Below are 57,671 nucleotides of genomic sequence, written 5' to 3' on the forward strand. Positions count from 1 at the left end.
GCCGCCGTGTCGAACAGTGCGCTGACCGACTCCCCGTCGTGGATCCGCTGCACGGCCTGGGCGAGCGCGGGGGCCACCGACAGCACGGTCAGCTTCTCCGAGGCCCCGGCCGGCACCGGCACGGTGTTGGTGCAGACGATCTCCACGACGTCGGACTGGGCGCCGATCCGCTCCAGTGCACCGGCGGTGAACAGACCGTGCGTGCAGGCCACCCGGATCGTGCGGGCGCCGGCGTCCCGCAGCCGGTCGATGAGCTCCAGCACGGTGCTGCCCTTGGCGATCTCGTCGTCCAGCACGATGACGTCGCGATCGGCGACGTCCCCGATGATGGCGCTGATGCTGACCCGGTCGTCGGCGTACCGCTGCTTGGCGCCCGCCGCCACCGGCACCCCGAGCCGGCGGGCGAAGGCCGCGGCCTCCTTGGCGTTGCCCAGGTCGGGGGAGACGACGGTGGTGCGGGAGAGGTCCAGGGCCCGGAAGTGGTCGGCCAGCTCCCGCAGGGCGTGCAGGTGGTCGACCGGCACGCTGAAGAAGCCGTGCACCTGCGGGGAGTGCAGCGTCATGGCCAGCACCCGGCTGGCCCCGGCGGCCACCATGAGGTCGGCGATCAGCCGGCCGCCGATGGAGATCCGGGGCGCGTCCTTCTTGTCCGACCGCGCGTAGGCGTAGTGCGGCATCACCACGGTGATCCGGGCCGCCGAGGCGCCGCGGGCCGCGTCGATCATCAGCAGCAGCTCGACCAGGTTCTCCTGCACCGGGGTCACCAGCGGCTGCACGAGGAAGACGTCGCGTTCGCGACAGTTGGCCTGCAGCTGGACCTCGAGGCAGTCGTTGGCGAACCGGGTCATCCGGACCGGCTGCAGCGGCACACCCAGCTGGGCGCACATCTCCGCGGCGAGTTCGGGGTGGGCACTGCCGGCGAAGACGGCGATCTCACGCAAGGGGCACTCCGCAGCTGGGGGGAGCCGGTGACGACGTCACCGACTCCGGCCACCGTAACCAGCTCCGGCGCCGCGGTCAGGCCGGGCGGGGTCGGCGGGGGGCCCGGGCGGCCGTCCACCGTGCGGCCGTCGCGAGCGTGGAAGCCGGCCACACCGCCGCCCGGATCCGCTGACCGCGGGAGGAGGACCGGAGCAACGCCCGCCGCACCGTCGTCAGCGCCTCGGTCAGCGTCGGGTCCGGGCCGGGCCGGCCCGCCGGCGGGCCGTACACCGAACGCTCCTGGGCCAGCGCCAGGGTCCGCACCGCCGGGACCGCGGCGGGGTCGGTGGCGGCGAGCCGCTGGGCCAGCTCGAGGGCCAGCTGGCGTGCCGTCGACGTGCCGGGCAGCTCGACGCCCAGGTCGGCGGTGGTCGCCAGCAGCTCGTCCCACAAGGCGCCCGGCCGTCCGTCGGCCAGCCGGGCGGCGCGCTGACGGCGGCGGACGGCGAACGGCACCGCGGCCAGGGCGAGCACGACCAGCGTGCCCGCTGCCCCGAGCAGCCACGGCCTGAGCTGCTGCTGCGGTACGGCCTGGGGCGCCAGCGGCGGCACGTACTGGTCGTCGCGGTCCAGCTCGGCGCTCGGCGCTGCCGGCAGCGGTGCGCCGACGTCCGGTGTGGCCGTGTCCGGGGTGTCGTCGTCGACCGCGTCGGTGCGGGGCGCCCAGGGGAGCTCCACGGCGCGGTCGGCGGCGATCGGGGTGGGGTCGAAGGGGATCCAGCCGATGCCGGCGAACCAGGCCTCGACCCAGGCGTGCGCGTCGTCGGTGGTGACCACCCGGTCGCCGTCCTCGCCGACCTGACCGGGCGTGTAGCCCAGCACCACCCGGGCCGGCACCCCCGCTGCCCGGACCAGCACGGCCATCGCCCCGGCGTACTGCTCGCAGTAGCCGCGCTTGAGCCGGAGGAAGTCGGCGAGGTCGTCACCGGTGGTGCCCTGGCTGGTGGACAGGCTGTAGGCGAAGCCGTTGGCCGGGTCGGTGAACAGCCCGAGCACGGCCCGGACCCGCTCGTAGGGCGACTGCGCCGGGTCGGTGAGCTGGTCGGCCAGGGCGGTGACGGCGGGGTCGAGCTCGGGCAGCGCCGTGTAGCGCTCCACGAGGGGGTCGCCGGGGACCAGCGGCGCGGCGGCCAGCTCCGCCGTGCTCGGCCGCGGCTGCTGGGCGGTGAACCGGTAGGCCAGCCCCCCGGTGGTCACGTCCCGGCCGAAGACGGTCCGGGCGGCGGGGTCGAAGCGCCAGTCCTCGTCCTCGGACCCCAGCACCTGCACCGACAGCGGCGAGTCCAGCAGCGGGAGGAAGCGGTCGTCGTGCTGCAGCACGGTGACCCGGGCCGTCACCGCACGGCTGGACCGCGGGTCGGGGAGCGGCGCCAGCGGTCGGTCGCCCGCGATCGACTCCTGGCCGTCGAGGTTGCTCATCCGCCAACCGCCGTCGCCGCTGTACTCGTCGAGCGACACCGAGCGCAGGTACCCCGGGTCGGCCACCGACGCGTCGACCTGCAGCAGGTCGATCGGCTCGGGCAGGGTCAGCTGGCCGGCCATCTCCGCCACCGGGTCCAGCGACGTGCCCACCCCGTTGCCGGTGCCCGCCCCGCCCAGCCCCGCGGCGAGCGAGCCCTCGGCCAGCATGGGCACGAACGCCGGCACCAGCAGGCCGGCCACCAGGGCGACCACGCCGGTGCGCAGGGCCGGCAGGGTGCCGGTGCCCATCGGCGACCCACTGCCACCCCGGGCGTCCCCGACCAGCCGCGCCCGCTGGTCGGCCCACAGCAGGACGGCGAACCCGGCCGCCGGGGCGGCGAAGGAGATCAGCGCGACCTCCCCGATCACGGTGCTCACCGGGACGCAGTAGAGGACCAGCAGACCGAGCCCGCCCAGCGCCGGCTGGCGGGCGGGGACGGCGAGCAGGTCGACGGCCAGCGCGATCAGGGCGACGAAGACGGTGGTCAGCGCCACCAGCCCGGTCAACGGCAACGCCGGCGTGGCCTGCTCCCGGATCTCCGCGGTGCCGTCCCCGAGCAGACCGGCCAGGTCGGCCAGGCTGCCCAGGGTCGGCAGCACGCCCGCCCAGCCGCGCTCGGGCGTGAAGACGACCGTCAGGACGACGAGCACCAGGGCCACCTGGCCCAGCGGCACCGCCAGCCGGGCCGGGCCGGCCCACCACGGGGAGTCGTCCCCGGCGGAGTCGACCAACCGGTCCAGCAGCGCACGCAGCGCCACCCCGCCCAGGCCGACGGCGGCCACCACCATGGTCACCGGCAGCAGCCACGTGCGGGCGGCGAAGACCGGGTCCAGCGCCAACGCTCCCAGTCCGACGGCGACGGCGACCGCGATCCCGGTGCCCGGCCCGCCGCGGGTGGCCCGGGGCAGCTCGTCGATCTGACCGCTCACGCCGGCACCGGCCCTGCGGCACCGGCCCGGCTGCCCACCTGGCTCCACAGCTGCGCCACGTTCTGGTCCGGGCCGATCATGGCCACCTGCCAGCCGGCCGCGCGGAACAGGTCGCCGGCCTGCTGCTGCCGGGTGCACAGCTCCGCCCGGGCGGCGGGGCCGAGTGCACGCCGGCCCCGGGTGGCCCCGCCGTCCAGCCAGCCCGCCGCGTCCACCAGCACCGCGACGTCCCGGCCCGGGCCCGACCGGGCGCGGACCAGCGCCGCGACGTCCTCGGGGTCGACGAGGCCCAGCAGGCAGATGGCCGGCCCGTCGGCCCCCGACCGGCGCAGCGCCTCCACCCCCAGCTGCAGCCCGGGCTGGGGCGCACCGCCCAGTCCGGCGAGTCGCTCGAGCAGCTCGTCCGGGCCCAGCTGTCCGCGGCCCAGGGCCGGGGTGAGCTCCCCGCCGTCGGTCACCACGCGCAGGGCGGCGCCCCGGCGCAGCAGGTGGGTGCCGATGCTGGCCGCGGCCTCCACCACCCACTCCAGGGTGTCCTGCGGCGGGGCCGGGTCACCGGCTGCGCCGTCGACGCTGCCCCCCAGCAGGTGGACGGTCGACCGGGAGTCGACGAACACGGTCGCCGCGGCTCGCCACGGGCGCTCCTCCAGCCGGACCATCAGCTCGCCGGTGCGGGCGGTGGCGCGCCAGTGCACCAGGCGCAGGTCGTCGCCGTGGCGGTACTCCCGGGTGCTGACGTCGTCCTCGCCGTGCACGGCGATCGACCGGCGGGCGCCCTCGCCGCCGTCGCCGCCGGCGCCGGTCAGCGCTCCACCACCGGACAGCGGGATGACCCGGGGGAGGACCAGCAGGGCGGCGGTGTCGGTGCCGGTCGCGGTGCGCAGCACCAGGCCGAAGGGGTCGACCAGCCGCAGGCTCAGCGGCCCGAGGGTGTACCGGCCGCGCCGGGAGCCGTGCAGCCGGTACCGGAGCGGGGCGGTGCTGCCGCTGAGCAGCCGCTCCACGACGAAGCGCGGCCGCGGGCCCAGGTCGACCGGCAGGTGCTCGGTGAGCAACCACAGGCCGCCCGGGCGCCGGTCGGTGTTGGCCACCTCCAGCAGCACGTCGGCGGTGCCGCCGCGCGGCAACCGGGCCGGGGTGACGGTGCGCCGGGTGGCGACCCGGAAGCGCTGGCGGGCGACCCCGACGGCCGACACCACCGGCAGGGCGAGCACGAACACGGCCAGCTGCACCAGCGCCCGCTCGCCGAGCAGGGCGCCCAGCGCGGCAAGGGTCAGCCCAGCGGCGACCAGGCAGCGGCCGCGCAGGGTGAGGGAGGACGCGGCGTCGGCGATCCGGGTGCGGGCCATGGGCGGGGTGTCCGTCTCTGGAGCGGGCCGGCTCAGCGGCCGCCGTGGACGGGCACCGTGGCGAGCAGGTCGGTGACCACCCGCTGGGCGTCCCGGCGCGCCAGCGCCGCGTCCGGGGTCAGCAGCAGCCGGTGCGCCAGCACCGGCACCGCCATGGCCTGCACGTCGTCGGGGAGCACGTGGTCGCGGCCGGCCAGCGCCGCGGTGGCGCGGGCGGCGCGCAGCAGCTGCAGTCCCGCCCGGGGTGAGGCACCCAGTCGCAGGTCGGGGGAGCGGCGGGTGGCCTCGACGAGCGAGACGACGTACTGGCGCAGCGGCTCGGCGACGTGCAGCCGGCCCACCGCGGCCACCAGGGTCCGCACGTGCGCGGCGTCGACGACCGGGGTGAGCGCGGTGAGCGGGTCGACGGTGGCCCGCCCGCCGAGCATCGCCAGCTCGGCGTCGCGGTCGGGGTAGCCCATCGAGACCCGGGCGGTGAACCGGTCGCGCTGCGCCTCGGGGAGGGGATAGGTGCCCTCCATCTCCAGCGGGTTCTGCGTCGCGACCACCATGAACGGCCGGGCCAGCTCGTAGGTGACCCCGTCGACGGTGACCTGCCGCTCCTCCATGCACTCCAGCAGGGCCGACTGGGTCTTCGGCGAGGCTCGGTTGATCTCGTCGGCCACGACCACGTTGGCGAAGACGGCGCCGGGCTTGAACTCGAACGCCCGGGACTCCTGGTCGTAGACGGCGACGCCGGTGACGTCGCTGGGCAGCAGGTCGGGGGTGAACTGGATCCGGCGCACCGTGCCGTCGATGGTGCGGGCCAGCGCCTTGGCCAGGGTGGTCTTCCCGACCCCGGGGACGTCCTCGATCAGCAGGTGGCCCTCGGCCAGCAGCACGACCAGCGCCAGCCGGACGACGTCGGGCTTGCCCTCCACCACGCGGCCGATCGCCTGGGCGAGCTGCGCCCCCTCGGCCGCCACGTCGACGTCGGTCTCCGGCTGCGTCGCTGCGGCGTCCTGGCCGGTGTCGTGCCGGGGTGCGGAGCGCAGCTCCGTCGTCCCCCGGTCCGACCGCAGCTCTGCCGTGCCCTCGGTCACCCCACTCACGGTACGTGCTGATCAGCGGCGTGCACGGGCGATCCCGTCCCGATGCCGTTCCGCTGCCGCGCCGCTGGCCGTCCCGCTGCCCGGAGGTGGTCGGTGGGGCGCGGTGGAGGAGAGGGGGCGACACGGCGTGAAGTGGTGTCCAGTGGGGGTCAGTGGGTTACTGTGTCGCGCAATGGGGAGGCTGGGGCCACGGACGGTGCCCGGCACGACCACAGGAGGACTGATGCAGGGGGTGATCCGGTGTTCGTCGGCAGCTACCCCCTGCGTCTGGACGAGAAGGGCCGGCTCGCCCTCCCGGTCCGGTACCGCGAGCTGGTGGCCGACGGCATGGTGATCAAGAAGGGCCAGGAGCGCTGCGTCTACGGCCTGACCATGGCCCGGGTCGCCGAGCAGAGCGCCGCGCTGAAGTCCATGGCGCCGGCCGACACCAACGCCGGCCGCATGCACGCCCGGATGAGCTTCGGCTCGATGGTCGAGGTCGAGGCGGACAAGACCGGCCGGATCACCATCCCCGCCACCCTGCGGGAGTACGCCGGCCTGGACCGCGACGTCGTCGTCGTCGGGGTCGACACCCGCTTCGAGATCTGGGACTCCGGCACCTGGGACGCCTACGTGGCCGAGCAGGAGGCCGTCTTCGCCGCGATGGAGAGCGAGGGGATGCCGACCCTGTCCTGAGTCGACCTCCACCCCACCCCACTACGGACCGCACCACCCGAGCGCCCCACCCCGCCCCACCCCCTGGACGAGCCGACTTCCCCGCGGCTCGACCGGACCCGGACAGCGAGCCGACTTCCCCCCGGCTCGACGTCCACCGCACCGACCGCCCCACCCGCCCGGCTGCCCCAGCCCGGCTCCACCTGGTACCGCTTCCCCGGCGCCAGGCGAGCCCGGCGGGGCAGCGGGCCGGGGGAGTGCGCTCGTCCCGCCCCACCCGCACTCCACTGCCCACCACCCGCCCCACTGGGCCCCACCCCTCGCCCAGCCCGCCCCTGCGCCCCGAGAGGAACTCGTCGATGAGCAGCCCCGAGGCCGCCGGGCCCGCGCTGCACGTCCCCGTCCTCCTCGACCGGGTCACCGAGCTGCTCGCCCCCGCGCTGAGCGCACCGGGCGCCGTCCTGGTCGACTGCACGCTCGGGCTGGCCGGCCACTCCCTGGCCCTGCTGGGGGCCCACCCGGGGCTCCGGCTGATCGGTCTGGACCGGGACCCCGACGCCCGCGCCGAGGCTGCTGCCCGGATCACCGCCGCCGGCCACGCCGAGCGCGCCACCCTGGTGCCCGCCGTCTTCGACGAGCTGCCCGACGTGCTGGCCGAGCTCGGGGTCGACGAGGTGCAGGGCGTCCTGTTCGACCTCGGCGTCTCCTCCCTGCAGCTGGACCGCCCCACCCGCGGGTTCAGCTACTCCACCGACGCGCCGCTGGACATGCGGATGGACCCCACCGGGCCCCGCACCGCGGCCGACGTGGTCAACACCTACTCCCGGGGCGAGCTGACCCGGGTGCTCAAGGTCTACGGCGAGGAGCGCTTCGCCGGCCGGATCGCCGCCGCCATCGAGCGGGAGCGCGCCCGGGAGCCGTTCACCGGCACCGCCCGGCTGGCCGAGCTGGTGCGCTCCTCGATCCCCGCAGCCACCCGCCGCACCGGTGGACACCCGGCCAAGCGGACCTTCCAGGCCCTCCGGATCGAGGTCAACGACGAACTCGGGGTGCTCTCCCGGGCCCTTCCCGCCGCCATCGACGCGCTCGCGATCGGTGGCCGACTGGTCGTGATCAGCTTCCACTCCCTCGAGGACCGCATCGTGAAGCAGACGCTTGCCGCAGAGGCCACTGACCGCACGCCGCCCGGCATGCCGGTCCCGATGCCCGAGCACGCTCCGGTGCTGAAACTGGTGACCCGGGGCGGTGAGGCGCCCGGTGACGCCGAGCTCGCCGTCAACCCGCGGGCCGCCTCGGCGCGGGTCCGGGCCGCCGAACGCCTCCGGCGGGCGGCATGAGCCAGCCGGCGCGCTCCGCCCCGCGGAGCAGCAGCCCGCGCACCTCCACCCCGCGCACCCCGACGCCGCGCACCCCCCACGGCAGCACCGCCCGCACCGGCTCGACCCGCGCAGGCACCGCCCGGACGACGCCCGCTCGCGCCACGACGGCCCGCACCACGACGGCCCGGGCCACCGGCCGCGCGACCACCGGCCCGGTGCACGTGCCCCGGGTCGCCCCGCCCCGGCGCAGCGGACCGGTCCCCAGTGGTCCGCAGCTGCGGCTGGTGCCGCCCAGCCGGCCGACCCCGGCCCGCGCGCCCCGCGGCAGCCGGCGGGCGTCGCTGCGCGGTCGCCGGGCGCCGTTCGTCATCGTGCTCGTCGCCCTGCTGGTCGGGACGACACTCGGCCTGCTCCTGCTCAACACCGCGATCGCCGTGGACTCCCTGCGCGCCACCGAGCAGCGGGTCGCGATGGCCGACCAGGCCAAGGAGGTGGCTCGACTGGAGCAGCAGGTGATCGCTGCCGACACTGCTGCCGAACTGGCCCGCGCCGCTGCCGCGGTCGGGCTGGTCCCGCCGGGAGACGCGGCGCACCTGGTGCTGCAGCCCGACGGCAGCTCCGTCCTGCTGGGCAGCGCCACGCCGGCGACGGCCCCCGTCGTGCCGGAGGCCACCGACCAGGAGGCCACCGACCAGGAGACCGCCGACCCGGAGGCGATCGACCCCACCCCCGATCCCGCGCCGACCGACCCCCCGCCCACCGACGCCGCGTCGCCGACCCCCGGGAACTGATCCGTGCCACCTGCAGGTCCACTGCCGCCGAACCGTCCGGTCGGGGCCCGTCGCACCCCGGCGCGGCCCAGCGGCCCGGCCGGGCGCGGTGCTCCGCTGTCCCGTCGCGAGCCCGGGGCGCGGCGGCTCCAGCCGCTGGGGCTGGCGGAGCGGGACCAGCGCAACCGCTGGGGGCTGGCGTTCCTGATCACCCTGCTGGTCGTCGTCGTCGGCAAGCTCGTGGTGCTCCAGGGGGTCGACGGGGCCGCCTACGCGCAGGCCGCCGCGAACGACCGGATGCGCACGTACCCGATCGAGGCCGTCCGCGGGGAGATCACCGACCGCAAGGGCAAGGTGCTCGCCTACTCGGTGGACGCCGAGCGGGTGACGGCCGACCCGACCCTGGTCTCCGACCCCACCCGTACGGCGCTGGCGCTGACCACGCTGCTCGGGGTCCCGGTCGACGAGCTCGTCGAGAAGCTCACCCGGAAGGGGCGCTACGTCGTCCTTGCCGACGAGGTCAGCACCGACGTCACTGACCAGATCCGCGAGCTCCCGGCCTCGACGCAGGCCGGCCTGGTCTTCCAGGACGACCCGGTGCGGCTGTACCCGGCGGGCGCGGTCGGCGGGCAGCTGGTCGGCTTCGTCGGCAAGGAGGGCAACGGCCTGGCCGGGATCGAGCAGACCTTCGAGGACGTGCTGGCCGGGATCGACGGTGAGGAGCGGATCGAGGTCGACGGCGTCGGGAACCCGATCCCCTCGGGCATCGACGACACCCAGCCGGCCACCGACGGCAGCACCGTGCAGCTGACGCTGGACCAGGACCTGCAGTTCGTGGTGCAGCAGACGCTGGACGCCGCCTGCGCCGACGAGGCGACCGCCACGGCGTCGGCCGTCGTCCAGCACGTGCAGACCGGCGAGGTGGTGGCGATGGCCTCCTGCCCCGGCTACGACCCGGGCAGCTACAACACCACCGACCCGGACCTGCTCGGCAACCCGGTCCTCTCCGAGGTCTACGAGCCCGGCTCGGTGCTGAAGGCGGTGACCCTGGCCGCTGCGATCGAGGAGGGCAAGGCCACCAAGGACACGGTGCTGAACGTCGACGGGCACATCCAGGCCGGGGACGTCGTGGTCACCGACGCCCACGACCACGAGCCGATCGACTTCACCGTCACCGGGATCCTCGCCAAGTCCAGCAACGTGGGGTCGATCATGCTGGCCCGGGAGGTCGGCGACGCCACGTTCGAGGAGTACCTGCGCCGCTTCGGGCTCGGGTCGACCACCGGCATCGAGCTCCCCGGGGAGAGCGCCGGCATCCTGCAGGACTCGGCGGACTGGACCGAGAGCCGCGCGGCCAACGTGCCGATCGGTCAGGGCGTCTCGGTGACCACCCTGCAGATGGCGTCGGCGTACCAGGCCCTCGCCAACGACGGGGTGCGGATCGAGCCGCGGGTGGTCTCCTCGGTGACCGCCGCGGACGGTACCGTCACCGACGTGCCGCAGCCCGAGGGCGTGCGGGTGGTCAGCGAGTCCACCGCCGACCAGCTGACCTACATGCTGGAGGCGGTGGTCGGGCCCGGGGGCACCGCGCCACTGGGCGAGATCGACGGCTTCCGGGTCGCCGGGAAGACCGGCACCGCCCAGCGGGCCAACCCGGAGACGGGCAGCTACGCCGGCGGTGGCTACTTCACCACCTTCGTCGGCTACGCCCCGGCCGACGACCCGCAGTACGTGGTGGCCGTCGACCTCGAGCGGCCCACCAGCGACGCCGAGGGCGGCCAGGTCGCCGCCCCGGTCTTCGCCGACGTCATGCGGTACGCGCTGATCTCCGGCGGCGTCGTCCCCTCCGGTGCGCCGCGCCCGGACTTCACCCTCACCGTCCCCTGAACCGCACCGGCGCAGGGAGCCGCCCACCCACCGGCGCGACACGGGGTCAGGAGGTGATCGGGCCGTCGTCCCCCGCGCCGGTAGATTGGACCGTCGTGACCCCGACCGCCGCCGGGGCGGCGTCCCGGCCAGCCGGGAACCGCCCGCTCTCCCTCGCCGATCTCGCCGACCTCATCGGCGTCCCGGTGACCGGCGCGACCGCCGTGGCCGTCACCGGCGTCACCCACGCGTCCGGGGACGTCCGCCCCGGTGACCTCTACGCCGCTCTCCCCGGCGCCCGCACCCACGGCGCCCGCTACACCGCCGACGCCGCCGCGCGCGGTGCCCGCGCGGTGCTCACCGACCCGGCGGGGGAGGAGCAGGCCCGGGCCGCGGGCCTGCCGGTCTGCGTGGCCGACGACCCGCGGGCCGTGCTCGGCGCGGTCGCCTCCCGGGTCTACGGGATGCCCAGCGAGCGGCTGGCAGTGCTCGGCATCACCGGCACCAACGGCAAGACGACGACGAGCTACCTGGTCGAGGCCGGCCTGGCCGCCGCCGGCTGGGCCAGCGGCCTGATCGGCACCGTGCAGACCCGCACCCGGGGCCGGGACGCCGACGGTGCACCGGTCACCACGGAGCTGCCCAGCGTCCGCACCACCCCGGAGGCGGCCGACCTGCACGCGCTGCTGGCCACGATGGTCGACTCCGGGGTGCGCGCGGTGGTCATGGAGGTGTCCAGCCACGCGCTGGTCCTGGGCCGGGTCGGTGGGGTGCGCTTCGCCGCCGCCGGCTTCACCAACCTCTCCCGCGACCACCTGGACTTCCACGGCGACCCGGAGAGCTACTTCCAGGCCAAGGCGCTGCTGTTCGACGGCCGCGCCGCGGTCGAGGTGGTCGACGTCGACGACCCCGCCGGACGGCGGCTGGTCCGCCCCGGCACGGTCACCGTCTCCGGCTCCGGTGCCGGTGGGGCGGACTGGTCGGCCACCGACGTGGCCGCCGTCCCCGCCGGTGGCTCGACCTTCACGCTGCACGGTCCCGGCGGCCGCAGCTGGCCGGCGCGGCTGCGGCTGCCGGGCAGCTTCAACGTGGCCAACGCGGTGCTCGCCGTCGCCCTGCTGGACGCCGTCGGGGTGCCGCCGGAGACGTCGCTGACCGGGATCGCCGAGACCGTCGTCCCCGGGCGGATGGAGCCGGTGGACGCCGGACAGCCGTTCGTCGCCGTCGTCGACTACGCGCACACCCCCGACGCGGTGCAGACCGCGCTGGCCGCGCTCCGGCCGGCGACCCCCGGGCGGCTGCTCACCGTGCTCGGCTGCGGCGGTGACCGCGACCCGGGCAAGCGGCCGGGGATGGGCGCCGCCGCGGCGGCCGGCAGCGACGTCCTGGTGATCACCGACGACAACCCGCGCTCGGAGGACCCCGCGGCCATCCGCGCGGCGATGCGCGCCGGTGCCGACGACGTCCCCGCCGACCGGCGGGCCGAGGTGCTGGAGATCGGTGACCGGCGGGCCGCCCTCGCGGCCGCCGTCGGGCTCGCCGGGCCGGGTGACACGCTGCTCGTGGCCGGCAAGGGCCATGAGACGGGTCAGGAGGTGGGGGGCCAGGTGCTGCCCTTCGACGACCGCGTGGTGCTGCACGAGCTGCTGGCCGCCCACGCCGAGGTGGACGCGTGACCGAGCTTGCGAGGGCACGCATGAGCGCAGCATCGTCGAGCACGCGGCCGACGAGCGCCAGCGAGGTGGACGCGTGATCACGCTGACCCTGGCCGAGGTGGCCGCGGCCGTCGACGGCGAGCTCGTCGGGGACGGTGCGACCGAGGTGACCGGTGCGGTGCTGGTCGACTCCCGTGCCGTGGCCCCCGGCGACCTCTTCGTCGCCCTCCCCGGGGAGCGGGTCGACGGCGCCGACTTCCTCCCCGCCGCCGCGGCGGCCGGCGCGGCCGGTGCACTCACCGCCCGGGCCGACCCGGCGCTGCCCTGCGTGGTCGTGGCCGACCCGGTGGCGGCCCTGGGCCGGTTGGCCGCGGCCGTGCACGGCCGGCTGGTCGACGCGGGGCTGGTGACCATCGGCGTCACCGGTTCCTCCGGCAAGACCTCGACCAAGGACCTGCTGGGCCAGGTGCTGGCCGCCGCCGGTGCGACCGTCAGCCCGCAGGGCTCGTTCAACAACGACATCGGCCTGCCGCTGACCGTGCTCTCCGCCGACGCGGACACCCGCTTCCTGGTGCTGGAGATGGGCTCCCGCGGCTCCGGTCACATCGCCCGGCTGTGCGGGATCGCCCGGCCGACGATCGGCGTCGTGCTCAACGTCGGGTCCGCCCACCTCGGGGAGTTCGGCAGCGCAGAGGTGATCGCCACCAGCAAGGGCGAGCTGGTCGCCGCGCTGCCGGCCACCGGCACGGCCGTGCTCAACGCCGACGACGCGCGGGTGGCCGGCATGGCACCCCGCACGGAGGCCGCCGTGCTGACCACCGGGCTGGCCGAGCACGCCGACGTGCGGGCCACCGGGGTCGAGCTCGACGACGCCGCCCGCGCCCGGTTCACCCTCCTCGCCCGCGGCGAGCAGCACCCGGTGGCCCTGCAGGTCGTCGGGGTGCACCAGGTCGCCAACGCGCTCTCCGCCGCCGGCGCGGCCCTGGCCGCCGGGATGACGCCCGCCGCCGTCGCGCAGGCGCTGTCGGAGGCCGCCCCGCGCAGCCGCTGGCGGATGGAGGTCACCACCCGCGCCGACGGGGTGACCGTCGTCAACGACGCCTACAACGCCAACCCCGAGTCGATGCGCGCGGCGCTGGCCGCGCTCAGCCGGTTGCGCGGACGCCGCCGGATCGCCGTGCTCGGCGGGATGGGCGAGCTCGGCCCCACCGCCGGGGTCGCGCACGAGGAGCTGGGCCGGGACGCCGTGCGCGCCGGGGTCGACCTGGTCGTCTCCGTCGGGCCCGACGCGGCCGGTGTGCACGCGGGCGCCCGGGCGGAACTGGACGCCCGTGGTCGCGCAGGCGACCGCGGGGGAGAGCAGGAGGAGTCCGTGCACCTGCCGGACCGGGCAGCAGCCCGGCGGTTGCTGGGCGAGGTGGTCGGGCCGGGTGACGTCGTCCTGGTCAAGGCCTCGCGCAGTTACGGCCTCGAGGAGCTCGCCGCCGACCTGATCGCCGACGGCGGCCCGGAGGTGACCGCGTGAGGTCCGTCCTCGTCGCCGCCGCCGTCGGGCTGATCGTCTCGATCCTGCTGACCCCGCTGGCGATCAAGGCCTTCCGGCGGCACGGCTTCGGCCAGGAGATCCGGGACGACGGCCCGGAGAGCCACCTGTCGAAGAAGGGCACGCCCACCATGGGCGGCACCGTGATGGTGCTGGCCACGGTGGTGGGCTACCTGGTGGCGCACCTGTTCGTGATCAACCAGGAGGGCCGGGGCGTCACCGCCACCGGTCTGCTGCTGTTGTTCCTGCTGATCGGCCTGGGCACCGTCGGGTTCCTCGACGACTACCTGAAGATCCGCTACCGGCGCAGCCTCGGCCTGAACAAGACCGCGAAGCTGGTCGGGCAGTTGGTCATCGGGGTCACCTTCGCCGTGCTCGCACTGATGGCCGACGGCGAGGACGGCACCGCGGTGGCCACCACGACGGTCTCCTTCGTCCGGGACATCGCCCCGCTCACCCTGCCGACGGTCGCGTTCGTCGCGCTGGCCTACCTCTTCATCGCCGGTTTCTCCAACGCCGTCAACCTCACCGACGGCCTCGACGGGCTGGCCGCCGGCGCCTCGGCGATGGTGTTCGGCTCCTACGTGGTCATCTCGTTCTGGCAGTTCGGCAACGACTGCGCCGGCGGCCTCGTCGACGGCTGCTACACCGTCCGCGACCCGCTCGACGTCACCCTGGTGGCCGCCGCGGCGATGGGCAGCTGCCTGGGCTTCCTGTGGTGGAACACCTCACCGGCCCGGATCTTCATGGGTGACACCGGCTCCCTGGCCCTGGGCGGGCTGATGGCCGGGCTGGCCATCGTCACCCGCACCGAGCTGCTGCTGGTCGTGCTCGGCGGGCTGTTCGTGGCGGTCACCCTGTCGGTGGTGATCCAGGTCGGCTTCTTCCGGGCCACCCGACGGCGGGTCTTCCGGATGGCACCGCTGCACCACCACTTCGAGCTGGCCGGCTGGGCGGAGAACACCGTCATCGTCCGGTTCTGGCTGGTCACCGGGATGGCCGTCGCCTTCGGGCTGGGGCTGTTCTACGCCGACTGGCTCTCCGTCACGGGGCTGTAGAGATGGCGCACACGGACGGGACGGCGGAACGCCCGCTGGGCACGGTGCTGGTCGCCGGGCTGGGGGTCTCCGGCGCCGCGGCCGCCCGGGTGCTGCTGGCCCGCGGGGACGACGTCCTGCTCACCGACGCCGCCGAGCCGGCCGTGCTGGCCGAGCTGGTCGCGGCGGGGGCCCGCTGGCTCGGCGCGCTCAGCGAACCGCCGGAGGACGTCCACCTGGTCGTCACCTCCCCGGGCTGGCGGCCGGACTCCCCGCTGCTGCGGACCGCCGCCGCCCGCGGCGTGGAGGTCATCGGCGAGCCGGAGCTGGCCTGGCGGCTGCGGATCGCGGCCCCGGGCGCAGAACCGGCCCCCTGGTTCGCGGTCACCGGCACGAACGGCAAGACGACGACGGTCACGATGCTCGAGTCGGTCCTGCTGGCCGCCGGGCGGCGGGCGGTCGCGGCGGGCAACGTCGGCCGGCCGCTCATCGAGGTGGTCACCGCCCGCGACGCCGACGGCACCCCCGCCCACGACGCGATCGCCGTGGAGCTGTCCAGCTTCCAGCTGCACTGGTCCTCCTCGATCGCCCCCGCCGGCGCCTGCGTGCTCAACGTCGCCGACGACCACGTCGACTGGCACGGCTCGTTCGACGCCTACCGCGACGCCAAGGCCCAGCTGCTGCGGCTGGCACCGGTCGCGGTCGCCGACGCCGGTGACCCGGTGGCCTCCGGGCTCGTCGGCGGCCACCGGCACCCGGTCACCGTGACCCTCGGCGAGCCCGAGCGCGGCCAGCTCGGCGTCCGGGCCGGCGCCCTCGTCGACCGCGCGTTCAGCGCCGAGCCCGCCGGTGAGGTGCTGGTCGAGCTGGACGCCCTGCAGGTGCGGGGGCCGCACAACACGGTGAACGCCCTGGCCGCCGCGGCGCTGGCCCGGGTCGCCGGGGTCGACGCCGCCGCGGTGGGGCGCGGCCTGGCCGGCTTCCGCGGGGGCGCGCACCGCAACGTGCTGGTCGGCAGCGTCGACGGCATCGACTTCGTCGACGACAGCAAGGCCACCAACCCGCACGCCGCCGGCGCCTCGCTGGCCGCCTACCCACGGGTGGTGTGGATCGCCGGCGGCCTGCTCAAGGGCGCCGACGTCGATCCGCTGGTCGCCGCGGTCGCCCCACGGCTGGCCGGGGTGGTGCTGCTGGGCCGGGACCGGGAGGTGCTGGCCCGGTCGCTGGCGCGACACGCCCCGACGGTCCCACGCACGGTCGTCCCCAGCGGCGACGATGGCGGCGTGGTGACCGATGGGGACAGTGTGATGCGTGAGGTGGTCGCGGCCGCCGTCCGGCTGGCCCGCCCCGGGGACACCGTGCTGCTCGCCCCGGCGGCGGCCTCGATGGACGTGTTCACCGACTACGCGCACCGCGGCCGGGCCTTCGCCGACGCGGTACGCGCGCTGGGATGACCGGCCGGTGACGGCGACCACCGGGCAGCGCTCGTCCCGCCGCGCCGGCCGCGAGGAGCCACCACCGGCCGCACCCCGCGCCGAGGGCCCGCGCTTCCGCGCCCCGGCCTGGCTCGACGGCCCGATGACCAGCTCGCACCTGGTGCTGGGCTCGGCCGGCATGCTGCTGGCGATCGGCCTGGTCATGGTCTTCTCCGCCTCCTCGATCGAGGCGGCCAAGGCCGGCCAGCCGGCCTGGCTGCCCGGCGTCCGGCAGATCGCCTTCGCCGTCATCGGGCTGCTGGCCATGCTTGTGGCGATGCACCTGCCGGTCGGCCGCATCCGCCAGTTCTCCGGCTGGGGGCTGCTCGGCGTCGTCGGGCTGCTGCTGCTGGTCCTGGTCCCGGGGATCGGGCTCAAGCTGAACGGCTCCCGGGCCTGGTTCGACCTGGGCTTCACCAACTTCCAGCCCTCCGAGCTGGGCAAGCTGGTCTTCGCGCTCTGGGGCGCCCACGTCATCGCCCTGCGGGAGAAGTACCTGACCGTCCGGTCGCTGCTCGTGCCGGTGCTGCCGGTGTTCGGCGTGCTGTCGGTGCTCCTGCTGCTCGAGCCCGACATGGGTGCGGTGGTCAGCCTGGGGCTGGTGCTGGCCGGGCTGATGTGGGCCGGCGGGCTGTCCCGCCGCTACATCGCCGGTGCCGTCGCGCTCGCCGCCGTGGCCGTCGTCCTGATGGTCACGTTCGCGAGCTACCGGATGGCCCGGATCACCTCGTTCCTGGACCCCTTCGCCGATCCGGAGAACGGCGGCTACCAGGCGATCCGCGGGCTGTACGCGCTGGCCACCGGCGGGGTGTGGGGCGTCGGGCTGGGCAACAGCGCGATGAAGTGGAACCTCCTGCCGCACGCGGAGTCCGACTACATCTTCGCGATCATCGGCGAGGAGCTGGGCTTCCTGGGCTGCCTCGTGGTGGTCACCCTGTACGGCATCCTCGCCTGGGCCGGCTTCCGGATCGCCCGCCGGTCCACCGACCGCTTCGTCCAGCTGGCCAGCGTCGCCATCACCGTGTGGCTGGTCGGGCAGGCCGTGATCAACATGGGCTACGTGGTGGGCCTGCTGCCGGTCACCGGCGTGACCCTGCCGCTGATCTCCGCCGGCGGCACCTCGCTCGTCCTCACCCTCTTCGTCGTCGGGCTCCTGGTCCGCTTCGCCCGGGCCGAACCGGCCGCGATCGCCTTCCAGCGGGGCCAGCGCCGCGGTCGGCTCGCCCGGCTGCTGGCGCCGGTGCCCTCGGTGGCCGTCGACCCGGTGCCCTCCCGTCGGCGCCGGGAGACCCGGTCCGCCGGCCGCGCCGGCCCGCCGCCCTCGGCGCCCCGGCGCGGGAACGGCCGGACGGTCGCCCGGGTGACCGGTCACCCGCCGTCGTCCGCCACGGCCCGGGGACGTCGGCCCGAGGAGCCGGCGCCCACCCCGGACGCGCGCCGCAGCGGCGCGGAACGGCAGACTGTCGACCGCCGGCAGAACCCCGGTGACCGCCCGACCGTCCGCAGCCGGCCCTCGTCTGCTGCGGGGCCCGCCCTGCGCGAGGGGCTCCGCGACCGTCCCTGGTCCGGGGAGCCGCCCGCTGCCCGGGGCCGGCCCGTCCCGCGGTCCCGCCCCCCGAGAACCGAACGGCCAGGACGCCCGCAGTGACCTCTCCCCAGCCCGACCCCGGCGACGACGTCCCGGGCGCGCCCACGTCCGGTGCCGCACCGGTGCGCGTCGTCCTCGCCGGTGGCGGCACCGGCGGCCACATCGAGCCGATGCTCGCCCTCGCCGACGCCCTGACCCGCCGCACCGGTGCCGCGGATCCGGCGCCGCTGGTCACCTGCCTGGGCACCGCCCGCGGCATGGAGACCCGGCTGGTGCCGGCCCGCGGCTACGACCTGCGGCTCATCCCGCCGGTGCCGTTGCCGCGCAAGCCGACGCCGGACCTGCTGCGCGTCCCGGGCCGGCTCCACCGGGCCGTCGCCGAGACGCGGGAGCTGCTCACCGAGCTCGACGCGGACGTGGTCGTCGGCTTCGGCGGGGACGTGGCCCTGCCCGCCTACCTGGCCGCCCGCCGGGCCGGCGTCCCGATCGTGGTGCACGAGCAGAACGCGCTGCCGGGGCTGGCCAACCGGATCGGCGCCCGGCTCGCCGCCCGGGTCGCGGTCACCGTGCCGAGCACGCCGCTGCGCGGTGCCGAGCACGTCGGGATGCCGCTGCGGACGGCGATCAGCGGGCTGGACCGGGCCGCCCGGCGCGCCGAGGCGCGGGCCGAGTTCGGGCTGGACCCCGACCGCCCGACGCTGCTGGTGTTCGGGGGCTCGCAGGGCGCCGCGTCGTTGAACCGGGCCGCGGTCGCCGCGGCCGATGCGCTGACCGCCGCCGGGGTGCAGGTGCTGCACGCCCGGGGGCCGAAGAACACCGAGGTGTCGGTGCCCGCGCGGCCGGCCGGGGCGGCTCCCTACGTCGTCGTCGACTACCTGGAGCGGATGGACCTGGCCTACGCCGCGGCGGACCTGGCGCTGTGCCGCTCCGGTGCGGTCACCGTCGCCGAGCTCTCCGCGGTCGGGTTGCCGGCCGCGTTCGTGCCCCTGCCGATCGGCAACGGCGAGCAGCGGCTCAACGCGCTGCCCGTGGTCGAGGCCGGTGGCGCGGTGCTGGTCGCCGACGCCGACCTGTCGCCGGCCTGGATCGAGAGCGAGCTGGTCCCGTTGCTCACCGACCCGCAGGCGCTGTCGGCGCTCGCCGAGCACGCGGCCGCCGCGGGCACCCCCGACGCCGACGAGCGGCTGGCCGACCTCGTGCTGCAGGTCGCCGGCCGGGAGGTGGGCGACCGATGAGCGCCGACGACGTCGCCGCCTGGCGCGGCCCCATCCCGTCGCTGGCCGAGCTCGGGCCGGTGCACTTCATCGGCATCGGCGGCGCCGGGATGAGCGGCATCGCCCGGATCATGCTCGCCCGCGGCGTGCCGGTGTCCGGCAGTGACCGGCGGGACTCACCGGCGCTGCGCGCGCTGGACGCCCTCGGTGCGCGGATCGAGATCGGGCACGCCGCCGACCACCTGGGCGAGGCCACGACCGTGGTCGTCTCCACCGCGATCCGCGACGAGAACGCCGAGCTGGTGGCCGCACGGGGCCGCGGGCTGCGCGTGCTGCCGCGGGCGGTGGCGCTGGCGGCGGTGATGGCCGGCCGGCGCAGCGTCGCGGTGGCGGGCACCCACGGGAAGACCTCGACGACCTCGATGCTGACCGTCGCCGTCCAGGCCTGTGGCGTCGACCCCTCCTTCGCCATCGGCGGCACGCTGAACGAGTCCGGCTCCAACGCCCACGCCGGTCAGGGCGACGTCTTCCTCGCCGAGGCCGACGAGAGCGACCGGTCCTTCCTGCTGCTGGCCCCGCGCGGCGGCATCGTCACCAACGTCGAGGCCGACCACCTGGACAACTACGGCGACCTGGCCGCCGTCGAGGCGGCGTTCGACACCTTCGCCCGCACCGTGCCCGCCGACGGCTTCCTGGTGCTGTGTGCCGACGACCCGGGTGCCGCCCGGCTGGCCACGGTCGGCGCCGCCGCCCGGGTGCGCACCTACGGCCAGTCGGCCGGTGCGGACCTGCAGCTGCTCGACCTGGAGGTCGGCCCGGACGGCACCCGGTACACCGCCGTCCTCGACGGCCAGGAGATCGGCGCGGTGCGCATCCAGCTGCCCGGCGTGCACATGGCGCTCAACAGCGCCGCCGCGCTCCTCGCCGGCATCGAGCTGGAGCTCCCGGTCGCCGGGCTGGTCAACGGGCTCGGCCGGTTCGGCGGGGTGCACCGGCGCTTCGAGCTCAAGGGCACCGCCGCCGGGGTCCGCGTGTACGACGACTACGCCCACCACCCCACCGAGGTGGCCGCCCAGCTCCACGCCGCCCGCGCGGTGGTGGGGGAGGGGCGCCTGCTGGTGCTCTTCCAGCCGCACCTCTACAGCCGGACGGCGGAGTTCGCGACCGGCTTCGGCGAGGCCCTGGGCCTGGCCGACGAGGTCGTGGTCATGGAGGTCTACGGCGCCCGGGAGGACCCGGTGCCCGGGGTCACCGGTGCCCTGGTCGCCGACGCGGTGCCGCTGCCCGCCGGGCAGGTCGCCTTCGAGCCGTCCTGGTCGGCGGCCGCCGGCGCGATGGCCGCCCGGGCACGCCCGGGTGACCTGGTGGTGACCATGGGCGCCGGCGACGTGTCGATGGTCGGACCCGAGGTCCTGGTGGCGCTCGCGCCGCCGCCGGAGCTGTCGGACGCGGTGGAGGACGGGCCGGAGCCACCACGGTGAGCCGCACGGGGTCGACGACCCGCGACCGGTCCCGCAGACCGCGCCGCGGCGCCACCCCGGCGGGAGCCGCCGCGCCGGTCACCTCGCTGCGCGCCCGGCGCGGACGGTCCCGGCGCACCGGCACGCCCCGCCGCCGGCTGGTCGTGCTGGCGGTCGGGCTGGCCCTCGTGGTGGCGCTGGCGGCCTGGGTCCTGCTGGCCAGCCCGTTGCTGGCGGTGCGCACCGTGCGGGTCGACGGGGCGGTCGCGCTGTCGGACGCCCAGGTGGTCTCCGTCGCCGGGATCGAGGAGGGCACCCCGTTGGTGCGGGTGGACACCGAGGCGGCGGCCGCCCGGGTGGCGCAACTGCCCCAGGTCGACTCGGTGGAGGTGACCCGCGGCTGGCCGGGGACGGTCGTGGTCACGCTGGCGGAGCGGGTACCGGTCGCGGTCGTGCAGCAGGGCGGCACCCGAGGACTGGTCGACGCCCGGGGCGTCGTGTTCGACACGATCACCGGCGACGCCCCGCCCGGGGTCGTCCCGCTCGACGTGCGCGAGCCCGGCCCGGACGACGCGGCCACCACCGCCGCGCTGGGTGCCCTCGTCGCGTTGCCGGACGCCGTGCGCAGCCAGGTGACCGGGGTGTCCGCGCGCACCGCCGACGACGTCACGCTGACCCTGACCGACGGTCGGTCGGTGCGGTGGGGGAGTGCTGAGCGCACCGACCGCAAGGCCGAGGTGCTGGGTGCGCTGCTGGACCAGATCGACGAGGGGACCCTCGACCCGGCCGACACCCTCGACGTCAGCACCCCCGACGCGGTCGTCCTGCGCTGAGGACCGGTGCCCCGAGGGGTGACGCGGAGCGTCCGACACGCCCGGCCGGGAAAAAGGTCCGCGAGTCCTCCGTCTCGGGCGTGCCGACGGGGTCGGGAGATGTCTCGAGGTGAACTGGAGACGCTGACCAGGCGGGTCGTCACGTCTGGTGAGTGCCAAGTGACGGATGGGTCGGGAGATCCTCGTGAGAATCCGCCCGATGGACACGCCGAGCCGAGGAGGGTGCTTGCTGCCCCGGATGGGCGCACCTAACTTCGTCCTCACAGCGACTCAGTTGACATAACTATAAGGCTTAACCTAAGGATGAGGGTCCAGTTGGGGAGCGCGGCATGACACCTCCGCACAACTACCTAGCGGTCATCAAGGTCGTCGGCATCGGCGGCGGCGGGGTGAACGCGGTCAATCGCATGATCGAGGTCGGCCTCAAGGGGGTCGAGTTCATCGCGATCAACACCGATGCGCAGGCACTGTTGATGAGCGACGCCGACGTCAAGCTCGACGTCGGTCGTGAGCTCACCCGAGGTCTGGGTGCCGGCGCGCAGCCCGACGTCGGCCGGCAGGCCGCCGAGGACCACCGCGAGGAGATCGAAGAGGTGCTCAAGGGCGCCGACATGGTCTTCGTGACGGCCGGCGAGGGTGGCGGCACGGGCACCGGCGGTGCGCCCGTCGTCGCCTCCATCTCCCGCAAGCTCGGCGCCCTGACGATCGGTGTGGTCACCCGCCCGTTCTCCTTCGAGGGGAAGCGGCGGGCGGTCCAGGCCGAGACGGGCATCGAGGAGCTGCGCAACGAGTGCGACACGCTGATCGTGATCCCGAACGACCGGCTGCTGCAGCTGGGCGACCGGAACGTCAGCGTGATGGACGCCTTCCGCACCGCCGACCAGGTCCTGCTCTCCGGTGTGCAGGGCATCACCGACCTGATCACCACCCCCGGTCTGATCAACCTGGACTTCGCCGACGTCAAGTCGGTCATGTCCGGGGCAGGGTCGGCGCTGATGGGGATCGGCAGCGCCCGCGGCGACAACCGCGCGCTGCTGGCCGCCGAGCAGGCGATCGCCTCACCTCTGCTGGAGGCCTCGATGGAGGGCGCCCACGGCGTCCTGCTGTCGATCTCCGGTGGGTCGGACCTGGGTCTGTTCGAGATCAACGAGGCCGCCTCGCTGGTCTCCGACGCCGCGCACCCCGACGCCAACATCATCTTCGGTGCCGTCATCGACGACGCCCTCGGTGACGAGGTGCGGGTCACCGTGATCGCGGCCGGGTTCGACGGTGGCAAGCCCGGCACCCGCAAGGACGCCGGCAGCACGCCGTTGGCGACCTCGGCCCCGACCGCCCCGGCTGCTCCGGCCGCACCGGTCAGTGCTCCGCCGGCGGCCCGTCCGTCGGTGCCGGCACAGACCGGCGAGCGGCCGGCCAGCCAGGCTCCGGCCCAGGCTGCACCGCCGCAGGTCCCGGCGGCACCCGTGACCTCCTCGCCGTCGGCGCCGCGACCGGGACAGCCCGGCAGTGCGCCGCAGGGTGGCGGGATCACGGTGCCCCCGCTGCCGCCGATCGCCGGGCAGTCCGGCGGCACCCGCCGGCCGCTCGCGACCGACGACTTCGAGGAAGAGCTCGACATCCCCGAGTTCCTGCGCAGCCAGTGAGAGGACCCTCTTTCCCCCCACCCCTCGCAGGCTCGGGGCGGGACCCTGAAAGAGGGCCGTTCCAGCAGGTCGCCATGCTCGCAGCGGGACCCTGCACGGGGGCCGTTCCCATGGGATGTGTACGTGGTTGACAGCGCGGCCGCTCTGCCGGCGGTGCGACCCCGACGGGTCGTCACCGACCGGCGGGGCGGCCGTTCTGCTGCGCCGTACGACTCCTTCAACCTGGGTGTCCACGTCGGCGACGACCCCGACGCCGTGGCCGCCAACCGGGCCCGGCTGGCCGGCGAGCTCGGCGTGCCCGGCGACCGGCTGCTCTGGATGACCCAGGTGCACGGCACCGGCGTCGCGATCGTCGAAGACGCCGAGGAGAACCCGGTGGCCGACGTCGACGCACTGGTGACCGCCACCCCCGGGCTGGTGCTCTGCGTGCTGGTGGCCGACTGCGTGCCGGTGCTGCTGGCCGACCCCGTCGCCGGGGTGGTCGCCGCGGTGCACGCCGGCCGGGAGGGCGTGCGCGCCGGTGTCGTCCCGGCCACGCTGGCCGCGATGACCCGGCTGGGCTCCCGCCCCGGCGACGTGGAGGCGCTGCTGGGCCCGGCCGTCTGCGGCCTGGACTACGAGGTGCCGGCGCAGATGCAGGCCGACGTCGCCCGGGTCGCCCCGGCCAGTGCGGTCCGCACCCGGCGCGGCACGCCGGGGCTGGACCTGCGGGCCGGGCTGGCCGAGGTGCTCCGCCGAGCCGAGGTCGGGCAGGTCGTGCACGACCCACGCTGCACCGTCGAGGACCCCCGGCTGTTCAGCCACCGCCGCGACGGCGTGACCGGCCGCCAGGCGGGCGTCGTCTGGCTCGGTTGATCCGGCGGGACCCCGCTCTCCCCGTGTCCCGGGCCGGCACTGGACCGGGCCGGGACACGGGCCCGGCAGCACGTCCGGGTCCAGGGGGAGGATCAGGGCATGACGTCCCTCGCCGACAACCTGCGGGCCGTCCGCGCCCGGATCGACGACGCCGCCCGGGCGGCCGGCCGCGACCCGGCCGAGGTGCACCTGCTGGCGGTCAGCAAGACGTGGTCGGCCGAGGACGTCCGGGCCCTCGCCGCACTGGGGCAACGGCACTTCGCCGAGAACCGCGTGCAGGAGCTGGTCGGCAAGGCGGCGGCGCTGGCCGCCGACCCCACCGTCCCCGAGCTCCACTGGCACCTGGTCGGGCAGCTGCAACGGAACAAGGTCGGCCCGGTGGCCCGGCTCGGTGCCACGGTGCACTCGGTCGACCGGGCCTCGCTCGTGACGGCGCTGGCCCGGGCCGCCGAACGCGAGCAGCAGGTCCTGGACGTCTACGTCCAGGTCGACCTGGGCGGCCCGGAGGGCGAGCTCGGCAGTCGGGGTGGCGCCGCGCCGGCCGACGTCCCCGGCCTCGCCGATGCGATCGTCGCGGCGCCGGAGCTGCGCCTGCGCGGCCTGATGGCGGTGGCCCCGCGGGCCGAGGAGCCCGGCCCGGCGTTCGAGCGGTTGGCCCGGTTGTCCACCCGGGTGCGCGCCGATCATCCTGGTGCCTCGGAGACATCGGCAGGCATGAGCGGCGACCTGGAGGCTGCTGTGACAGCTGGGGCCACCGTGGTGCGTGTCGGTACCGCGTTGTTCGGCACCCGCCCCCTAACCTCCGACGCAGGGCAGTGACGCACCACCCGTACGCCCTGCCGAGTCACACCAGCACCACCTGAACCACCCAGCAACCTGTTGCAGCGCGGGGCGTCCAGCGCCGACGAGACCAGAGGGAGACGTCCGATGGCCGGAGCGATGCGGAGGATGGGGGTCTACCTCGGCCTCGTCGAGGACGACGACACCCGCGGTGGGTACGACCGCTACGCCGCACGTCAGAGCGACTACGACCGGGACGACCGTGGCTACGACCACGGGTACGACCGCTACGCCGCCGACGACGCCGACCCCGTGGCAGAGGAGTCCCGCTACGGCTACGGCAGCGGCTACGGCGGTGGCTACGACACCGAGTACGCCGGCGTGCGCCTCGCCGACGAGCCGGTCGAGGAGCGCGCCCCCGAGCCCGAGGTCTCGCTCGGGCGGCGTCCCGCCACCCCCCGGACGATCGGACTGGCGGGCACCCCGTCGAGCGGCAGCACCGCAGCGCGCCTCGCCGGTGGCGGCCTGTCCGCCGCCGGGAGCGTGGGCGCCGGCTCCTCGGGCCGCAGCCGGATCTCCTCCGGTGGGTCCGGAGCCGCGGCCGGTCTGGCCATGAGCGAGCCCGTGGCGCCGGTCCCCGAGCCCGCCCCGGCCCCGGCCCCGGCCCCCGCGCCGTCCCCGCAGAACTACCGCATCACCACGGTGCACCCGGCCTCCTACAACGAGGCCCGCACCATCGGCGAGCGCTTCCGGGACGGCATGCCGGTGATCATGAACCTGACCGACATGGAGCACGCCGACGCGAAGCGGCTCGTCGACTTCGCCATCGGTCTCACGTTCGGGCTGCACGGTAGTATCGAGCGAGTCACGGCCAAGGTCTTCCTGCTCAGTCCGCAGGACGTCGACGTGACGGCTGAGGACAAGGCCCGCATCCGTGAGGGCGGGTTCTTCAGCCAGTCCTGACCCCGAGCACCTCACGCCCCGGCGCGAGGTGCTCCCGAACGAGCGAGGACCGTGGCTCTCCTTCTGCAGATCGTCTCGTCGATCCTGCTCGTCTTCCTGATCCTCCTGTTCGCCCGGTTCGTCGTGGACTGGGTGATGGTGCTCGCCCGCAGCTGGCGCCCGCAGGGTCTGGTCGCTGCGGGGCTCGAGGTCGTCTACGCGGCGACCGACCCGCCGCTCAAGGCGGTGCGCAAGGTCATCCCGCCGTTGAACCTCGGGTCCATCCGGCTGGACCTGGGGTTTATGGTGCTGCTGATCGGCGTGATCCTCCTGCGCAGCATCTTGAGCAGCCTGGCCTACTCCATCGCATGATCCGTCGTACCGTGCCCGAGCGGGGTGTGGACCCGATGCGGTTCGCCGCCGATCTGGACCCGTTCCCGTTCCTCCCGCCCGACCTGAGGTGAGCCGCATGCCACTGACTCCCGCCGACGTGCACAACGTCGTCTTCAAGAAGCCGCCGATCGGCAAGCGCGGCTACGACGAGGACGAGGTCGATGCGTTCCTCGACGTGGTCGAGGCCGAGCTCGCCCGGCTCATCGAGGAGAACAACGACCTGCGCGGCTCCGGTGCCGGTGGCTCCGGTGCGCGGGAGGAGCGGCCCGAGCCGGCGCCGATGACCGTCGCGGCCCCGCCGCCCCCGCCGACCCAGACGCCCGCGGCGCAGGTGCGCGAGGACGACGCGATCCGTGCCTCCCGGATGCTGGCGCTCGCCACGGAGACGGCCGAGCGGCACGTCAACGAGGCCAAGGCCCAGGCCGACCAGATGGTGGGCACCGCCAAGAGCAGCAGCGACCGGATGATGTCCGAGGCGCGGGCGAAGAGCGAGCAGATGGTCGGTGAGGCCAAGAGCCGCGCCGACGCCATGCTGGGCGACGCCCGCACCCGTGCGGACACGATGGAGCGGGAGGCCCGCGCCAAGGCCACCGCCCTCGCCCAGGACGCCGAGCGCAAGCACGTGGAGGCGATGGGCTCCCTGGAGGAGAAGCGGGCCAGCCTCGAGCGCAAGGTCGACGAGCTGCGCACCTTCGAGCGGGAGTACCGCACCCGGCTGCGCTCCTACCTCGAGTCACACCTGCGTGACCTGGACAGCCGCGGCTCCGCCGAGCCGGCGTCCAACAGCCGGCAGACCCAGCACGTCAGCGCCTGACACACCACGCACAGCAGCACGAAGCCCCGCCGGACCTGGTCCGGCGGGGCTTCGTGCTGCTGTGGGCTCAGTTGGCTGCCGGTCCTCCGCGGCGCTGAGCAGGCCGGACGGGACGGGCCCCCGGGGCTGACCGGGGGCCCGTCCGACGTCAGCGCGCCGGGGTGATCCAGACCCGGGCGCCAGCCGGGCCCTCGAGGCCGTCGCCCTCCCCGGCCTGCTGGGCGTGCACGGCGGTGGCCAGCACCTCCGCGGCCAGCTGGGCGGCGTGCTCGGTGAGCGCCTGGGCGATCGCACCCTCGCCGGTCCACCGGAGCTCGATCCGGTCGCTGACCGCCAGCCCGCTGGACTTGCGGGCGTCCTGCACCAGCCGCACGACCTCGCGCACCAGCCCGGCCCGCTCCAGCTCCGGGGTCAGGGTCAGGTCGAGCGCGACGGTGAGCCCACCGGCCGAGGCCACCGTCCACCCCTCGCGCGGGGTCTCGGTCACCACCAGGTCGCCCTCGAGGAGCGGCACCTCCGCACCGTCGACCGGCACGGTCGCCGTCCCGGCCCGGTAGGCGGCGACCAGCTCGGCGGCGTCCGCGGCGGCGACAGCTGCGGCGACGGCCTGCACCTGCTTGCCCATCCGGCGGCCCACCGCCCGGAAGTCGACCTTCACCGAGACGTCGACCAGCGAGCCGTCGACGGCGGCGAGCTCGGTCAGCTCCGCGACGTTCAGCTCCTCGGCCACCTCGGCGACCAGGTCACGGGGCAGCTGCGCCCAGCCCGGTGCGGCGACGAGCGCCCGGGCCAGTGGCTGGCGGGTGCGGGCCTTGCCCGCCGTGCGGGCGGACCGGCCGAGCTCGACCAGCCGGCGGACCAGTGCCACCTGGGCCACCAGGGCGTCGTCCCGGGCGTCGGTGTCCACGGTCGGCCAGCTCGCCAGGTGCACCGAGTCCACGGCGTCCGCCGCCCCGGGCACCACGGCGTCACGCCACACCCGCTCGGTCACGAACGGGGTGAACGGCGCCATCAGCCGGGTCAGCCCGTCGAGCACCTCGTGCAGGGTGCCCAGCGCGGCCGGGTCGCCGTCCCAGAACCGGCGCCGGCTGCGCCGGACGTACCAGTTGGACAGGTCGTCGACGAACTCGGCGATCAGCCGCCCGGCGGTCTGGGTGTCGAACTGCTCCAGCGCGTCGGTGACGCCGGCGGTGACCGACGCCAGCTCGGCGAGCGCCCAGCGGTCCAGCAGCGGACGCTCGGCGCGCGGGGGAGCGGGGGCGACCACTGGGTCCCAGCCGTTGGTCTCGGCGTAGAGGGTGAAGAAGCTGGCGGTGTTCCAGTAGGTCAGCAGGACCTTGCGGACGACCTCGGACAGCGTCTCGTGGCCGACCCGGCGGGCCGACCAGGGCGAGCCACCGGCCAGCATGAACCAGCGGACGGCGTCGGCGCCGTGCCGGTCCATCAGCGGCATGGGCTCGAGGATGTTGCCCAGGTGCTTGCTCATCTTCCGGCCGTCCTCGGCCAGGATGTGGCCCAGGCACAGCACGTTCTCGTACGAGCTCTGCTCGAACACCAGCGTGCCGACCGCCATCAGCGTGTAGAACCAGCCGCGGGTCTGGTCGATCGCCTCGGCGATGAACTGCGCCGGGTAGGCGGCCTCGAACTCCGCCTTGTTCCGGTGCGGTGCACCCCACTGGGCGAACGGCATCGACCCGGAGTCGTACCAGGCGTCGATCACCTGCCGGACCCGGCGGTAGGTGCCCTCCTCACCGGGCACGGTGAAGGTCACCTCGTCGATGAACGGCCGGTGCGGGTCCAGGTCGGACAGGTCGCGGCCGGTGCGCTCGGACAGCTCGGCGAGCGACCCGATGACGACCATCCGGGCCGGGTCGGCGTCGTTGCGCCAGATCGGCAGGGGAGTGCCCCAGTACCGGTCACGGGACAGCGCCCAGTCGACGTTGTTGTTCAGCCAGTCGCCGTAGCGGCCCCACTGGATGTTCTCCGGGTGCCAGTTCGTCCGCTCGTTCTGCGCCAGCAGCTGGTCCTTGACCTGGCTGGTGCGGATGTACCAGGACGGCTGCGCGTAGTACATCAGCGGCGTGTGGCAGCGCCAGCAGTGCGGGTAGCTGTGCTCGTACCGCATCTCCCGGTACAGCACCCCTCGGTCCTGCAGGTCCTGCACCAGGGTCGGGTCGGCGGCCTTGAAGAAGTGGCCGCCGACCAGCGGCACGTCGGCGGTGAAGTGGCCGGTGGCGTCGATCGGGTTGACCACCGGCAGGCCGTAGGACCGGCAGACGGTGAAGTCGTCGGCGCCGAAGGCGGGGGACTGGTGGACCAGCCCGGTGCCGTCCTCGGTGGTGACGTACTCGGCCAGGACGACGAAGTGCGCGTCGCCCTCGGGGAAGTCGACCAGCTCGAACGGCCGCTGGTAGTGCACCCGCTCCCAGTTCCGACCGGCGGTGCGCGCCAGCACCTCCGCGCCCTCGCCGAGGGCGGCGGTCAGCAGCGGCTCGGCGACGACGAAGGTGCCGTCGACGGTGCGGGCCACCACGTAGGTGACGTCGGGGTGCACGGCGACCGCGGTGTTGGACGGGAGTGTCCACGGCGTCGTCGTCCAGATGAGCAGGTCGGCCCTGCCCGCCCACTCGCCGCTGGTGACCGGGAGCCGGACGTAGACCGAGGGGTCGGTCAGCGTCTCGTAGCCCTGGGCCACCTCGTGGTCGCTCAGGCCGGTGCCGCAGCGCGGGCAGTACGGGGCGACCCGGTGGTCCTCCACGAGCAGCCCCTTGTCGAACACCTGCTGCAGGGACCACCAGACGCTCTCGATGTAGCTGGCGTCCATGGTCCGGTAGGCCGTCGACATGTCGACCCAGTAGCCCATCCGGCTGGTCAGCTCGGCGAAGGCGCCGACGTGCCGCTCCACCGACTCCCGGCAGCGGGCGTTGAACTCGGCGATGCCGTAGCGCTCGATGTCCGGCTTGCCGGCGAAGCCGAGCTCCTGCTCCACCGCGATCTCCACCGGCAGGCCGTGGCAGTCCCAGCCCGCACGCCGGGGGACGGAGTACCCCTGCATCGTCTTGAACCGGGGGAAGACGTCCTTGAACGCCCGCGCCTCGATGTGGTGGGTGCCGGGGCGGCCGTTGGCCGTCGGCGGGCCCTCGTAGAAGACCCACTGCGGCCGGTCGGCGGAGCCTTCCAGCGATCGGGCGAAGACCTTGTCGGCCTCCCACTGCTCGAGGACCTCGTGTTCGAGGGCCGGCAGGTCGACCTGCGGGGGGAGGGCCTGGAACGGGCCGGAGGGAGCACTCACGCCGTCCATCATCCCCGACCCCGCCACCCCCCTCGCGCAGCCGCCGGTCCGCGGCGCGCACGGCCCCGGGACGCCGTACGGGAGACTGCCCCCATGGGGGCCCGCCGATGAACACCACCATCACCGTCGCGCTCGCCCTCGGCGCACTGGTGGTGCTGGTCGCGGCGGTGGCCTTGCGGCTCGCCGACCGGCTCGGTCTCCCCTCCCTGCTGATCTACCTGGCACTGGGGATGGCCATCGGGGAGAGCGGACTGGGCGTGCAGTTCGACGACGTCCAGCTCACCCAGACGCTCGGGGTGGCCGCGCTGGTGGTGATCCTCGCCGAGGGGGGGTTGACCACCCGCTGGTCCGACCTCCGCCGCGCCATCGGCCCCGGGCTGACCCTGGCGACCGTGGGTGTGGCCGTCAGCATCACCGTCACCGCGGCGGTGACCGTGTGGCTCCTGGGCTACACCTGGGGCTTCGCCATCCTGCTGGCTGCGGTGATCAGCTCGACCGACGCCGCGGCCGTCTTCGCGACCCTGCGCAGGCTCCCGCTGCCCCGCCGGCTGGCCGCCTCGCTGGAGGCGGAGAGCGGGCTGAACGACGCCCCGGTCATCCTGCTCGTCCTGGTCCTGTCCGAACAGCTGACCGGCGGGACGACGGACGTCTGGTACCTCGTGCTCGCCCGAGTGCTCCTCGAGCTCGTCGGCGGCTCGGTGATCGGGCTGGCCATCGGCTTCAGCGGTTCCTTGCTGCTGCGCCGGGCCGCGCTCCCGCTGGCCGGCTTCTACCCCCTGGCGATGATGGCGCTGTGCGTGCTGGCCTACTCCAGCGCCACGCTCGCGCAGACCTCGGGGATCGTGGCCGTCTACCTCTGCGGCCTGGTGCTCGGCAACGCACCGCTGCCGCACCGGGCAGCGAGCATCGGCTTCGCGGAGGGGCTCGCGTCCCTCGCGCAGATCGGCCTGTTCGTGCTGCTCGGGCTGCTGGTCTCCCCGTCCCGGCTCCCCGACGCCCTGCTCCCCGCCCTGCTCGTGGGCGGCGCGCTGCTGCTGGTCGCCCGGCCCCTGTCGGTCCTGCTCAGCCTGGTCTGGTTCCGGATCCCGGTCACCCAGCAGCTGTTCATCTCCTGGGCCGGACTCCGCGGTGCGGTGCCCATCGTGCTCGCGACCTTCCCGGTCGCCGCCCAGGTGCCGGGAGCCGGACGCATCTTCGACACGGTGTTCGTGCTCGTCGTCGTCTTCACGCTCATCCAGGGCTGGTCGCTGCCCTGGGTCGCCCGGCTGCTGCGGATCGCCACCCCGGTCACACCACGGGACATCGACGTCGAGTCCGCCCCGCTCGACGAGCTCGGTGCGGAGCTGATGCAGCTGCGGGTGCCCGAGACGTCCCGGCTGCACGGCGTCTACCTGCCCGAGCTCCGGCTGCCGGAGGACGCCGCGGTGGTCCTCGTCGTCCGCGACGGCAAGCCGTTCGTCCCCGACCGGTCCACCCGGCTGATGCACGGCGACCAGGCGCTGCTGGTGTCCGCGCGCGGCTCCCGCCAGGAGGCCGAGCGCCGGCTGCGCGCGGTCAGCCGGGCCGGCCGGCTGGCCACCTGGCGCGGCGAGAGCGGCCAGCCCAGCGAGAGTGATTGAGCTGCTGGATCTGTCGGCCTCCGGCCGACACCGCGGCCAGGAGCCGTTCCCGGTTAGCGGTCCTCCGGACCGCGAGGACCCGCTTCGGGTTGCGGTCGAGTGCCCCGGTCGGGAGCCCTCCGGGCCCCGCGACCGGGGCGCTCAGCCCTGGAGTTCGAGCGTCTTCGTCGTGTCGGCGCGGACCTCGGCCATCAGGGCCGGGTCCTGGGACAGCTTGTGACCGTAGGAGGGGATGGCCTCCTGCAGCAGCGGACGCCAGGTGTCCATCCGCTCCGGGAAGCAGCGCTCCAGCAGCGTGAGCATCGCCGAGGTGGCGGTGGAGGCGCCCGGGGAGGCGCCGAGCAGACCGGCGATCGAGCCCTCGGCCCCCACGATCAGCTCGGTGCCGAACTGCAGCACCCCGCGGCCGGTCGTCGGGTCCTGCTTGATGACCTGCACCCGCTGGCCGGCGGTGATGAGCTCCCAGTCGTCCTGCTCGGCGGTCGGCACGAACTCCTCCAGCGCGCGGAACCGCGCGCTGGTCGACTGCAGGACCTGGCCGACCAGGTACTTGGTGAGCGGGATGTTGGCGATCCCGGCGCCGAGCATGGAGCCCAGGTTGCCGCTGCGCACCGACTTCGGCAGGTCCCACATCGACCCGGCCTTGAGGAACTTGGGGGAGAAGCCCGCGTAGGGCCCGAACAGCAGGGCCTGCTCGCCGTCGATCAGCCGCAGGTCCAGGTGCGGCACCGACATCGGCGGCGCGCCGACCTTCGCCTGGCCGTAGACCTTGGCCTGGTGCTGACCGACCAGCTCCGGGGAGCGGGTGCGCAGGAACTGACCGCTGACCGGGAACCCGCCGAAACCGCGGATCTCCGGGATGCCGGAGCCCTGCAGCAGCGGCAGCGCCCCGCCGCCGGCCCCGACGAAGAGGAAGCGGGTGCGCACGGTGCGGCTGCGGCCCGAGCCGGAGCGGACGGTGACCGCCCAGCGCCCGTCGGACTCCCGCCGCACCTTGCGGACCCGGGTGGAGGTGTGCAGCTCGACGCCGCGGCTGACGGCGGTGTCCAGCAGCAGCCGGGTCAGCGCCCCGAAGTTGACGTCGGTGCCGGCCAGCGACCGGGTCGCGGCGGCGACCTCCCCGGCCGGTCGGCCGGCCATCATCAGCGGCACCCACGAGGCGAGCACGTCGCGGTCGTCGGTGTGCTCCATCTCGGCGAACAGCGGCTCGGTGGCCAGCGCGTCGTACCGGGTGCGCATGTACTGCCGCCCGGCCTCACCGGTGACGAAGCTGACGTGCGGCACCGAGGTGATGAACCGCTTCGGGGAGTCGGTCAGGCCGGAGCGCACCAGGTGCGACCAGAACTGCCGGGACACCTGGAACTGCTCGTTGATGCCGACGGCCTTGGCGGTGTCGACGTGCCCGTCGGGTGCGGCGGGGGTGTAGTTCAGCTCGCACAGGGCCGAGTGGCCGGTGCCGGCGTTGTTCCACGCGTCGGAGCTCTCACCGGCGACCTGGTCGGCGGACTCGAAGACCGCGACGGTCCAGTCCGGCGCCACGACGCCCAGGAGCGCGGAGAGCGTCGCGCTCATGATGCCGCCGCCGACGAGGACTACGTCGGGGTTCGAGGAACCATCCGTGGTCAAGATCTGCCTCCGTGACTGAGTGCGTACCGGCCCATCGTCGTCCGCGTCGGCGGACGACACGTCCGGAACCCGGGCGTCCCCCCGAAGTGAGGGGATGAGATGCATCACAGGCGCACCCGTCCCAGGGTCCTCCGCGTCGCCTCCGCGCGCAGCGCCGGCCCGGATGACGCGTCGGGCCGACCGGCGCCGATCCTGCCCCTCGGCGCGGGCGCCCGGGACCGGGGGCACCGCCGCGGTCTGCCGGAGCGGGCCCGGCCGGCCGCTATCGTCGTCGCTGACGTGGTCACCGGGGCCGCCAGCGGGGAGGACGGCGATGTCCGAGCAGCCCGACTCCTCGACCGGCGCGACCCCGGCGGCAGCCACCGGGCCGCGTGGGCGTTCCCGGGCCCGCCTGCTGCTGGTCCTGGCCACCGTCGTCCTGGCGCTGGACCTGGCCACCAAGCTCGTCGTCGTGGCCACGCTGTCCGACCGGGAGCCGCTGCGGTTGCTCGGTGGGGCGCTGTACCTCACCGAGGCGCGCAACACCGGTGCGGCGTTCTCCTTCGCCGAGGGCGCCACGGTGGTGTTCAGCCTGATCGCGCTGGCCGTGGTCGTGGTGATCGTGCGCAGCGCGCGGCGGATGTACTCGACCGCGTGGGCGGTGACCCTGGGCCTGGTGCTGGGCGGTGCCCTGGGCAACCTGATCGACCGGGTGTTCCGTGACCCGGGTTTCCTGCAGGGCGGCGTCGTCGACTTCATCTCGGTGTTCGACCCCTACGGCCGGGTGTTCCCGATCTTCAACATCGCCGACTCGGCGATCGTCTGCGGCGGCGTGCTGGGTGTGCTGCTCGCCTTCCGGGGCATCGAGTTCGACGGCAGTCGCAGCAGCGACCGGCCGGACGCCGTCACCGGCTGAGCGCAGGTCGGCCCGGCGGCGGCCGGGCAGGGTGCCCCACCCGTCACAATGGTGCGGTGACCAGCAGTCCCGGCCAGGCGTCCTCCTCCGCCGGCGGGCGACCCGGTGAGCACCGGTCGCTGCCCGTGCCCGACGGGCTCGAGGGCCAGCGGGTCGACCAGGCCCTGGTGCGCCTCTTCGGGGTCACCCGCGCCGTCGCCGCCGACCTGGCCGACGGAGGTGCCGTGGTCGTCGACGGGCGCGCCCGGGGCAAGGGTGACCGGCTGACCGCCGGCAGCTGGCTGGAGGTGGAGCTGCCGCCGCCGCCGGGTGAGCCTGCCGCGCCGGCGCCGGTCTCGGGGCTCCGGGTCGTCCACGACGACGACGACGTCGTGGTCATCGACAAGCCGGTCGGGGTGGCCGCGCACGGCAGCCCCGGCTGGACCGGGCCCACGGTCACCGGCGGACTGGCCGCGGCGGGCTACCGGATCTCCACCAGCGGTGCGGCCGAGCGGCAGGGCATCGTGCACCGTCTGGACGCCGCGACCACCGGCCTCATGGTCGTGGCGAAGAGCGAGCGGGCGTACACCCTGCTCAAGGCGGCGTTCAAGGAACGGACCGTCGACAAGGGCTACCAGGCCCTGGTGCAGGGGCACCCCGATCCGTCGAAGGGCACGATCGACGCCCCGATCGACCGGCACCCCAAGCACGACTGGCGGTTCGCGGTGGTGACCGGCGGCCGCCCCTCGGTCACCCACTACGAGGTGGCGGAGGCGTTCCCGGCGGCCAGCCTCGTCGACGTCCACCTGGAGACCGGGCGCACCCACCAGATCCGCGTCCACTTCTCCGCCCTGCGCCACCCGTGCGTCGGCGACATGACCTACGGCGCCGACCCGACCCTGGCCGCCCGGCTCGGCATGGAGCGGCAGTGGCTGCACGCGGTGCGGCTCGGGTTCGCCCACCCGGCCGACGGGCGCTGGGTCGAGTTCAGCAGCGACCACCCGGCCGACCTGGCCGGCGCCCTGGCGATCCTGCGCGCCGAGAACTGAGGCGTCCGACCGGTGTCCGGAGCCCCCGACCTCCCTGCTGCGCTCGCCGACTTCGGCGCCGCGCAGCTGGCGGCGGTGATCATCGCCGTCTACCTGGTCGTGGGGGAGCCGTTCGTCGGGTACGTGCTGCACCGGCGGTTCGAGGGCCGGCTGCGCACCGACCCGGCCGCGCGCCGCTCCTTCTACCGCCGGCTGCTGGTGCTCGAGTGGGGCCTGGCGCTGGTCGCCCTCGTGGTCTGGCTCGCCGCTCCGGAGGTGAGCGCGGCCGAGGTGGGCCTGCGCTGGCCGACGGGCTGGCCCGGGGTTGGCACCTGGCTGGCCGTCGTCGTGCTCGGGCTGCTCGTCCTGCTGACCACCCGGGCGCTGCGCGGCGGCGCCGTGGCCGGGCCGCCGCCGGAGACGCTGCGCCGCACCCGCCCCGGCGAGGCCCGGCACGCCGAGCCCCCGGGGCACTCGACGCTCGCCCTGCTTCCCCGCAGCCGCTCCGAGCGTCGGCTGTTCGCCCTGGTCGGCGTCACCGCGGGGGTGTGCGAGGAGTGGCTCTACCGCGGCTTCTTCCTCGCCGTGGTGGCCGCGCTGGCCCCGGGGCTGCCGGCGTTGGTGCTGGTCCTGGTGGCCGCGCTCGCGTTCGGCGTGGCGCACGCGTACCAGGGGCTGGCCGGGGTGGTGACCACCGGCGTCCTCGGGGGCGTGCTGGCCGGGGTCTACCTGGACACCGGGTCGCTGCTGCTGCCGGTGCTGCTGCACGCCGCGATCGACCTGCGGTTCCTCTTCGTGCCCTCCTCCGCGCTGCCGGCCGCCGCCCGCTGAGACCCCGGAGCGGCCGTGACGGAGTGGTCCGGATCGCCGAGACACGTTCTGTCGGACCCTCGGCGTAGACCTCCGGAGGTGCGAGGATCGACAGCACCGGTCCCCGTTCGACAGCACCACCGAGCGACACCGCTGAACGGCCTTCCCCGCCGGTCATGAGAACGACCACGTCGGTCCTGGCTGCCCTGCCTGGCCGGGCCGACGCGACCCGTGAGGAGCACCCCGCACCGTGAGCAGCACCCCGTCCTCAGAGAACTTCGTGCACCTGCACGTGCACACCGAGTACTCGATGCTCGACGGGGCCGCCAAGCTCGGTGAGGTCACCAAGGCCGCGGCCGACGAGGGCATGCCGGCGCTGGCGATGACCGACCACGGCAACGTCTTCGGCGCCTACGACTTCTACAAGACCGCCAAGGCCGCCGGCGTGAAGCCGATCATCGGCATGGAGGGCTACTACACGCCCGGTTCGCGCTTCGACCGCGCCCCGTTCGACTTCGGCGACAAGCTGATCGACGAGGAGGGCGACGGCGGGTCCAACCGCGGCAAGGCCGCCTACACGCACATGACCCTGCTGGCCAAGACCACCGAGGGGATGCACAACCTGTTCCGGCTCTCCTCGCTGGCCAGCCTGGAGGGGCAGTACCGCAAGCCCCGCTTCGACCGTGACCTGCTGGAGAAGTACGGCAAGGGCCTCATCGCGACCACCGGGTGCCCCTCCGGCGAGGTCAACATGTGGCTGCGTGCGGGCAAGGTCGACCGCGCCCGGCAGGCCGCCGCCGACTTCCAGGACATCTTCGGGCGGGAGAACTTCTACGCCGAGATCATGGACCACGGCCTGTCGATCGAGAAGAAGACCAAGCCCGCCCTGCTGGAGATCGCCAAGGAGCTCGGCATCCCGCTGCTGGGCACCAACGACCTGCACTACACCCACCGCGAGGACGCCGCCGCCCACGATGCCCTGCTGTGCATCCAGACCGGCTCACGGCTCAACGAGCCCAACCGCTTCAAGTTCAACGGCGACGGCTACTACCTGAAGTCGGCCGCGGAGATGCGCGCGCTGTTCTCCGAGCACCCCGAGGCCTGCGACAACACCCTGCTGATCGCCGAGCAGTGCGAGGTGACCTTCACCGAGGGCGCCGACCTGATGCCCAGGTTCCCGCTGCCCGAGGGCGAGGACGAGACCTCCTGGTTCATCAAGGAGGTCGAGGCCGGGCTGCACAAGCGCTACCCCGCCGGCATCCCCGACCACGTGCGCAAGCAGGCCGACTACGAGGTCGGGATCATCACCCAGATGGGCTTCCCGGGGTACTTCCTCGTGGTCGCCGACTTCATCAACTGGGCCAAGGACAACGGCATCCGGGTCGGCCCGGGCCGCGGCTCGGCCGCTGGGTCGATGGCCGCCTTCGCCATGGGCATCACCGACCTCGACCCGCTGCAGCACGGGCTGATCTTCGAGCGGTTCCTCAACCCCGAGCGCGTCTCCATGCCCGACGTCGACATCGACTTCGACGACCGCCGCCGCGGTGAGGTGATCCGCTACGTCTCGGAGAAGTACGGCGAGGAGCGGGTCAGCCAGATCGTCACCTACGGCACGATCAAGGCCAAGGCCGCGATCAAGGACGCCGCCCGGGTGCTCGACCGGCCCTACTCGGTGGGCGATGAGCTGACCAAGCTGATGCCCCCCGGCGTCATGGGCAAGGACATCCCGCTGTCGGGGATCTTCGACCCCAAGCACGAGCGCTACAAGGAGGCCGGGGAGTTCCGGGCCCGCTACGAGTCCGACCCGGGCGCGGCCGAGGTCATCGACCAGGCCCGCAAGCTCGAGGGGCTGAAGCGGCAGTGGGGCGTGCACGCCGCCGGCGTCATCATCGGCCGGTACCCGCTGATCGACAGCGTGCCGATCATGCGCCGCGAGGCCGACGGCGCGGTGATCACGCAGTTCGACTACCCGACCTGCGAGACCCTCGGCCTGCTCAAGATGGACTTCCTGGGCCTGCGCAACCTGACCGTGATCGACGACGCGCTGCGCAACATCGTCATCAACGGCAAGGACCCGGTCGACCTCGACGAGATCAGCAAGGACCTCACCGACAAGAAGACCTATGAGCTGCTCGGGCGCGGCGACACCCTGGGGGTCTTCCAGTTCGACGGTGGCCCGATGCGGTCGCTGCTGCGGCTGATGCGCCCGGACAACTTCGAGGACATCTCCGCCGTCGGCGCGCTTTACCGGCCCGGCCCGATGGGCGCGAACTCGCACACCAACTACGCGCTGCGCAAGAACGGCCAGCAGGAGATCACCCCGATCCACCCGGAGCTGGCCGAGCCGCTCGAGGAGATCCTGGGTCAGACCTACGGCCTGATCGTGTACCAGGAGCAGGTCATGGCGATCGCGCAGAAGGTCGCCGGGTACTCCCTCGGCAAGGCCGACCTGCTCCGCCGCGCGATGGGCAAGAAGAAGAAGTCGGTGCTGGACGCCGAGTACGTCGGCTTCGAGGCCGGCATGAAGGCCAACGGCTTCTCCGCCGCCGCGGTCAAGACGCTCTGGGACATCCTGGTCCCGTTCGCCGACTACGCGTTCAACAAGGCGCACTCGGCGGCCTACGGGCTGGTCTCGTACTGGACCGCCTACCTCAAGGCCAACTACCCGGCCGAGTACATGGCCGGGTTGCTCACCAGCGTGGGCGACGACAAGGACCGCCGACCGGTGTACCTGGCCGAGTGCCGCCGGATGGGCATCAAGGTGCTCCCGCCGGACGTCAACGAGTCCTCCTGGGACTTCACCGCCGTCGGCACCGACATCCGCTTCGGCATGGCCTCGGTGCGCAACGTCGGGCACAACGTCGTCGACTCGATCGTGCGGGCGCGCGAGGAGAAGGGCGCGTTCAAGGACTTCGCCGACTTCATGCGCAAGATCGACACGGTGGCCTGCAACAAGAAGGTCATCGAGTCCCTGGCCAAGGCCGGGGCCTTCGACTCCATGGGCCACTCCCGGCAGGGCATCGCGGCGATCCACGCCAACGCCGTCGACCAGGCGATGGGTGTGAAGCGCAAGGAGGCCGAGGGGCAGTTCGACCTCTTCGGCAGCTTCGGCGAGACCGCCGACGACCCGTTCGGCTCCTCGCTGGACATCGCGATCCCCACCGCCGACTGGTCGAAGTCGGAGAAGCTGGTGTTCGAGCGGGACATGCTCGGCCTCTACGTCTCCGACCACCCGCTGCACGGGGTGGAGCACGTGCTCACCTCGCACGCCGACACCGCGCTGGCCGAGATCATCTCCGGCGGGGTCGAGGACGGCGCGAACGTCACGATCGCCGGCATCCTCACCGCGGTCGGCCCGCGTACGAACAAGCAGGGCGCCCCGTGGGCCATCGCCACCATCGAGGACCTCGAGGCCGGGCTGGAGGTGCTGTTCTTCCCCAAGACGTGGGAGCAGGTCCAGGACAAGGTGGTCCGGGACCAGATCGTGGTGGTCAAGGGCCGGATCAACCGCCGGGACGACACCCCCTCGCTGTTCGCCTCCGAGGTGTACGTCCCCGAGGTCACCGACGGCCCCCGCGGGCCGGTACTGGTCTCGATGCCGGCGTCCCGCTGCACGCCACCGGTGGTGGAGCGTCTCCGCGAGGTGCTGGGCAGCCACCCGGGCACCACCGAGGTACAGCTCAAGCTGCTCAACGGCGGCCGCGAGACGGTCCTGCGGCTGGACCAGGGGCTACGGGTCCAGCCCAGCACCGCGCTGATGGGCGACATCAAGGCACTGCTGGGTCCGACCAGCGTCGCCCTCCTGTGAAGGGGCACCCCGTCCTCCTCGGGACGGGGCCGGCGGTGGGCCCCCGCACGGGTGCGCTGGGTCGGGCCGCGGGAGCGCGCACAGCCGGGCCAGCGACACTGGACCGGTGACCGATCCCCGCACCGCCGGGCCGGTACCGGGTGCGCCGGCCGGTCCCGGCGCCCCGCCGGCGTCCCGGCAGGCGCCACCCCCACCGGGCTGGGCGCCCCGGCAGCCGGCGAGCCGGGCCGGGTGGGGGCCCGGTCTGCGCGGCGGTCGCGCCGACCTGCGGGCCGGGCTGGTCACCGTCCTGGCGTTGACGGTCGCCGGCCTGGGGGCCGGTGCCCTGTGGGCCTGGCTCGCCCCGCGGGTCGACTACCGGGTCACCGAGGGCCAGCTCGTGCCGGTGGTCGGGGTGCCGAGCGCCGAGGTGTTCATGGCCGACGACGGCGTGTACGTCCTCGTGCTGGCCGGGCTGGGGCTCGTGGCCGGCGTCCTGGTGTGGCTGGTGCGCAGCCGCCGTGGGGTGCCCGCGCTGGTCGGCCTGGCCACCGGGATGGTCGGTGCTGGTGTCGTCGCCTGGCAGCTGGGGGAGTGGCTGGGGGCCGGGCCCACCGAGGCGGAGCTGACCGAGGTCGGGGCGACGGTCACCACCGGCGTCGACCTGGGCGCGACCGCGGCGCTGGCCGTCGGCCCCTTCGTCGCCGTCCTCACCTACCTGGTGGCCACCGCGCTCACGCCGGACGACGACCTCGGCCGCCCCGACGACGGTGCCCCGCGACCGGAGCACCAGCTGCCGCTCCGCCCGCCGCTCCCGCCGGTGCCACCGGCAGCTCCCCGCCGCCTCTGAGGTCCCCTTGCAGGGTCCCGCCGCGAGCCTGCGAGCGGCGGGGGCAAGGGGGTCCTTCTTCAGTTGGGGGTCAGTGGAGTGGCGAACTGGCGCAGCGGCACCGGGACCGCCCCGAGGGTCCGCAGCAGGGTGAGCTCCCGGCGCAGCATCCGGGACTCCATGGCCAGGCGGCGGCGCGTCGCGGACTCGGCCAGCAGCGCCTGCCGGTCCTCGGTGGTCAGCAGGGCCACCGAGGCCACCAGGTAGGACAGCCCCCGCGCGTCGTCACTGACCTCGCGCAGCAGGGCCGCGGTGTCGGCGATCCCGGCCGGGGCGGCGTCGTCCTCGGGCACCAGGTCGTCGGAGGTCAGTGCGTCCAGCACCTCGTCCGGGAGCCCGTCGCCGCCGCCCTGGCGGATGGCGACGTCGGCGACGTACCGGGCGAACAGGTCGCGGACGTTCCCGGCCAACAGCTCCAGCGAGCCGCGGGCCACCTCGGTCACGACGTCGTCGGGCTCCAGCCCGGGGGCGGTGTCCACGCCGATCAGCCCCTCGGCGTCCCCAGCGGCCTCCTCGGCCGCCTCCTCCTCGTCGAGCCACTCGACGACCGCGCGCAGGTACGTCGGCGGGGCGCCGGCGCCGGCGTCGGTCTCCCCGCCGCCGGCGGGCACCGCGTGCTCGTCCAGGTCGGCGGGCGCCAGGACCTCGAGCAGCCGGAAGCGCTCATCGCCGACGGCCACCACCTGGTACCCACCGTCGGACTGGGGTGCGACGACGCGCAGCGCCGCGGTGCAGCCCACGTCGAACAGGGCCTCGGCAGGCGAGACGCGGTCCACCTCCCAGCCCTGGCGGATCGCCACGACCCCGAACCGGCGCGGTGTCCCCTCCGGGAGCGCGGAGAGGTCGGCGACGAGCTGGCGGTACCGGGGCTCGAAGATCTGCAGCGGCAGGACCACGCCGGGGAAGAGCGGGGTCTCCAGGGGGAACAGCGGGATGACCTCCCGGCCTGCGGTCCCGTCCTCGCCCACGCCGGGAGCCTACGGGCAGCGGGGCCGGTGCACCCGCCGTCTACCGTGGGGTGTTCTCCCGTCGTACCCGGAGGTGCTCCGTGCTGTCCCGCATCGACCTGCGTGGTCCTGCTCTGCCCGGGCCGCGTGAGCTCGCCCAGCTGCTGCCGCGCGCCGGCGTCGACATCGACTCGGTGCTGGACGTCGTCCGGCCCATCTGCGACGACGTGCGGCTGCGCGGCGCGGAGGCGGTCCGCGAGATCACCGCGCGGCTGGACGGCGTGGACGTCCCGGACATGGCCGTGCCGCAGGCCGCGCTGGACGAGGCGCTGGCCACCGTCGACCCCGCGGTGCGCGCCGCCCTGGAGGAGTCGATCCGCCGGGTGCGGATCGTGCACGCCGACCAGCGCCGGACCGACGTCACCACCGACGTGGTGCGCGGCGGCACCGTCACCGAGCGCTGGGTGCCGGTGCGCCGGGTCGGGCTGTACGTGCCCGGCGGCCTGGCCCCGCTGCTGAGCTCGGTGGTCATGAACGTCGTCCCGGCGCAGCTGGCCGGCGTCACCTCGATCGCGGTGGCCAGCCCGCCGCAGCGGGACAACGGCGGCCTGCCCGACCCCGGGGTGCTCGCGGCGTGCGCGCTGCTGGGCGTCACCGAGGTGTACGCGGTCGGCGGGGCCCAGGCGATCGCCGTCTTCGGCTACGGCGCCGGCTCCTGCGCGCCGGTCGACCTGGTCACCGGGCCGGGCAACGTCTACACGACCGCGGCGAAGCGGCTGCTGCGTGGCCTCGTCGGCATCGACTCCGAGGCCGGCCCGACCGAGGTCGCCATCCTGGCCGACGACACCGCCGACCCGGTGCACGTCGCCGCCGACCTGATCAGCCAGGCCGAGCACGACCCGCTGGCCGGTGCGGTGCTGGTCACCACCAGCGAGGAGCTCGCCGACGCCGTCGGTGAGCTGCTGCCCGGACAGGTGGCGGCCACCAAGCACAGCGACCGGATCACCACCGCGCTCGGGGGCACCCAGTCGGGCATCGTGCTGGTCGACGACCTGGACGCCGGGCTGGCCGTGGTCGACGCCTACGCCGCCGAGCACCTGGAGATCCAGACCCGCGATGCCCGCGAGGTGGCGATGCGGGTGCGCAACGCCGGCGCCGTCTTCGTCGGCCCGTGGGCGCCGGTCTCCCTCGGCGACTACGCCGCCGGCTCCAACCACGTGCTCCCCACCGGCGGCTGCGCCCGGCACTCCAGCGGGCTCAGCGTCCAGACGTTCCTCCGTGGGATCCACGTGGTCGAGTACGACGAGCAGGCCCTCGCCGAGGTCGCCGGGCACATCGACGCCCTGGCCGGAGCCGAGGACCTGCCGGCACACGCCGCCGCGGTGCGGGCCCGGCAGCAGTCGCCGTCCCGGTCGTGACGGCGATGGAGGCGCTCCCGCTGCGGCCGGAGCTGCGTGGCCGGTCGCCGTACGGCGCGCCGCAGCCACCGGCCGAGCACCGGCTCAACACCAACGAGAACCCGCACCCGCTGCCCCCGGCGCTGCTGGCGGACCTCCAGGTGGCCCTGGCCGAGGCGGCCACCGGCCTCAACCGCTACCCCGACCGGGACGCCACGGCGTTGCGGGCCGACCTGGCCGCCTACCTCACCCGCACCAGCGGCGAGCGGGTCGCCCCGGCGCAGGTGTGGGCGGCCAACGGCTCCAACGAGGTGCTGCAGCAGGTGCTGCAGACCTTCGGCGGTGCGGGTAGGACGGCGCTGGGCTTCACCCCGTCCTACTCGATGCACCCGATCCTCAGCGCGGGCACCGGCACCGCCTGGGTCGACGGGCACCGCCGCGCCGACTTCACCATCGACCCGGCGGCCGCTGCCGCCCAGGTGCGCGAGGTGCGGCCGGACGTCGTCTTCGTGACCAGCCCGAACAACCCGACCGGCACCGCGGTGGAGCTGGACACCATCGCCGCGCTGTACGAGGTCACCGACGGCGTCCTGGTCGTGGACGAGGCCTACACCGAGTTCGCCCGCACCGGCACGGTCTCGGCGCTCTCGCTGCTGCCCGGGCGCCCACGGCTGATCGTCAGCCGCACGATGAGCAAGGCGTTCGGCATGGCGGGGCTGCGGCTGGGCTACCTGGCCGCCGACCCCACCGTGGTCGACGCGCTGCAGCTCGTCCGGCTGCCGTACCACCTCAGCTCGCTGACCCAGGCCGCGGCGCGGGCCGCGCTGGCGCACACCGAGCAGCTGCTGGCCACGGTCGCCCTGGTCAAGGCCGAGCGCGACCGGATCGTCGCCGCGCTGCCCGCAATGGGGCTGACCAGCGTGCCCAGCGACGCCAACTTCGTGCTGTTCGGGCACTTCACCGACTCCGCCGCGGCCTGGCAGGCGCTGCTGGACCGCGGGGTGCTCGTGCGCGACGTCGGCCTGCCCGGCTGGCTCCGGGTCACCGCCGGCACGACCGAGGAGACCGACGCGTTCCTCACCGCGCTGGGTGAGGTCGCACCGGCGCACCGCAGCTCTCTGGGAGGATCGCCGGCATGAACCGCACCGCACGGGTCGAGCGCACGACCAAGGAGACCAAGCTCGTGGTCGAGGTCGACCTCGACGGCACGGGGGCGGCCGACGTCGCCACCGGGGTCGGCTTCTACGACCACATGCTCACCGCGCTGGCCAAGCACAGCGGCATCGACCTGACCGTGCACGCCGACGGCGACCTTCACATCGACGCCCACCACACGGTCGAGGATGTCGCCATCGCCCTCGGCCAGGCGTTCGCCGAGGCACTCGGGGACAAGCGCGGCATCACCCGCTACGGCGACGCCACCATCCCGATGGACGAGGTGCTGGTGCAGGCCGCCGTCGACCTCTCCGGCCGGCCGTACTTCGTGCACGCCGAACCCGAGAACATGATGCCGATGATCGGGCCGGACTACCCGACCAGCCTGACCAAGCACGTGCTGGAGTCCTTCGCGTTCAACGCGCGGATCAGCCTGCACGTGCGGGTGCTCTACGCCGGCCGGGACGCCCACCACATCGTCGAGGGCCAGTTCAAGGCCCTGGCCCGTGCGCTGCGCACCGCGGTCGCGCTCGACCCACGGGTCACCGACGTGCCCTCGACCAAGGGCGCTCTGTGAGCTCGTGAGCTTCGGCGTCGCGCTCATGGTCCTCGGCGGGTTCCTGCTCGGCGGCGCGTACAGCATCTTCCGGGCCGACTCCGACACCGACGGGCGCACCGGGGTGCAGGTGGCCTTCGCCGTCATCCTGCTGGTCGCCGCGCTGCTGGCGACGGCGGCCGGCGTCCTGCGCCTGGTCTAGGGGACGGTCGCCCCGCAGCCCGGGAATGCCGGCGGGCCGCAGAGGGCTGGTGGGTAGCGTGGCAGCTGTGAAGAAGGTCGTCGTCCTCGACTACGGGTCGGGCAACCTGCGCTCGGCAGAGCGCGCACTGACCCGGGTGGGCGCCGACGTGACCGTGTCCGCCGACCCGGAGGTCGCGCTCGAGGCCGACGGTCTCGTCGTCCCCGGGGTGGGCGCCTACGCCGCCTGCATGGACGGGCTGCGGGCCGTCGACGGGCCCAAGGTCATCGGCCGGCGGCTGGCCGGTGGGCGTCCGGTGCTCGGCATCTGCGTGGGCATGCAGATCCTGTTCGAGCGGGGCGTCGAGCACGGCCAGGACACCGAGGGCTGCGGTGAGTGGCCCGGCGTCGTCGAGCAGCTGCACGCGCCGGTGCTCCCGCACATGGGCTGGAACACCGTCTCCTCGCCGGCGGGCTCGAAGCTCTTCGCCGGCCTGGAGGGGCAGCGCTTCTACTTCGTGCACTCCTACGGGGTGCGGGAGTTCCCGCTCGCCGAGCCCGGCGTCACCGGCCGGCTGACCCCGCCGGCGGTCACCTGGGCCGAGCACGGCGACCGGTTCGTCGCCGGGGTGGAGAACGGGCCGCTGTCGGCGACCCAGTTCCACCCGGAGAAGAGCGGCGACGCCGGCGCCGCACTGCTCACCAACTGGCTCGACACGCTCGACTGACGAAGGACCCCCTCCTCCCGGCCCCGCTGCAGGGGCCCGCCGCGAGCTCGCGAGTGGTGGGGGGCAGCGGGGTCCTTCATCAGCTGCGCAGGTAGCTGGCGCCGTTGACGTCGATGATCGTGCCGGTGGAGAACCGGGCGCCGGGGGAGGCCAGCCACAGCACCGCGGAGGCGACCTCGGCGGGGTCGGCGACCCGGCCGTAGGGCGACTGGGCCCGGACGGCGTCCCCTCCGGGACCGTCGAGCACCTCGCGGGCCATCTCGGTCTGCACGAACCCGGGGGCCACGGTGCCCACGGAGATGCCGTGCGGGGCCAGTGCGAGCGCCATCGACTGGCCGAAGGCGTTCAGCCCGGCCTTGGACGCGCCGTAGGCGGGGTTGTTCGGCTCCCCCCGGAACGCGCCCCGGCTGGAGACGTTGACCACCGCGCCGCCACCGGCGGCGATCAGGTGCGGCAGCGCGCGGAAGGTCGCGTTCGCCGGGCCGACCAGGTTGACCGCCAGGGTGTGCTGCCAGGCCGCCTGCCACTCGTCGTAGTTCGTCTGCAGCGGCGGGTGCGCGGTGAAGACGCCGGCGTTGTTGACCAGCACGTGCAGCCCGCCCAGCGCCTCGGCGGCCTCGTCGACCATCCGGCCGACGGCGATGGGGTCGGTGAGGTCGGCCTGCACCAGCACGTGCCCGTCGCCGGGCAGCTCGGCGAGCACCTGCTCGGCCCGCTCCCGGGAGCCGCCCCAGTGCACCGCCACCCGGTCGCCCTGGGCGGCGAACGCGAGTGCGATCGCGCGGCCGATGCCGCGGGAGGCGCCGGTCACCAGGACGGCGCGCGAGGTCGGGGTCTGCGGGTCCACGGGGGGAGTCAACCAGTCACCAGCTGCCGCGGTGGACGACCTCGTCCACCCCCCGCCGACCGCGCTCGAGCGACGGCGACCGCTTGTCCTCGGTGCCGGGGTAGCCGACCGAGACGCAGCCGATCGGTGCGTACGCGGCCGGCACCCCGAAGGCCTCGCGGAAGGCAGCGATGCGCTCCGGCGGGACACCGAAGAAGCACGCGCCCAGCCCCTCGTCGACCGCGGTGAGCAGCATCAGCAGCGACGCCATCCCGGTGTCGACGTCCCAGTAGGGCACCGGCCAGCGGGCCTCGTCACGGTCGGTCCAGCCCTTGTCGGGCTCCGCGTAGCGCTCCAGGTAGGCGGCCTTGTGCGACAGCGGCACGACCAACAGCGGGGCGCGGCGCATCCGGGTCAGCCAGCCGTCGGGCGCACCGGGACCGGTGGTCGCCGTCCAGAAGCGGTCGCGCTCCGCCGGCGTCTCCAGCACCAGGAACGCCCAGCCCTGGCTGAACCCGGCCGACGGCGCCCGGATCGCGTGCTCGAGCAGCCGCTCGCGGACCTCGGCCGGCACCGGCCGGTCGGGGTCGTAGTCACGCACCATGCGGCGCCGGCGGACGACGTCCCTGAACTCCATGGGCCCCACCCTGCCGCAGCGGGCGCCGGGTCAGGCCACCCGGCCGAGCCGGGCCAGCAGGCGGGCCTCCCGGTCGGCGTCCGCGGGCACGTCCAGGGCCGGGCGGCAGATGCCCTCCATGTGGAGGGCGGCTCCGAAGCCGTCCGCGCCGGCCTCGACCCGGTCCAGCTCCTCGTCGCTGAGGTCGGCGTCGGCGCCGACGGCGCGGGCGACGTCCCAGCGGTGCACGACCATGTCCCACACGTAGAACTGCTCGAAGGTGGCGCCGACCGTGGTGCGCCCGAAGAAGCCGTCGAACTCCCGGGAGGCCACGGCCTCGTCGGAGACGGCCCCGGTGACCCGCTCCGCGTGCCCGCGCCAGGCGGCGGCCGGGTCGGCGGCCACGTCGGGTGCCTCGCCCAGGTCCACGCCGTGCGTGGTGAGGAACTCCCGCTGCGTCCCGATCACGTGCCCGACGACGTCGGCGGCGGTCCAGCCCTCGCACGGGGACGGGCGCGACCAGCCGGCCGGGGGCACGGTGTCGAGCAACGCGGTGAGGGGACGGTCGGCTGCTGCGTAGCTCGTGGCGGTGGAGGTCATGGCCCGGGAACCTAGGGGCGTGCGGCAGGCTCGGTCTTGATGAAAGCCGACAGCCGGCCCCCGGACGGCGGGACGACCCCGCGGGACGCCGTGGAGCGCGCCCACCTCAAGGAGCCGGACGACGTCTCGCACGTCATGTACCGGTACCCGGTGGACCCGGGGTTCGACGGGCTGCTGCAGCGGTTCTGGATCCCGGTCTGGTCGGTGCCCGCGGGGCGGGAGGCGCCGCAGCGGGTCCTGCAGTACCCGGTGTCGCTGGTCGTCGTGGCCGCCGACTACGCCCGCTTCTACGGCGTCGTGTCCGGGCTGTCCACGACGACGTTGACCGGCACCGGGTGGGCGGTCGGGGTGATGTGCGCACCCGCCGCCGGCTCGCTCATCGCCGGCGGGCCGATGAGCGACCACACCGACCGGCACGTCGACGTGGCCGACGTCCTGGGTCCGGCGGGGGAGACGCTGACCGCCCGGGTCCGCGCCGCGATGGCCCCCGACCCGCATGCCCCGGCCGCGCACTCCGCCGCCATGGCGGCCTTCGGCGCCGCACTGCGACCGCTGCTGCCGGTCGACGCCGACGGCGAGCTGGTCAACCGGGTGGTGGCGTACGTGGAGGGCGACCGTGAGGTCCTCCGCGTCGCCCAGGTCTGCGCGCAGTTCGGCCTCTCCGAGCGGGCCCTGCAGCGGCTGGTCCACCGCCGCCTCGGGCTGACCCCGAAGTGGCTGATCCAGCGACGCCGGCTGCAGGAGGCCGCGGAGCGGCTCCGCGCGGGCCCGGCCGACCTCGCCGGGGTGGCCGCGTCCCTCGGCTACGCCGACCAGGCGCACTTCACCCGCGACTTCGCCCGCGTCACCGGCGTCCCACCAGGGCAGTTCGCCGCCCGCTACGGGACCGGCGGCTCACGCGGCCCCGGGAGCGGCGTCTCCTAGGCTGTGCCCGTGCCGAAGCTCCAGCTGCTCCCTGCCGTCGATGTCGCCGACGGCCTCGCCGTCCGCCTGGTCCAGGGGGAGGCCGGCAGCGAGACCTCCTACGGCGACCCGCTCGAGGCGGCGCTGGCCTGGCAGCGCGACGGCGCCGAGTGGGTGCACCTGGTCGACCTGGACGCCGCCTTCGGGCGTGGCTCCAACCGCGAGCTGCTGGCCCGGGTGGTCGGTGAGCTGGACGTCGACGTGGAGCTCTCCGGTGGCATCCGGGACGACGAGTCGCTGACCGCCGCGCTGGCCACCGGCTGCCGCCGGGTCAACCTGGGCACCGCCGCGCTGGAGTCCCCGGAGTGGTGCGCGCGGGCGATCGCCGAGCACGGCGACCGGGTCGCCGTCGGTCTGGACGTGCGCGGCACCCGGCTGGCCGCCCGCGGCTGGACCAAGGAGGGCGGCGAGCTGTACGAGACCCTCGCCCGGCTGGACGCCGAGGGGTGCGCCCGCTACGTCGTCACCGACATCACCAAGGACGGCACGCTGCGCGGCCCGAACCTGGAGCTGCTGCGCGAGGTCTGCGCGGCCACGCCACGTCCGGTGGTCGCCTCCGGCGGCGTCAGCTCGCTGGAGGACATCCGCGCGCTGGCCGCGCTGACCGAGGTCGGCGTCGAGGGCTCGATCGTCGGCAAGGCGCTCTACGCCGGCCAGTTCACCCTGCCCGAGGCGCTGGCGCTGACCGAAGAACTGGCATGAGCGCGCTCCGGCTCGGCTCGGGGGCTCCCTGGGAGGCGGTCGTCGGCTACAGCCGGGTCGTCGTCGCCGGCGACACCGCGTGGGTCAGCGGCACCACCGCGACCGTCGACGGGCAGGTGGTGCACCCCGGGGACGCCGGCGCGCAGACCCGGGTGGCGCTCGCCACCATCGCCCGCTCGCTGGACGAGGCCGGGTTCGCGCTCGGCGACGTCGTCCGCACCCGCATGTACGTCACCGACATCAGCCGCTGGGAGGACGTCGGGCGGGTGCACGGGGAGTTCTTCGGCGACGTCCGGCCGGCCACCGCGATGGTGCAGGTGGCGGCGCTGATCGACCCGGCGATGCTGGTCGAGGTCGAGGCGGACGCCGTACGGGGTGCGGCATGAGCCTGGCCGTGCGGGTGATCCCCTGCCTGGACGTCGACGCCGGCCGGGTGGTGAAGGGCGTCAACTTCGTCGACCTGGTCGACGCCGGTGACCCGGTGGAGATGGCCCGGGTCTACGACGCCGAAGGTGCCGACGAACTGACCTTCCTGGACATCACCGCCAGCTCCGGTGACCGGGAGACCACCTACGACGTCGTCCGGCGCACGGCGGAGAGCGTGTTCATCCCGCTCACCGTCGGCGGTGGGGTGCGCAGCGTCGCCGACGTCGACCGGCTGCTGCGCAACGGCGCGGACAAGATCGCGGTGAACACCGCGGCGGTCACCCGGCCGGAGCTGATCGCCGAGATCGCCGACCGGTTCGGCAACCAGGTGCTGGTGCTGTCGCTGGACGCGCGCCGGGTGCGGGACGGCGTGCAGACCGACTCGGGTTTCGAGGTCACCACCCACGGTGGCCGGCGCGGCACCGGCCGGGACGCCGTGGAGTGGGTGGTGCAGGCCGCGCAGCTGGGCGTCGGTGAGGTGCTGCTGAACTCGATGGACGCCGACGGCACCCGCGCCGGCTTCGACACCGACCTGATCTCCGCCGTCCGCCGCGAGGTGACCGTGCCGCTGATCGCCAGCGGGGGAGCGGGCGCGGTCGACCACTTCCCGCCCGCGGTGGCGGCCGGCGCCGATGCGGTCCTGGCCGCCAGCGTCTTCCACTTCGGGCAGCTGCGCGTCGGCGACGTCAAGCAGGGGCTCGCCGCCGTCGGGGTGCCGATCCGGCAGGAGGCCGACCGCCCGCTGCGGTGAGTGGGGAGTCAGTCGACGGTGAGGTCCACGCAGGCGACCTCGCGACGGCCGCTCACCCAGAGCAGCAGCTCCAACGGGGCGCCGGTCACCGTGGTCGTCGGCTCACCGTCGTGCAGCCGGCGCTCGCTGCCCGGCGACCCGTCGGGCACGTCGCTGCGCCGCACCAGCAGGCCGGCCGTCGGCCGCTGCGACGCCTGGCCGCGGGCCAGGACCGGCACGCTCCTCCACAGCTGGTCCTGCACCTGCCGGGGCAGCTCCCGCGGTGCCCACCCCGGCTGCGCCCGCCGCACGTCCTCGTGGTGGATCACCATCTCGGCGGTGTTCATGAGCCGGTCCAGCACCGGCCAGGAGGTGGGCACCCAGGCCGGCGGGCCCGACCGCACCTCGTCGACCAGCCGGCCGTAGTCCTGCCGCTCCCGGGCCCGCCCGTGGACCCGGCCCGTCCACCGCGCGAACGGCCCACCCAGCACGAACCCCGGCATGGCGTCGGGGCGGCGGTCGCGCACCACCAGGTGGGCGGCCATGTCCTGCGTCGCCCAGCCCTCGCAGCAGGTGGGCCGGTCGGGCCCCAACTGCTCCAGCAGGTCGGCCAGCGCGGCGCGCTCCGACTGCGACACGGGCACGGCGGAGGTCGGCACGAGCCGAGGTTATCGCCGTTCCGGCACCGACGGCCCGCCGACGAGACCGGCTCGTGACCGACACCGCGGACGCCGCCCTCCCCGGCCGCTCCGGCAATTCCGTTAGGGGGCCTAAGGAACGCGAGTAGGCTGACCGCACCGACCGCCCGACCCCCTGGAGGACCCCTGTGCCGCGCCGCAGAGACGCCGTCGTCCGGCGCGGGCTCCGCCACGTACGGCGCGCCGTGCGCGAGCAACCGGGCATCTTCGCGCTGGCCTTCCTGGGCAGCAGCCTCTACGGCGGGATGACGGTCGCCAGCGCCTACGTCATCGGTGGGATCACCACCCGGGTGCTGCTGCCGGCCTTCGACGAGGGCGCCACCACCACGGCTGCGCTGACGCTGGCCGCCCTGGCGATCCTCGTCGTCGCCGTCCTGAAGATCGTCGGCATCATCGGCCGGCGGCTGTTCGCCGGGATGATGGCCTACCGGCTGCAGGCCGACTACCGCCGCCGGGTCACCGGCCAGTACCTCCGGCTCCCGCTGTCCTGGCACCAGCGGCACCCCACCGGGCAGCTGCTGTCCAACGCCAACTCCGACGTCGAGTCGGCCTGGTTCTTCGTCCAGCCGCTGCCCTTCGCCTGCGGCGCGCTGGTCATGGTGGCCATCACCAGCGTCGCGCTGGTGCTCACCGACCCCCTGCACGCGCTTGTCGGGCTGGTCGTCTTCCCCCTGGTGTTCGTGATGAACGCCGTCTACAGCCAGGTCATGTCGCCCCGGATGGCGCGCGCCCAGCAGCTGCGCGCCGAGGTCAGCGAGATCGCCCACGAGAGCTTCGACGCGGCACTGGTCGTCAAGACGCTGGGCCGGGAGACCACCGAGACCACCCGGTTCGCGGTGAAGGCCGACGAACTGCGCGACGGGCTGATCTCCGTCGGCCGAGTCCGGGGTCTGTTCGACCCACTGATGGAGGCGCTGCCGAACCTGGGCACGCTGGCGGTGCTGCTGATCGGGGCCCAGCGGGTCGCGGCCGGCGCTGCCGACGCCGGCGACCTGGTCTCCATCGCCTACCTGTTCACCCTGCTGGCGTTGCCGATCCGGGCCATCGGCTGGGTGCTGGCCGACCTGCCCCGGGCGATGGCCGGGTTCGACCGGGTGACCCCCGTGCTCGAGGCCACCGGGGAGATCCCGCACGGGCCCGACGCGGCGCCCGCCGGCGACCAGGGCGCCGTGCTCGAGCTGCAGGACGTCTCCTTCCGCTACGGCGGTGCCGCCCGCCCGACCCTGGACGGCGTCACCTTCGACGTCGCCGCCGGGCGCACGCTCGCCGTCGTCGGCCCGACCGGCGCCGGCAAGTCGACCCTCGCGGGGCTGCTGGTGCGGCTGACCGACCCGGACTCCGGGGCGGTGCTGCTCGACGGGGTCGACCTGCGCACCCTCCGCGAGGGCCAGGTCAGCGACCAGGTGGCGTTCGTCGCGCAGACGACCTTCCTCTTCGACGACACCGTCCGCGACAACGTGACCCTGGGCGGGCCGTTCTCCGACGAGCAGGTCCACGAGGCGCTGCGCATCGCGGCTGCCGACGACTTCATCGGCCGGCTCCCCGACGGCCTGGACACCCGGGTCGGCGAGCGCGGCGCCAGTCTCTCCGGCGGCCAGCGGCAGCGGCTGGCGCTGGCCCGCGCCATCGTCCGCCGGCCCCGGCTGCTGGTCCTGGACGACGCGACCAGTGCGGTCGACCCTTCGGTGGAGGCCCGGATCCTGGACGCGCTGCGCGCCGCCGACCGACCGGCCACCGTCGTCGTGGTCGCCTACCGGCAGGCCACCATCGCGCTGGCCGACGAGGTGCTCTGGCTGGAGGCCGGCCGGCTCGTCGCCCGCGGCACGCACACCGAGCTGCTCGCCCAGGTGCCCGGCTACGGCCGCCTGGTGCACGCCTACCAGCCGCCCGAGCCCGGCCCGGCCGAGCGGGAGACCGCGGGGGTGCCGGCGTGAGCGACCAGCCGGTGCTGGCCACCGACCACCGGTCAGAGAGCGCCACCGCGACCCTGCGTCGGGGCCTGCGGATGATGCCGGAGTTCCGCCAGGGCCTGCCCGCCACCTTCACCCTGGCCCTGATCGCCACCGCCGGCCGGGTGGTCGTCCCGATCGCGGTGCAGCAGACCCTGGACCGGGGGCTCGGCGCACCCGGCGGCCCGGACATCGACCTGGTCCGCGACCTGGTCGCCATCTGCGCGGTCGTCGTGCTGGTCACCAGCTTCGCGGTCTACCGGATGAACGTCCGGCTGTTCCGCACCACCGAGACGGCGCTGGCCGGTCTCCGGGTCCGGGCCTTCCGGCACGTGCACGACCTGTCGGTGCTGCACCAGCAGGGCCAGCGGCGGGGCTCGCTGGTGTCCCGGGTGACCAGCGACGTCGACCAGCTGTCGGTGTTCATGCAGTGGGGTGGGGTGCTCGGGCTGGTCAGCCTCGGCCAGCTCGTGGTGGCCACCGTCGTCATGGCGGTCTACTCCTGGCAGCTGACCCTGCTGGTGCTGATCTGCTTCATCCCGCTCGCCGTGGCGGTCAAGTTCTTCGCCCGCCGTCTCGCCGAGGTCTACGGGGTCGTGCGCGAGCGGGTCGGCGACGTGCTGGCCGCCGTGGGGGAGTCCGTCATCGGTGCGCCGACGGTGCGGGCCTACGGCGTCCGCGCCCGGACGGCGGCCCGGCTCGACGGCGCCATCGACCGGCACTACCGCGCCTCGGTGCACGCGCAGAAGGTGACCGCCGGCGTCTACGTCAGCGGGGAGTTCATCGCCGCCGTCGCCAACGCCGCGGTCGTCGTGGTCGGCGTGCTGCTCGGCATCGCCGGGGACATCAGCGCCGGCACCCTGGTGGCCTTCCTCTTCCTGGTCACGCTGTTCGTCGCGCCGGTGCAGACCGCCAGCGAGGTGCTGAACGAGGCGCAGAACGCCGTCGCCGGGTTCCGCCGGGTGCTCGACGTGCTGGACACCGAGCCCGACGTCCAGGACCCCGCCGATGGCCGGCCGCTGCCCGACGGGCCGCTGGACGTGCGCTTCGACACCGTCTCCTTCGCCTACGGCGCTGGCTCCGCGAAGGCCCTGGACGGCGTGGACCTGACCATCGCCGCCCGGACCCGCGTCGCGATCGTCGGGGAGACCGGGTCGGGCAAGACGACGTTCGCCAAGCTCGTCACCCGGCTGATGGACCCCACCGGGGGCCGGGTGCTGGTCGGTGGCGTGCCGCTGGACGAGGTGGCCTTCGCCTCGCTGCGCGAACGGGTCGTGATGGTGCCCCAGGACGGGTTCCTCTTCGACGCCTCGGTGGCCGCCAACGTGCGCTACGGCCGACCGGACCTGACCGACGCGGAGATCATCGCCGCCTTCGACGAGCTCGGCCTGCGGGACTGGCTGGACGGGCTGCCCGACGGCGTCGCCACCCCGGTGGGCCAGCGCGGGGAGTCGCTGTCGGCGGGGGAGCGGCAGCTGGTCGCGGTGGCCCGCGCCTACGTGGCCGACCCCGACCTGCTCGTGCTGGACGAGGCGACCAGTGCGGTCGACCCGGCCACCGAGATGCGGCTGACCCGGGCGCTGGACGCGCTGACGAGCGGGCGCACCACGCTCACCATCGCGCACCGGCTGTCCACCGCGGAGCGGGCCGACGAGGTGCTGGTCGTGGACGCCGGCCGGGTGGTCCAGCGCGGCACGCACGCCCAGCTCGTGGACGCCGACGGGCCCTACGCCCGGCTGCACGCCTCGTGGCGCCGCAGCTCCGGCCGGCAACCCGAACCCGCCGCCTGACCCGCCCGTCCGGTGCCGGTGGGGCGGGTGGGACGACGCTCCCGCCCGCCCGCCGCCCGAGCGGCCCGGGACCCGCGCCGAGGCCCTACCGTCCGGCCGTGTCGTCCGAGTCCGCCAGCCGCCGTCCGCCACTGCCCGCCCTGGTCGCCGTGCTGGGGGCGGTGCTCACCGCGCTGCTGACCGCCTTCTTCAGCGTCATCGCGCTGGCCTTCTCCAACGGGCAGTACGACGGCGGCACCTGGCTGGTGATCGCGACGCCGGTGCTGCTCGCGGCGTGGCTGCTGGCCGGCGCGCTGCTGCTGATGACCGGCCGTTCCTGGCTGGCGCTCGTCCTGCCCGCCGCGGTCCTGTTCGGCCTGGTCGTCTGGGGCACCATCGCCGCCGGGCTCGGGTCGGACACCGACGGGTTCGTGGTGCTGATGTGGCTGCTGCCCGCCGGCACCGCGGTGCTCGCCGGGCTCCCCGGCGTCCGCCGTTGGGTCGCCGCCCGGCGGCTGGCCCGGTCGGCCCCGGTCCCCGGCTGAGCGCCATCGGGACGCGCACCCGACCCGCCTGGGCGACTCGCACACGCCGGACCCGGCGTCCGGCGGCGGCGGCCCGCTAGCGTCCACCGGGTGGGCAACGACGCTGACGTGATCGTGGTGGGTGCGGGGCTGGCCGGGCTGGTCGCCGCCGCCGAGCTGGCCGACGCCGGGAAGCGGGTGCTGCTGCTGGACCAGGAACCGGCCGCCTCCCTGGGCGGGCAGGCGCACTGGTCCTTCGGCGGCCTCTTCCTCGTCGACAGCCCCGAGCAGCGCCGGCTGCGGGTGAAGGACTCCCTGGAGCTGGCCCGGCAGGACTGGCTGGGCACCGCCGGCTTCGACCGCGCCGAGGACCACTGGCCCCGCCAGTGGGCCGAGGCCTACCTGCAGTTCGCCGCGGACGAGAAGCGCGCCTGGCTGCGCGCCCAGGGCGTCCGGTTCTTCCCCGTCGTGGGCTGGGCCGAGCGCGGTGGGTACACCGCCACGGGCCACGGCAACTCCGTCCCCCGGTTCCACATCACCTGGGGCACCGGGCCCGGTGTGCTCGCCCCGTTCCTCCGCCGGGTCGCCGACGCCGCCGCCCGCGGGCTGGTCGACGTCCGGCACCGGCATCGGGTCGACGGGCTGGTCGTCACCGGCGGAGCGGTCACCGGGGTGCGCGGGGCGGTCCTGGAGCCCAGCGACGTCGAGCGCGGCGCGGCCAGCTCCCGCACCGAGGTCGGCGAGTTCGAGTACTCGGCGCAGGCCGTCGTCGTCACCTCCGGCGGCATCGGCGGCAACCACGACCTGGTGCGGAAGAACTGGCCGGCGCGGCTGGGCCCGGTGCCGAAGCGGCTGCTCTCCGGTGTGCCGGCGCACGTCGACGGCCGGATGCTGGAGATCGCCCAGGGCGCCGGTGGCCGGGTGGTCAACCCCGACCGGATGTGGCACTACACCGAGGGCATCGCCAACCACTCACCGATCTGGGCCCACCACGGCATCCGGATCCTGCCCGGGCCCTCCTCGCTCTGGCTCGACGCCACCGGCACCCGCCTGCCGGTCCCGCTGTTCCCCGGCTTCGACACCCTCGGCACGCTCGCGCACATCGGCACCACCGGCCACGAGCACACCTGGTTCCTGCTCACCCAGAAGATCGTGGAGAAGGAGTTCACCCTCTCCGGCTCCGAGCAGAACCCCGACCTGACGGGGAAGGACCTCAAGCTGCTGCTCACCCGGGTGCGCGCGGGCGCGGCGGCCCCGGTGCAGAAGTTCCTGGACGACGGCGAGGACTTCGTCGTCGAGCGCACCCTGCCCGAGCTGGTGGCCGGGATGAACCGGCTCACCGGCGACTCCCCGCACGTCGACCTGGCCACCGTGGAGCGCGAGGTCGTCGCCCGCGACCGGGAGATCGCCAACACCTTCACCAAGGACCTCCAGGTGACCGCGATGCGCCAGGCCCGCACGTTCCTGGGCGACAAGCTGATCCGAGTCGCCGCGCCGCACCGGCTGCTGGACCCCGATGCGGGGCCGCTGATCGCCGTCCGGCTCAACGTGCTCACCCGCAAGTCCCTCGGCGGCCTGGAGACCGACCTGTCCGGCCGCGTGCTGCGGGCCGACGGGCAACCGTTCCCCGGGCTGTACGCGGCCGGGGAGGTCGCCGGCTTCGGCGGCGGGGGGATGCACGGCTACCGCTCGCTGGAGGGCACCTTCCTCGGCGGCTGCCTGTTCTCCGGCCGGGTGGCCGGGCGGGCGCTGGCGGCGGCGCTGTGACCACACCCGACTGGGACGCCGTCCCCTACACCGGCCCGCCGTCCTACGCCCCGCCGCCCCAGCAACCGGGTCATGGCCACCCGTCCGGCTACGGGCCGCCGCCGCACGGATGGGCGCCGCCGCAGGAGTGGGCGGCGCCGCAGGAATGGGCGGCGCCGCAGGGCTGGGCGGCTCCGCAGGGCTGGCCCCCGCCGCCGGGCTGGGTGCCGCCCGGGTGGGGTCCGCCGGGGTGGGGTCCGCCGGGAGGCTGGGGCGGCCGGCAGCGCCCGGCCCGGCCCGGGTCGGTCATCGCCGCCGCCGTGCTGACCTTCGTCTCCGCGCTGCTGGTGGTGCTCGGCACCATCTACGGCCTGGCGTTCAGCGCCCTGCTCAGCCTCGCCCAGGGGCCCGCGGCCGGCGTCGGCACCGGGACGGCGCTGGCCCAGCTCGCGCTGGTGGCCCTCCTGGTCGTGGGCGGGCTGCGGCAGCTGAACGGCGACCGCCGGTTCCTGCTCGCCGCCTGCGGGCTCCAGCTGGCACTGAGCCTGTACTGGGTGACGGTGCTCGCCGACCTCTCCTCG

Annotated in this window: 49 protein-coding genes (1 of these 49 running past the window's edge); 38 read left to right on the forward strand and 11 right to left on the reverse strand. The window is 74.6% G+C overall.

Going from position 1 to position 57,671, the window contains the following annotated elements:
- From IN07_RS22020 to IN07_RS22035, 4 genes are all read right to left on the reverse strand, one after another.
- Positions 1-941 (reverse strand): ribose-phosphate diphosphokinase (locus tag IN07_RS22020; RefSeq protein WP_036340694.1); only part of this gene is annotated, 941 nt, incomplete at its 3' end.
- Between the two features lie 76 nt (positions 942-1,017).
- Positions 1,018-3,372 (reverse strand): transglutaminase family protein, encoded by a 2,355-nt coding sequence (locus tag IN07_RS22025; RefSeq protein ID WP_156119343.1) that lies wholly within the window; start codon positions 3,370-3,372, stop codon positions 1,018-1,020.
- Entirely contained in the window at positions 3,369-4,721 is a 1,353-nt protein-coding gene (locus IN07_RS22030; RefSeq protein ID WP_036340696.1) for a DUF58 domain-containing protein, read from the reverse strand. Before IN07_RS22030 ends, IN07_RS22025 begins: the two co-directional genes overlap by 4 nt.
- A gap of 32 nt (positions 4,722-4,753) precedes the next feature.
- Positions 4,754-5,803, reverse strand: a complete 1,050-nt coding sequence (locus tag IN07_RS22035) for an AAA family ATPase (RefSeq protein WP_036340699.1) — start codon at positions 5,801-5,803, stop codon at positions 4,754-4,756.
- Between the two features lie 249 nt (positions 5,804-6,052).
- Here IN07_RS22035 and mraZ point away from each other — a divergent pair, with 249 nt between their 5' ends.
- The 18 genes from mraZ to wag31 all read left to right on the forward strand — a co-directional run bounded on the left by mraZ (position 6,053) and on the right by wag31 (position 26,653).
- Complete coding sequence (gene mraZ / locus IN07_RS22040) at positions 6,053-6,487, forward strand: division/cell wall cluster transcriptional repressor MraZ (protein WP_036340702.1); 435 nt, start codon at positions 6,053-6,055, stop codon at positions 6,485-6,487.
- A 338-nt stretch (positions 6,488-6,825) separates the two neighbouring features.
- Complete coding sequence (gene rsmH, locus IN07_RS22045) at positions 6,826-7,803, forward strand: 16S rRNA (cytosine(1402)-N(4))-methyltransferase RsmH (protein ID WP_036340705.1); 978 nt, start codon at positions 6,826-6,828, stop codon at positions 7,801-7,803.
- Positions 7,800-8,576, forward strand: coding sequence for a hypothetical protein (locus IN07_RS24285; protein ID WP_052091630.1), 777 nt, complete (start codon positions 7,800-7,802; stop codon positions 8,574-8,576). The genes rsmH and IN07_RS24285 overlap by 4 nt, the downstream gene beginning before the upstream one ends.
- Positions 8,577-8,579: 3 nt before the next feature.
- Positions 8,580-10,442, forward strand: coding sequence for a peptidoglycan D,D-transpeptidase FtsI family protein (locus IN07_RS22055; protein ID WP_231558531.1), 1,863 nt, complete (start codon positions 8,580-8,582; stop codon positions 10,440-10,442).
- Between the two features lie 95 nt (positions 10,443-10,537).
- The gene (locus IN07_RS22060; RefSeq protein WP_036340708.1) at positions 10,538-12,097 is read left to right on the forward strand and encodes a UDP-N-acetylmuramoyl-L-alanyl-D-glutamate--2,6-diaminopimelate ligase; all 1,560 of its coding nucleotides are present in this window, start codon (positions 10,538-10,540) and stop codon (positions 12,095-12,097) included.
- Between the two features lie 73 nt (positions 12,098-12,170).
- On the forward strand, positions 12,171-13,601 hold the full coding sequence (locus IN07_RS22065; protein WP_036340710.1) for a UDP-N-acetylmuramoyl-tripeptide--D-alanyl-D-alanine ligase: 1,431 nt from the start codon (positions 12,171-12,173) through the stop codon (positions 13,599-13,601).
- On the forward strand, positions 13,598-14,677 hold the full coding sequence (gene mraY / locus IN07_RS22070) for a phospho-N-acetylmuramoyl-pentapeptide-transferase (protein ID WP_036340713.1): 1,080 nt from the start codon (positions 13,598-13,600) through the stop codon (positions 14,675-14,677). The genes IN07_RS22065 and mraY overlap by 4 nt, the downstream gene beginning before the upstream one ends.
- A 2-nt stretch (positions 14,678-14,679) precedes the next feature.
- Positions 14,680-16,110, forward strand: a complete 1,431-nt coding sequence (murD, locus tag IN07_RS22075; RefSeq protein WP_052091631.1) for a UDP-N-acetylmuramoyl-L-alanine--D-glutamate ligase — start codon at positions 14,680-14,682, stop codon at positions 16,108-16,110.
- A gap of 7 nt (positions 16,111-16,117) precedes the next feature.
- On the forward strand, positions 16,118-17,779 hold the full coding sequence (gene ftsW, locus IN07_RS22080; RefSeq protein ID WP_036340716.1) for a putative lipid II flippase FtsW: 1,662 nt from the start codon (positions 16,118-16,120) through the stop codon (positions 17,777-17,779).
- Positions 17,776-18,954 (forward strand): undecaprenyldiphospho-muramoylpentapeptide beta-N-acetylglucosaminyltransferase, encoded by a 1,179-nt coding sequence (murG, locus tag IN07_RS22085; protein WP_231558532.1) that lies wholly within the window; start codon positions 17,776-17,778, stop codon positions 18,952-18,954. Before ftsW ends, murG begins: the two co-directional genes overlap by 4 nt.
- Positions 18,951-20,414: a UDP-N-acetylmuramate--L-alanine ligase gene (gene murC, locus IN07_RS22090; RefSeq protein ID WP_036340719.1), complete on the forward strand. Its 1,464-nt coding sequence runs from the start codon at positions 18,951-18,953 to the stop codon at positions 20,412-20,414. Before murG ends, murC begins: the two co-directional genes overlap by 4 nt.
- Positions 20,411-21,226 carry a cell division protein FtsQ/DivIB gene (locus tag IN07_RS22095; protein WP_052091632.1) on the forward strand — a complete coding sequence of 272 codons (816 nt, stop codon included), beginning with the start codon at positions 20,411-20,413 and terminating at the stop codon, positions 21,224-21,226. The genes murC and IN07_RS22095 overlap by 4 nt, the downstream gene beginning before the upstream one ends.
- Before the next feature lie 329 nt (positions 21,227-21,555).
- Positions 21,556-22,869 carry a cell division protein FtsZ gene (gene ftsZ, locus IN07_RS22100; RefSeq protein WP_036340723.1) on the forward strand — a complete coding sequence of 438 codons (1,314 nt, stop codon included), beginning with the start codon at positions 21,556-21,558 and terminating at the stop codon, positions 22,867-22,869.
- Positions 22,870-22,992: 123 nt separating this feature from the next.
- Entirely contained in the window at positions 22,993-23,724 is a 732-nt protein-coding gene (gene pgeF / locus IN07_RS22105; protein ID WP_197058604.1) for a peptidoglycan editing factor PgeF, read from the forward strand.
- Between the two features lie 99 nt (positions 23,725-23,823).
- Positions 23,824-24,543 carry a YggS family pyridoxal phosphate-dependent enzyme gene (locus tag IN07_RS22110; protein WP_036340728.1) on the forward strand — a complete coding sequence of 240 codons (720 nt, stop codon included), beginning with the start codon at positions 23,824-23,826 and terminating at the stop codon, positions 24,541-24,543.
- Between the two features lie 108 nt (positions 24,544-24,651).
- Positions 24,652-25,467, forward strand: a complete 816-nt coding sequence (locus IN07_RS26800) for a cell division protein SepF (RefSeq protein WP_036340732.1) — start codon at positions 24,652-24,654, stop codon at positions 25,465-25,467.
- 51 nt (positions 25,468-25,518) lie between these two features.
- Positions 25,519-25,818, forward strand: a complete 300-nt coding sequence (locus tag IN07_RS22120) for a YggT family protein (protein ID WP_036340735.1) — start codon at positions 25,519-25,521, stop codon at positions 25,816-25,818.
- Positions 25,819-25,915: 97 nt separating this feature from the next.
- A complete protein-coding gene (gene wag31, locus IN07_RS22125; RefSeq protein ID WP_036340738.1) occupies positions 25,916-26,653 on the forward strand; it encodes a DivIVA-like cell division protein Wag31 in 738 nt (245 codons plus the stop codon).
- A gap of 148 nt (positions 26,654-26,801) precedes the next feature.
- On the opposite strand, the gene ileS is transcribed toward wag31, so the two are convergent.
- Positions 26,802-29,945, reverse strand: a complete 3,144-nt coding sequence (gene ileS, locus IN07_RS22130) for an isoleucine--tRNA ligase (RefSeq protein WP_036340864.1) — start codon at positions 29,943-29,945, stop codon at positions 26,802-26,804.
- Between the two features lie 107 nt (positions 29,946-30,052).
- Here ileS and IN07_RS22135 point away from each other — a divergent pair, with 107 nt between their 5' ends.
- Complete coding sequence (locus IN07_RS22135) at positions 30,053-31,564, forward strand: potassium/proton antiporter (RefSeq protein ID WP_036340740.1); 1,512 nt, start codon at positions 30,053-30,055, stop codon at positions 31,562-31,564.
- Between the two features lie 141 nt (positions 31,565-31,705).
- Here IN07_RS22135 and mqo read toward each other — a convergent pair whose 3' ends face one another.
- Positions 31,706-33,190 carry a malate dehydrogenase (quinone) gene (mqo, locus tag IN07_RS22140; RefSeq protein WP_036340742.1) on the reverse strand — a complete coding sequence of 495 codons (1,485 nt, stop codon included), beginning with the start codon at positions 33,188-33,190 and terminating at the stop codon, positions 31,706-31,708.
- A gap of 313 nt (positions 33,191-33,503) precedes the next feature.
- Between mqo and lspA the strand changes: the two genes are divergently transcribed.
- The 5 genes from lspA to IN07_RS24290 all read left to right on the forward strand — a co-directional run bounded on the left by lspA (position 33,504) and on the right by IN07_RS24290 (position 40,539).
- A complete protein-coding gene (gene lspA, locus IN07_RS22145; RefSeq protein ID WP_052091634.1) occupies positions 33,504-34,085 on the forward strand; it encodes a signal peptidase II in 582 nt (193 codons plus the stop codon).
- Positions 34,086-34,141: 56 nt separating this feature from the next.
- Positions 34,142-35,113: an RluA family pseudouridine synthase gene (locus IN07_RS22150; RefSeq protein WP_197058605.1), complete on the forward strand. Its 972-nt coding sequence runs from the start codon at positions 34,142-34,144 to the stop codon at positions 35,111-35,113.
- Between the two features lie 12 nt (positions 35,114-35,125).
- A complete protein-coding gene (locus tag IN07_RS22155) occupies positions 35,126-35,923 on the forward strand; it encodes a CPBP family intramembrane glutamic endopeptidase (RefSeq protein ID WP_036340745.1) in 798 nt (265 codons plus the stop codon).
- Positions 35,924-36,152: 229 nt separating this feature from the next.
- Complete coding sequence (gene dnaE, locus IN07_RS22160; protein ID WP_231558533.1) at positions 36,153-39,710, forward strand: DNA polymerase III subunit alpha; 3,558 nt, start codon at positions 36,153-36,155, stop codon at positions 39,708-39,710.
- A gap of 106 nt (positions 39,711-39,816) precedes the next feature.
- Positions 39,817-40,539: a DUF2567 domain-containing protein gene (locus IN07_RS24290; RefSeq protein ID WP_052091635.1), complete on the forward strand. Its 723-nt coding sequence runs from the start codon at positions 39,817-39,819 to the stop codon at positions 40,537-40,539.
- 59 nt (positions 40,540-40,598) lie between these two features.
- On the opposite strand, the gene IN07_RS22170 is transcribed toward IN07_RS24290, so the two are convergent.
- On the reverse strand, positions 40,599-41,546 hold the full coding sequence (locus IN07_RS22170; RefSeq protein WP_052091636.1) for an LON peptidase substrate-binding domain-containing protein: 948 nt from the start codon (positions 41,544-41,546) through the stop codon (positions 40,599-40,601).
- An 80-nt stretch (positions 41,547-41,626) separates the two neighbouring features.
- Here IN07_RS22170 and hisD point away from each other — a divergent pair, with 80 nt between their 5' ends.
- From hisD to hisH, 5 genes are read left to right on the forward strand one after another with little or no spacing between them, the layout of a single operon-like run.
- Entirely contained in the window at positions 41,627-42,943 is a 1,317-nt protein-coding gene (gene hisD, locus IN07_RS22175) for a histidinol dehydrogenase (RefSeq protein WP_036340747.1), read from the forward strand.
- Positions 42,944-42,948: 5 nt separating this feature from the next.
- A complete protein-coding gene (locus tag IN07_RS22180; RefSeq protein ID WP_052091637.1) occupies positions 42,949-44,061 on the forward strand; it encodes a histidinol-phosphate transaminase in 1,113 nt (370 codons plus the stop codon).
- A complete protein-coding gene (gene hisB / locus IN07_RS22185; RefSeq protein ID WP_036340753.1) occupies positions 44,058-44,654 on the forward strand; it encodes an imidazoleglycerol-phosphate dehydratase HisB in 597 nt (198 codons plus the stop codon). The genes IN07_RS22180 and hisB overlap by 4 nt, the downstream gene beginning before the upstream one ends.
- 4 nt (positions 44,655-44,658) lie before the next feature.
- Positions 44,659-44,835: a hypothetical protein gene (locus IN07_RS26010; RefSeq protein ID WP_197058606.1), complete on the forward strand. Its 177-nt coding sequence runs from the start codon at positions 44,659-44,661 to the stop codon at positions 44,833-44,835.
- Between the two features lie 58 nt (positions 44,836-44,893).
- Positions 44,894-45,541 carry an imidazole glycerol phosphate synthase subunit HisH gene (gene hisH / locus IN07_RS22190; RefSeq protein WP_231558534.1) on the forward strand — a complete coding sequence of 216 codons (648 nt, stop codon included), beginning with the start codon at positions 44,894-44,896 and terminating at the stop codon, positions 45,539-45,541.
- 79 nt (positions 45,542-45,620) lie between these two features.
- Here hisH and IN07_RS22195 read toward each other — a convergent pair whose 3' ends face one another.
- From IN07_RS22195 to IN07_RS22205, 3 genes are read right to left on the reverse strand one after another with little or no spacing between them, the layout of a single operon-like run.
- The gene (locus IN07_RS22195; protein WP_036340761.1) at positions 45,621-46,388 is read right to left on the reverse strand and encodes an SDR family NAD(P)-dependent oxidoreductase; all 768 of its coding nucleotides are present in this window, start codon (positions 46,386-46,388) and stop codon (positions 45,621-45,623) included.
- Between the two features lie 16 nt (positions 46,389-46,404).
- Positions 46,405-47,004: a nitroreductase family protein gene (locus tag IN07_RS22200; protein WP_036340764.1), complete on the reverse strand. Its 600-nt coding sequence runs from the start codon at positions 47,002-47,004 to the stop codon at positions 46,405-46,407.
- 30 nt (positions 47,005-47,034) lie between these two features.
- Positions 47,035-47,583: a TIGR03086 family metal-binding protein gene (locus IN07_RS22205; protein WP_036340766.1), complete on the reverse strand. Its 549-nt coding sequence runs from the start codon at positions 47,581-47,583 to the stop codon at positions 47,035-47,037.
- A gap of 39 nt (positions 47,584-47,622) precedes the next feature.
- Here IN07_RS22205 and IN07_RS22210 point away from each other — a divergent pair, with 39 nt between their 5' ends.
- The 4 genes from IN07_RS22210 to hisF are packed head-to-tail and all read left to right on the forward strand — an operon-like array spanning position 47,623 to position 50,425.
- Complete coding sequence (locus IN07_RS22210; protein WP_052091639.1) at positions 47,623-48,507, forward strand: helix-turn-helix domain-containing protein; 885 nt, start codon at positions 47,623-47,625, stop codon at positions 48,505-48,507.
- Positions 48,508-48,516: 9 nt separating this feature from the next.
- On the forward strand, positions 48,517-49,248 hold the full coding sequence (gene priA / locus IN07_RS22215) for a bifunctional 1-(5-phosphoribosyl)-5-((5-phosphoribosylamino)methylideneamino)imidazole-4-carboxamide isomerase/phosphoribosylanthranilate isomerase PriA (protein WP_036340769.1): 732 nt from the start codon (positions 48,517-48,519) through the stop codon (positions 49,246-49,248).
- Positions 49,245-49,634, forward strand: coding sequence for a RidA family protein (locus tag IN07_RS22220; RefSeq protein WP_036340771.1), 390 nt, complete (start codon positions 49,245-49,247; stop codon positions 49,632-49,634). The genes priA and IN07_RS22220 overlap by 4 nt, the downstream gene beginning before the upstream one ends.
- Positions 49,631-50,425 (forward strand): imidazole glycerol phosphate synthase subunit HisF, encoded by a 795-nt coding sequence (hisF, locus tag IN07_RS22225; RefSeq protein WP_036340774.1) that lies wholly within the window; start codon positions 49,631-49,633, stop codon positions 50,423-50,425. The genes IN07_RS22220 and hisF overlap by 4 nt, the downstream gene beginning before the upstream one ends.
- 8 nt (positions 50,426-50,433) lie before the next feature.
- On the opposite strand, the gene IN07_RS22230 is transcribed toward hisF, so the two are convergent.
- Positions 50,434-51,063, reverse strand: a complete 630-nt coding sequence (locus IN07_RS22230) for a TIGR03085 family metal-binding protein (RefSeq protein WP_052091640.1) — start codon at positions 51,061-51,063, stop codon at positions 50,434-50,436.
- Between the two features lie 167 nt (positions 51,064-51,230).
- On the opposite strand from IN07_RS22230, the gene IN07_RS22235 reads away from it, so the two are divergent.
- From IN07_RS22235 to IN07_RS25505, 5 genes are all read left to right on the forward strand, one after another.
- On the forward strand, positions 51,231-53,036 hold the full coding sequence (locus tag IN07_RS22235; protein ID WP_036340777.1) for an ABC transporter ATP-binding protein: 1,806 nt from the start codon (positions 51,231-51,233) through the stop codon (positions 53,034-53,036).
- Positions 53,033-54,841 (forward strand): ABC transporter ATP-binding protein, encoded by a 1,809-nt coding sequence (locus IN07_RS22240; protein ID WP_052091641.1) that lies wholly within the window; start codon positions 53,033-53,035, stop codon positions 54,839-54,841. The genes IN07_RS22235 and IN07_RS22240 overlap by 4 nt, the downstream gene beginning before the upstream one ends.
- A 98-nt stretch (positions 54,842-54,939) precedes the next feature.
- Positions 54,940-55,365, forward strand: a complete 426-nt coding sequence (locus tag IN07_RS22245; RefSeq protein WP_036340779.1) for a hypothetical protein — start codon at positions 54,940-54,942, stop codon at positions 55,363-55,365.
- A 90-nt stretch (positions 55,366-55,455) separates the two neighbouring features.
- Complete coding sequence (locus tag IN07_RS22250) at positions 55,456-57,111, forward strand: FAD-binding dehydrogenase (RefSeq protein ID WP_036340781.1); 1,656 nt, start codon at positions 55,456-55,458, stop codon at positions 57,109-57,111.
- Positions 57,108-57,671, forward strand: partial view of a hypothetical protein gene (locus IN07_RS25505; protein WP_156119344.1) — the 5' portion only. The gene runs 171 nt beyond the window's last position; the window shows 564 of its 735 coding nt (coding positions 1-564); its start codon is at positions 57,108-57,110; its stop codon lies off the right edge, out of view. The genes IN07_RS22250 and IN07_RS25505 overlap by 4 nt, the downstream gene beginning before the upstream one ends.

Source organism: Modestobacter caceresii, from assembly GCF_000761485.1.
GTDB lineage: Bacteria > Actinomycetota > Actinomycetes > Mycobacteriales > Geodermatophilaceae > Modestobacter > Modestobacter caceresii.

Coding starts and splice junctions, on each gene's coding strand:
- IN07_RS22030 (WP_036340696.1), bottom strand. CDS start 4,721: ATGGCCCGCACCCGGATCGCCGACGCCGCGTCCTCCCTCACCCTGCGC.
- rsmH (WP_036340705.1), top strand. CDS start 6,826: ATGAGCAGCCCCGAGGCCGCCGGGCCCGCGCTGCACGTCCCCGTCCTC.
- IN07_RS24285 (WP_052091630.1), top strand. CDS start 7,800: ATGAGCCAGCCGGCGCGCTCCGCCCCGCGGAGCAGCAGCCCGCGCACC.
- murD (WP_052091631.1), top strand. CDS start 14,680: ATGGCGCACACGGACGGGACGGCGGAACGCCCGCTGGGCACGGTGCTG.
- murC (WP_036340719.1), top strand. CDS start 18,951: ATGAGCGCCGACGACGTCGCCGCCTGGCGCGGCCCCATCCCGTCGCTG.
- ftsZ (WP_036340723.1), top strand. CDS start 21,556: ATGACACCTCCGCACAACTACCTAGCGGTCATCAAGGTCGTCGGCATC.
- IN07_RS22110 (WP_036340728.1), top strand. CDS start 23,824: ATGACGTCCCTCGCCGACAACCTGCGGGCCGTCCGCGCCCGGATCGAC.
- IN07_RS26800 (WP_036340732.1), top strand. CDS start 24,652: ATGGCCGGAGCGATGCGGAGGATGGGGGTCTACCTCGGCCTCGTCGAG.
- wag31 (WP_036340738.1), top strand. CDS start 25,916: ATGCCACTGACTCCCGCCGACGTGCACAACGTCGTCTTCAAGAAGCCG.
- IN07_RS22135 (WP_036340740.1), top strand. CDS start 30,053: ATGAACACCACCATCACCGTCGCGCTCGCCCTCGGCGCACTGGTGGTG.
- lspA (WP_052091634.1), top strand. CDS start 33,504: ATGTCCGAGCAGCCCGACTCCTCGACCGGCGCGACCCCGGCGGCAGCC.
- IN07_RS22180 (WP_052091637.1), top strand. CDS start 42,949: ATGGAGGCGCTCCCGCTGCGGCCGGAGCTGCGTGGCCGGTCGCCGTAC.
- hisB (WP_036340753.1), top strand. CDS start 44,058: ATGAACCGCACCGCACGGGTCGAGCGCACGACCAAGGAGACCAAGCTC.
- IN07_RS22200 (WP_036340764.1), bottom strand. CDS start 47,004: ATGGAGTTCAGGGACGTCGTCCGCCGGCGCCGCATGGTGCGTGACTAC.
- IN07_RS22205 (WP_036340766.1), bottom strand. CDS start 47,583: ATGACCTCCACCGCCACGAGCTACGCAGCAGCCGACCGTCCCCTCACC.
- IN07_RS22210 (WP_052091639.1), top strand. CDS start 47,623: ATGAAAGCCGACAGCCGGCCCCCGGACGGCGGGACGACCCCGCGGGAC.
- IN07_RS22220 (WP_036340771.1), top strand. CDS start 49,245: ATGAGCGCGCTCCGGCTCGGCTCGGGGGCTCCCTGGGAGGCGGTCGTC.
- hisF (WP_036340774.1), top strand. CDS start 49,631: ATGAGCCTGGCCGTGCGGGTGATCCCCTGCCTGGACGTCGACGCCGGC.